Source organism: Pseudobacter ginsenosidimutans (assembly GCF_007970185.1).
Taxonomy (GTDB): domain Bacteria; phylum Bacteroidota; class Bacteroidia; order Chitinophagales; family Chitinophagaceae; genus Pseudobacter; species Pseudobacter ginsenosidimutans.
On record NZ_CP042431.1, the window covers coordinates 519,043 to 576,713 of the forward strand.

The 57,671-nt window shown below is 46.7% G+C and carries 45 protein-coding genes (2 of these 45 only partly in view); 14 read left to right on the plus strand and 31 right to left on the minus strand.

The features are described from left to right. From FSB84_RS02070 to FSB84_RS02110, 9 genes are all read right to left on the minus strand, one after another. On the minus strand, nucleotides 1-2,088 hold the 5' portion of the coding sequence (locus FSB84_RS02070) for a Gldg family protein (RefSeq protein WP_130543137.1). 222 nt of this gene lie to the left of the window's left edge; 2,088 of the gene's 2,310 nt are visible here — the first part of the coding sequence; its start codon is at nucleotides 2,086-2,088; its stop codon lies beyond the left edge, outside the window. A gap of 65 nt (nucleotides 2,089-2,153) precedes the next feature. Then, nucleotides 2,154-4,526 carry a Gldg family protein gene (locus FSB84_RS02075; RefSeq protein WP_130543136.1) on the minus strand — a complete coding sequence of 791 codons (2,373 nt, stop codon included), beginning with the start codon at nucleotides 4,524-4,526 and terminating at the stop codon, nucleotides 2,154-2,156. Nucleotides 4,527-4,680: 154 nt separating this feature from the next. Beyond that, nucleotides 4,681-5,604, minus strand: a complete 924-nt coding sequence (locus FSB84_RS02080) for an ABC transporter ATP-binding protein (protein WP_130543135.1) — start codon at nucleotides 5,602-5,604, stop codon at nucleotides 4,681-4,683. Between the two features lie 4 nt (nucleotides 5,605-5,608). Next, on the minus strand, nucleotides 5,609-6,316 hold the full coding sequence (locus tag FSB84_RS02085; protein WP_130543134.1) for an RNA polymerase sigma factor: 708 nt from the start codon (nucleotides 6,314-6,316) through the stop codon (nucleotides 5,609-5,611). 40 nt (nucleotides 6,317-6,356) lie between these two features. Further along, complete coding sequence (locus FSB84_RS02090; protein WP_130543133.1) at nucleotides 6,357-7,307, minus strand: hypothetical protein; 951 nt, start codon at nucleotides 7,305-7,307, stop codon at nucleotides 6,357-6,359. A gap of 36 nt (nucleotides 7,308-7,343) precedes the next feature. Continuing rightward, a complete protein-coding gene (locus tag FSB84_RS02095) occupies nucleotides 7,344-8,831 on the minus strand; it encodes a RagB/SusD family nutrient uptake outer membrane protein (RefSeq protein WP_130543132.1) in 1,488 nt (495 codons plus the stop codon). Nucleotides 8,832-8,847: 16 nt separating this feature from the next. Beyond that, nucleotides 8,848-12,216: a SusC/RagA family TonB-linked outer membrane protein gene (locus FSB84_RS02100; protein ID WP_158643749.1), complete on the minus strand. Its 3,369-nt coding sequence runs from the start codon at nucleotides 12,214-12,216 to the stop codon at nucleotides 8,848-8,850. A gap of 388 nt (nucleotides 12,217-12,604) precedes the next feature. Then, nucleotides 12,605-13,765 carry a FecR family protein gene (locus tag FSB84_RS02105; protein ID WP_158643750.1) on the minus strand — a complete coding sequence of 387 codons (1,161 nt, stop codon included), beginning with the start codon at nucleotides 13,763-13,765 and terminating at the stop codon, nucleotides 12,605-12,607. A 57-nt stretch (nucleotides 13,766-13,822) separates the two neighbouring features. Further along, complete coding sequence (locus tag FSB84_RS02110) at nucleotides 13,823-14,563, minus strand: RNA polymerase sigma factor (protein ID WP_317132477.1); 741 nt, start codon at nucleotides 14,561-14,563, stop codon at nucleotides 13,823-13,825. A 126-nt stretch (nucleotides 14,564-14,689) separates the two neighbouring features. On the opposite strand from FSB84_RS02110, the gene FSB84_RS02115 reads away from it, so the two are divergent. After that, entirely contained in the window at nucleotides 14,690-17,905 is a 3,216-nt protein-coding gene (locus FSB84_RS02115) for an ELWxxDGT repeat protein (protein WP_130543128.1), read from the plus strand. Nucleotides 17,906-17,913: 8 nt separating this feature from the next. On the opposite strand, the gene FSB84_RS02120 is transcribed toward FSB84_RS02115, so the two are convergent. Both FSB84_RS02120 and FSB84_RS02125 read right to left on the minus strand, forming a co-directional pair. After that, entirely contained in the window at nucleotides 17,914-18,270 is a 357-nt protein-coding gene (locus tag FSB84_RS02120; RefSeq protein WP_130543127.1) for a DUF1801 domain-containing protein, read from the minus strand. Between the two features lie 105 nt (nucleotides 18,271-18,375). Beyond that, nucleotides 18,376-18,951 (minus strand): Crp/Fnr family transcriptional regulator, encoded by a 576-nt coding sequence (locus FSB84_RS02125; protein WP_130543126.1) that lies wholly within the window; start codon nucleotides 18,949-18,951, stop codon nucleotides 18,376-18,378. A 100-nt stretch (nucleotides 18,952-19,051) separates the two neighbouring features. Between FSB84_RS02125 and FSB84_RS02130 the strand changes: the two genes are divergently transcribed. Genes FSB84_RS02130 through FSB84_RS02140 form a run of 3 tightly spaced genes read left to right on the plus strand, consistent with a single transcriptional unit; the run spans nucleotide 19,052 to nucleotide 21,364 of the window. After that, the gene (locus FSB84_RS02130; protein WP_130543125.1) at nucleotides 19,052-19,942 is read left to right on the plus strand and encodes a lysophospholipid acyltransferase family protein; all 891 of its coding nucleotides are present in this window, start codon (nucleotides 19,052-19,054) and stop codon (nucleotides 19,940-19,942) included. A 20-nt stretch (nucleotides 19,943-19,962) separates the two neighbouring features. Continuing rightward, nucleotides 19,963-20,937 (plus strand): fatty acid desaturase family protein, encoded by a 975-nt coding sequence (locus FSB84_RS02135; RefSeq protein WP_130543124.1) that lies wholly within the window; start codon nucleotides 19,963-19,965, stop codon nucleotides 20,935-20,937. Between the two features lie 4 nt (nucleotides 20,938-20,941). Beyond that, nucleotides 20,942-21,364: an acyl-CoA thioesterase gene (locus FSB84_RS02140; RefSeq protein WP_130543123.1), complete on the plus strand. Its 423-nt coding sequence runs from the start codon at nucleotides 20,942-20,944 to the stop codon at nucleotides 21,362-21,364. A gap of 44 nt (nucleotides 21,365-21,408) precedes the next feature. Here FSB84_RS02140 and FSB84_RS02145 read toward each other — a convergent pair whose 3' ends face one another. Both FSB84_RS02145 and FSB84_RS02150 read right to left on the minus strand, forming a co-directional pair. Next, nucleotides 21,409-22,158 carry a LytR/AlgR family response regulator transcription factor gene (locus FSB84_RS02145; protein ID WP_130543122.1) on the minus strand — a complete coding sequence of 250 codons (750 nt, stop codon included), beginning with the start codon at nucleotides 22,156-22,158 and terminating at the stop codon, nucleotides 21,409-21,411. 11 nt (nucleotides 22,159-22,169) lie between these two features. Next, a complete protein-coding gene (locus FSB84_RS02150) occupies nucleotides 22,170-25,106 on the minus strand; it encodes a sensor histidine kinase (protein WP_130543121.1) in 2,937 nt (978 codons plus the stop codon). Between the two features lie 188 nt (nucleotides 25,107-25,294). On the opposite strand from FSB84_RS02150, the gene FSB84_RS02155 reads away from it, so the two are divergent. Further along, nucleotides 25,295-26,662 carry an SGNH/GDSL hydrolase family protein gene (locus tag FSB84_RS02155; protein ID WP_130543120.1) on the plus strand — a complete coding sequence of 456 codons (1,368 nt, stop codon included), beginning with the start codon at nucleotides 25,295-25,297 and terminating at the stop codon, nucleotides 26,660-26,662. Between the two features lie 74 nt (nucleotides 26,663-26,736). Here the strand turns inward: FSB84_RS02155 and FSB84_RS02160 are convergent, their stop codons facing one another. From FSB84_RS02160 to FSB84_RS02170, 3 genes are all read right to left on the minus strand, one after another. Then, nucleotides 26,737-28,194 carry a RagB/SusD family nutrient uptake outer membrane protein gene (locus tag FSB84_RS02160; RefSeq protein WP_130543119.1) on the minus strand — a complete coding sequence of 486 codons (1,458 nt, stop codon included), beginning with the start codon at nucleotides 28,192-28,194 and terminating at the stop codon, nucleotides 26,737-26,739. A gap of 17 nt (nucleotides 28,195-28,211) precedes the next feature. Then, entirely contained in the window at nucleotides 28,212-31,175 is a 2,964-nt protein-coding gene (locus tag FSB84_RS02165; protein WP_130543118.1) for a SusC/RagA family TonB-linked outer membrane protein, read from the minus strand. Nucleotides 31,176-31,371: 196 nt separating this feature from the next. Next, on the minus strand, nucleotides 31,372-33,507 hold the full coding sequence (locus FSB84_RS02170) for a hybrid sensor histidine kinase/response regulator (protein WP_130543117.1): 2,136 nt from the start codon (nucleotides 33,505-33,507) through the stop codon (nucleotides 31,372-31,374). Between the two features lie 79 nt (nucleotides 33,508-33,586). Here FSB84_RS02170 and FSB84_RS02175 point away from each other — a divergent pair, with 79 nt between their 5' ends. After that, nucleotides 33,587-33,997: an Hpt domain-containing protein gene (locus tag FSB84_RS02175; protein WP_130543116.1), complete on the plus strand. Its 411-nt coding sequence runs from the start codon at nucleotides 33,587-33,589 to the stop codon at nucleotides 33,995-33,997. Continuing rightward, entirely contained in the window at nucleotides 33,988-34,683 is a 696-nt protein-coding gene (locus FSB84_RS02180) for a LytR/AlgR family response regulator transcription factor (protein WP_130543115.1), read from the plus strand. The genes FSB84_RS02175 and FSB84_RS02180 overlap by 10 nt, the downstream gene beginning before the upstream one ends. 971 nt (nucleotides 34,684-35,654) lie before the next feature. Here FSB84_RS02180 and FSB84_RS02185 read toward each other — a convergent pair. From FSB84_RS02185 to atpG, 7 genes are all read right to left on the minus strand, one after another. After that, a complete protein-coding gene (locus FSB84_RS02185; RefSeq protein WP_130543114.1) occupies nucleotides 35,655-35,852 on the minus strand; it encodes a hypothetical protein in 198 nt (65 codons plus the stop codon). A gap of 31 nt (nucleotides 35,853-35,883) precedes the next feature. After that, nucleotides 35,884-37,287 carry an MBL fold metallo-hydrolase RNA specificity domain-containing protein gene (locus FSB84_RS02190; protein ID WP_130543113.1) on the minus strand — a complete coding sequence of 468 codons (1,404 nt, stop codon included), beginning with the start codon at nucleotides 37,285-37,287 and terminating at the stop codon, nucleotides 35,884-35,886. Between the two features lie 23 nt (nucleotides 37,288-37,310). Continuing rightward, nucleotides 37,311-37,811: a thioredoxin family protein gene (locus FSB84_RS02195; protein ID WP_130543112.1), complete on the minus strand. Its 501-nt coding sequence runs from the start codon at nucleotides 37,809-37,811 to the stop codon at nucleotides 37,311-37,313. Nucleotides 37,812-37,854: 43 nt separating this feature from the next. After that, nucleotides 37,855-39,474 (minus strand): C1 family peptidase, encoded by a 1,620-nt coding sequence (locus tag FSB84_RS02200; protein WP_130543111.1) that lies wholly within the window; start codon nucleotides 39,472-39,474, stop codon nucleotides 37,855-37,857. Nucleotides 39,475-39,745: 271 nt separating this feature from the next. Continuing rightward, entirely contained in the window at nucleotides 39,746-40,960 is a 1,215-nt protein-coding gene (gene lysA, locus FSB84_RS02205; RefSeq protein ID WP_130543110.1) for a diaminopimelate decarboxylase, read from the minus strand. A gap of 217 nt (nucleotides 40,961-41,177) precedes the next feature. After that, complete coding sequence (gene scpB, locus FSB84_RS02210; protein ID WP_130543109.1) at nucleotides 41,178-42,308, minus strand: SMC-Scp complex subunit ScpB; 1,131 nt, start codon at nucleotides 42,306-42,308, stop codon at nucleotides 41,178-41,180. Nucleotides 42,309-42,343: 35 nt separating this feature from the next. Further along, nucleotides 42,344-43,225, minus strand: coding sequence for an ATP synthase F1 subunit gamma (gene atpG, locus FSB84_RS02215; protein WP_130543108.1), 882 nt, complete (start codon nucleotides 43,223-43,225; stop codon nucleotides 42,344-42,346). 242 nt (nucleotides 43,226-43,467) lie between these two features. Here atpG and surE point away from each other — a divergent pair, with 242 nt between their 5' ends. From surE to lpxB, 3 genes are read left to right on the plus strand one after another with little or no spacing between them, the layout of a single operon-like run. After that, nucleotides 43,468-44,256, plus strand: coding sequence for a 5'/3'-nucleotidase SurE (gene surE / locus FSB84_RS02220; RefSeq protein WP_130543107.1), 789 nt, complete (start codon nucleotides 43,468-43,470; stop codon nucleotides 44,254-44,256). Continuing rightward, a complete protein-coding gene (locus FSB84_RS02225; protein ID WP_130543106.1) occupies nucleotides 44,256-44,549 on the plus strand; it encodes a hypothetical protein in 294 nt (97 codons plus the stop codon). The genes surE and FSB84_RS02225 overlap by 1 nt, the downstream gene beginning before the upstream one ends. A 39-nt stretch (nucleotides 44,550-44,588) precedes the next feature. Next, complete coding sequence (lpxB, locus tag FSB84_RS02230) at nucleotides 44,589-45,704, plus strand: lipid-A-disaccharide synthase (RefSeq protein WP_130543105.1); 1,116 nt, start codon at nucleotides 44,589-44,591, stop codon at nucleotides 45,702-45,704. On the opposite strand, the gene FSB84_RS30790 is transcribed toward lpxB, so the two are convergent. The 3 genes from FSB84_RS30790 to FSB84_RS02240 all read right to left on the minus strand — a co-directional run bounded on the left by FSB84_RS30790 (nucleotide 45,698) and on the right by FSB84_RS02240 (nucleotide 48,352). After that, a complete protein-coding gene (locus tag FSB84_RS30790) occupies nucleotides 45,698-45,871 on the minus strand; it encodes a DUF6728 family protein (RefSeq protein WP_165434933.1) in 174 nt (57 codons plus the stop codon). The genes lpxB and FSB84_RS30790 overlap by 7 nt on opposite strands. A 668-nt stretch (nucleotides 45,872-46,539) precedes the next feature. Next, a complete protein-coding gene (locus tag FSB84_RS02235; protein ID WP_130543104.1) occupies nucleotides 46,540-46,920 on the minus strand; it encodes a group III truncated hemoglobin in 381 nt (126 codons plus the stop codon). A 10-nt stretch (nucleotides 46,921-46,930) separates the two neighbouring features. Next, nucleotides 46,931-48,352 (minus strand): chloride channel protein, encoded by a 1,422-nt coding sequence (locus FSB84_RS02240; RefSeq protein ID WP_130543103.1) that lies wholly within the window; start codon nucleotides 48,350-48,352, stop codon nucleotides 46,931-46,933. A gap of 77 nt (nucleotides 48,353-48,429) precedes the next feature. Between FSB84_RS02240 and rpiA the strand changes: the two genes are divergently transcribed. Together rpiA and FSB84_RS02250 are read left to right on the plus strand one after the other, a co-directional pair. Continuing rightward, the gene (gene rpiA / locus FSB84_RS02245; protein ID WP_130543102.1) at nucleotides 48,430-49,122 is read left to right on the plus strand and encodes a ribose-5-phosphate isomerase RpiA; all 693 of its coding nucleotides are present in this window, start codon (nucleotides 48,430-48,432) and stop codon (nucleotides 49,120-49,122) included. A gap of 83 nt (nucleotides 49,123-49,205) precedes the next feature. Next, entirely contained in the window at nucleotides 49,206-50,645 is a 1,440-nt protein-coding gene (locus FSB84_RS02250; RefSeq protein WP_130543101.1) for an aminotransferase-like domain-containing protein, read from the plus strand. A gap of 44 nt (nucleotides 50,646-50,689) precedes the next feature. Here the strand turns inward: FSB84_RS02250 and FSB84_RS02255 are convergent, their stop codons facing one another. Then, on the minus strand, nucleotides 50,690-50,938 hold the full coding sequence (locus FSB84_RS02255; RefSeq protein WP_130543100.1) for a helix-turn-helix domain-containing protein: 249 nt from the start codon (nucleotides 50,936-50,938) through the stop codon (nucleotides 50,690-50,692). A 561-nt stretch (nucleotides 50,939-51,499) separates the two neighbouring features. Here FSB84_RS02255 and FSB84_RS30605 point away from each other — a divergent pair. Both FSB84_RS30605 and FSB84_RS02260 read left to right on the plus strand, forming a co-directional pair. Further along, complete coding sequence (locus tag FSB84_RS30605; RefSeq protein ID WP_158643751.1) at nucleotides 51,500-51,646, plus strand: hypothetical protein; 147 nt, start codon at nucleotides 51,500-51,502, stop codon at nucleotides 51,644-51,646. Nucleotides 51,647-51,689: 43 nt separating this feature from the next. After that, the gene (locus FSB84_RS02260) at nucleotides 51,690-51,968 is read left to right on the plus strand and encodes a hypothetical protein (protein WP_130543099.1); all 279 of its coding nucleotides are present in this window, start codon (nucleotides 51,690-51,692) and stop codon (nucleotides 51,966-51,968) included. Between the two features lie 106 nt (nucleotides 51,969-52,074). Here the strand turns inward: FSB84_RS02260 and FSB84_RS02265 are convergent, their stop codons facing one another. The 4 genes from FSB84_RS02265 to FSB84_RS02280 all read right to left on the minus strand — a co-directional run. Next, on the minus strand, nucleotides 52,075-54,897 hold the full coding sequence (locus FSB84_RS02265) for an outer membrane beta-barrel protein (protein ID WP_130543098.1): 2,823 nt from the start codon (nucleotides 54,895-54,897) through the stop codon (nucleotides 52,075-52,077). A 244-nt stretch (nucleotides 54,898-55,141) separates the two neighbouring features. Beyond that, nucleotides 55,142-55,588, minus strand: a complete 447-nt coding sequence (locus tag FSB84_RS02270; protein WP_130543097.1) for a nuclear transport factor 2 family protein — start codon at nucleotides 55,586-55,588, stop codon at nucleotides 55,142-55,144. A 40-nt stretch (nucleotides 55,589-55,628) separates the two neighbouring features. Beyond that, the gene (locus FSB84_RS02275; protein WP_130543096.1) at nucleotides 55,629-57,611 is read right to left on the minus strand and encodes a heavy metal translocating P-type ATPase; all 1,983 of its coding nucleotides are present in this window, start codon (nucleotides 57,609-57,611) and stop codon (nucleotides 55,629-55,631) included. A 19-nt stretch (nucleotides 57,612-57,630) separates the two neighbouring features. Next, nucleotides 57,631-57,671, minus strand: partial view of an efflux RND transporter periplasmic adaptor subunit gene (locus tag FSB84_RS02280; protein WP_130543095.1) — the end only. The gene runs 1,207 nt beyond the window's last position; the window shows 41 of its 1,248 coding nt (coding positions 1,208-1,248); its start codon lies beyond the right edge, outside the window; its stop codon occupies nucleotides 57,631-57,633.

Consider the following 57,671-nt stretch of genomic DNA (forward strand, 5'->3'; position numbering starts at 1 on the left):
ATTGCTGAGAAAATCAGCACTTCCGCAAACAACGATTCGCTGCTCTTTTTGCCGGATGTTTCGTGTCAGCCGTACTGCTGTTGTGAAAGTGTCCTGCATTCTGTCTCCGGCCCTGGGGTTGAACTGCGGCAGCGTAGAGTCTACAACAAGATCCCCGGCTTTGAGCCATGTTCGTCCCTGCTGCGTTAGAAGTAAAGGACGTATTGTATACGCACCCGGCTGTTGTGTAATGCCTGTAACGGTGGGCATTCCGAAGCCAGGAACGGCTGCTTCAAAAGATAGATTGCGGGCTTCAGCAGTTGTTAATGCTACTACCTTATCGGGCGTTTCATCATACGTGGGTTGAACAAGCTGACCATCGAGTAATTGGACTCCCAGTTGACGCAACAGTGGATTCAATACATATTGTTTACCGGGTTTGCCGAGGATGATCATACGGCCACCATCATCGAGATAATTTCTGATCTTTTCCTGTACTACTGTGCTCAGTTCCATTACCGGATCAGGCAACACAAGTGTGGCCATATCTTTTGGAATATTTTGTATGTTCAGATTTAGCGTGTCTACATCCAATCCCATGTTTACAATGGAACCACGCACACTTTTGTCGGCGAGTTTGAAAAAGCCCCGTTCTCCCATTTTACGGATATCACGCTCCAGTTCGCCATTGAGAAAATACACTTTCGAAATTTTTTCGGGCTCTTGTAATCGCTTCAATACCGATGCAATAATGTATAAATCGGGCCAGCACGTAGGATCATCCAGTGTTCGTAAAAATTCAGTGCGACCTTTGTATTTTAATTGCATTACCATACGATTGCCTTCTGGCCGCAGGTCAATGAGTTTACGGATGGCAGCCGGCGATTTGAACAGCTTGAAGTCGATATCCAGTTTCTCCCGTTCTGCTACCCTGGCTGCAATCTCGTCTACGGATTTACCAGGGTATTTGTGAAACCAGCTGCTATCGGCTGTTGCGGGATCAATATCATAGAAATATTCATAGTTGAATTGAATGTCTGGTTTAAAACGCAGGATCGGATCCCACAACTGGGTAAGGTAATCAGGGTTGCGCGCCTGCGGAAATCCGCGTGGTACTCTTGAAGTGGTGCTTAACAAGTTGGTATAAAGTGTTACTTCGAGTGAACTGTCTTCCATTTTTTTAAGCATATTCCGCAGTTCAATAGGAATAGTATTGCTTTCGGGAGCAGTGGTGTCCCAATAACCGTTCAATATGGGCCGGGAACTTGTATAACCTGCCATCAGGGCGATCATCATTACCAGCATATATCTGCCGAAAGGAATATACCAGGGTTTGGATTCCCGTTCAGATCGTAGTTTGATGATGGTAAAGCACACGAACATAGCAGCTATCACCAGGAAATAAACGATGTCCCTGGTTTCTACGAGGCCAAGCATCATTTTTTGTGTGCGGTTTTGCAGGGAAAGGAACCAGGTCAGGTCTCTGATAAGATCATATTTCTGCCAGAGCAATCCGATTTTGTCCAGTAAAAACAGCGTGATGAAAACTCCCAATGCTGCAATGATGGAATGGGTTGAAAGAGCAGACATCAAAAGCCCGATAGAAGAATAGGCACATACCAGCAGGTAGAAACCCAGTATACCGGAAATGAAAAGACCTCTGTCTTCATCACGGATATTGAAAGCGCCAATGATCATCAGTAAACAGATGACTGCTACCAGCATTAGCAGATAAAGGATCATCCCAAGGTATTTTCCCAGTACTATTTGCCGGATCGCTGCGGGGGAAGAACTTAGTAGTCTCATCGTTCCTGATTTTCTTTCACGACTGATCAATCCCATGGTGAGCAAGGGGATGAAGAGGTACAAATAGGAAACTGCATTTTGATAAACACGTTCAAAAAGCCGGGAGGTTAAAAACCCCGGATGCCAGTGCCAGGCCGGGTTGCTGTTGTTAATCATGATCTCCTGGTAATTAGCCATCTGATGCAACGGGGAGGCATAAGCGATAGTATTGAATATGAAAAAAACGATCAGGGCACACCAGGCGATGGGCGAGTAAAAGAGATAGCGCAATTCGTTCTTTGCGATGGTAAGAATCAGGCGCATGTAATGTATTTTTATCAGGAATAATTTTTCGAAATGTGTTTGCTGTTGCGGGAATGGCGCCAGGCTTATTTTCTTTTTCGCCGGATCAATAAAATGATACCAAGTAGTAGGATCAGTGAAGGAATTACAAAGATATAGAGCAGTTTTTCCAACCGGGTCCAGCCGGGCGTCATGGTAAGCCAGTTATCCTGTGCTACAGGAAAGGTCAGATAAACAGGATAACGGTTATCGCTGAGCCAATAGAAAACGGAACGGATCATCGTAAAACCGCGCCCTGTGTTTGCCCTTAATTTACCTGCCAGATCAGCATCTCCCATCACTACAATACGCTGTTCTTTACCATTGACCAACCGGCTCAACCGGATCCCCAACGGGTAACTGCTTTCTTTCAGATCCCCCTCTTCAGGATTGAACAGCGGAGCAGTTGAGTCCGTTACCAGCTTTCCCATTTTCTGCCAAACCTTTTCAGGTTGTGTCATTAACAAGGGGAATATACTAAAGCCGCTATCGCTGTGATAGGTAATGCGGCTAACCTTCTCCGTCATATCGAAAATGGTGTCTCCTTCGGGCAACTGATTGTTGTTTATTGCCAGAAAATTGGTATATAATTGGTTGAGTCCTTCCGGCCCCAGCTTGTATGCTTCAGGAGCTTTGTAATATTTTATTTTGTCGGGTGTTTCGTGAAAGCTTGGCTGCACCAATTGACCAGGCATCAATTGCACACCAAGCTGCTGCAGCAATGGATTCAGAACCTGTTGTTTGCCCGGTTCACCAAGAATGAACAGATTGCCTCCTTTACGAATGTAGTGGTTCAACTTCTCCATCACAACCGGCTGCAGGTCTACTTTAGGGTCTGCGAGTACCAATGTGGTCATGTCTTCTGGTATCCCTTGTGTGGAAAGGTTCAATGTATCCATATCGAATCCGAGGGGATACAATGAATTCATCCAGGCATATTCACGCTCTCCGAATTTGAGGATGCTCCGTTCGAGCTGACCGGTAATAAATCCCAGTCTTGGCATTTTATTACCGGTGAGACGATTGAAAGCCGCATTGAAAGCCGGTTCACTGGCAGACTGGGTATTGGCAAAAAGAGGAGGCCCCGTCTGATACGGAAAGTAATTGATGAACACAGAGCGTCCCTTCCAGCTTAACTTTGTTCCGAGGCGATAGTTCAGTGAATCGAGATCTACTATCTTTTTTACTTCTTCTGGTCCCATAAAGAGCGCCGAGTCTACATATTGTGTACGCGCTACGAGCCCTGCAATTTGTTTCAGTGTCTTACCCGGAAAAGTGTAGAACAAGGTACTGTCGCCCGGACGCACGGCGTAGTAGTATACATATTTGAACCGGATATCTGGTTTAAATCGCCGGTAAGGTTCCCACAGATCCATATACCTATTGATGTTCTGAGGATAGCCAATATTGTAGTACTCTTCACTGCTATGGAAAAGATTGGTATACAGGGTTACTTCCAGGGGGCCATCTCCAAAGGCTTTCAGTTGCTGCTGTGTGATGGGATGAAGGGTATTGATATCTCTTGCTGAAGCATCGAGGTAGACTACTGCGGACTGGCGCGAAGACAGATAACCAACAGTCAAAGTAAGTGTGATAACCGCCAGGTATTTTCCTGCCTTCTGGTACCATGCTCCGGACTGCATTTTGCCTTTCAGTATCAATAAGGTGAAAGACATGAACATCATGATAATCGACAGGTAGTAAATGATATCCTTCGTTGTAATTAAACCTTTCAGCAACCTTCCGCTACGATTCTTCAGACTTAAAAAATAAGTGAGGTCTCTTACAAAAGCATGCTCCTGCCATAACTCATGAACATTCGCCAGAATGGTCAGAATAACAAAACTGATAATGGCAGACACGATCGGGTATCGGGTAAGGCTCGATGTAAAAAAGCCGATTGCAGCGTAAGTAGAAAGCAGCAGCCATACACCCAAAGCTGCCGACAACATCAATCCATAGTCAACAGATTTGATGTCGAAAGCAGCGGTTATTAAAAACACGGACAGTATCAATAAGAACAACAAATTGAAAAGACAAATGCCGAGGTATTTTCCCAATACGAGCTGGCGCATCCGCAAGGGAGAAGAATACAACAACTTGAATGTACCGTTATTGAATTCCCTGCTGATCACACTCATGGTGAGTAATGGAATGAACAGGTACAGGTATTTAAGTACATCCGCGATCATACCTGATGTCGGATGTGTGATGAACCCTTCTGTAAGTGATACATTCCTGAGATGGACCAGCCAGGGTTTTTCCTGAAATATATTGTACATCCTTGGCCCCATCTGATACACACGGCCCACGTAGTAAAACGCGCAAAGGAGCCAAAATATGACCAATAGAAACCAGGCCACCGGTGTATAGAACAGGTTTCTCAACTCATTCTTTGCTATTCTGAAAATCAGTTTCATCCGAATCCTTTTAAGAGTTTTTGTTGACCGGAATTTCACATGAACAGGCACCCGTTTGAGAAAACCGGCTATTCATGTGAACACAAAAGATCACCTGTCCGTCTCCGTTGGTAAGACAGTAATTTTGTGTTTCATTAAATCTATTATTGGGAAACTATCGTCCTGCAGTACTGGACAAATGCTTGAACACTTCATCAAGCACGCCCTTTTCGGGATTGATTTCCCTCAGGCGCCAGTCACCGGCCACACTGGCGGTGATCAGTTGGTTGGTAACATCTTCTTCGCTGCCTTCAAAATGGATCCTTACCTGTTTGTCGGAAACAAATTCCACCCGTATTACTCCCTTGATGGCTTCCAGTGTTGAAGCCGCAGGCGGATTATCAACCTTCATCAGTACAGAACTGGTTTGTGCATAATTATTGAATGCATCCATCGTATCCGAAAAAACAATCCTGCCTCCTTCGATCATGATCACTTCCCTGCAAAGAAGATTTACTTCAGAAAGCACATGTGAAGAGAATAGTACGGTATGCTCTTCCGCTATTTCCCGGATCAGTTTTCTGACCTCGATCATTTGATTTGGATCGAGGCCATTGGTTGGTTCATCCATCACCACCAGTCTGGGCTTATGGATAATGGCCTGCGCAATGCCCACACGCTGCCTGTAACCGCCTGACAAATTCTTGATCAGTCTCGAACTGAAATGTGCTATGCCACAACGCTCCTTCACTTCATCAACAGCTGCTTTCATCTTAGTTTTATCCATCAGCCGCAACGCTGCACAGTATACCAGGTATTCATCTATAGTAAGATCGGTATACAATGGAGCGGTCTGTGGTAAGAAACCAATTTGTTTTTTTGCTTCGAGCGGATGTTTTCTTACATCGATCTCATTGATATAAACACTTCCTTCCGTTTGGTTCAGTGAGCCGCAGATGATATTCATCGTAGTAGATTTACCGGCTCCGTTTGATCCGAGGAGGCCGATAATACCGGAATCTGCAATTTCAATATTGATATCGCGGATGGCCCAGCTGGTACTATATTTATGCGACAGGTTTTCGGTTTTAAGTATCATTTTGCTAGGTATAATTAATTATTCGTTGTTGCTCTTCAGTGAACGATGTAATATGGGTTGATGAGATTTCATAAACATTTTCCTCTGTACTATCAAGATCCTTTATCACGCTTTTGGTATTACTTGCATTCGCACAAAAAATAGCAAACCCGAAAAAAAACAGGAATAAACTTACAGCACTTAGCTGTGCTTTAAAAAAACGCTGCGCCCTTGTCAGATGTACTCTAACGGTATTACAGGAGATATTCAGTTTGCCGGCAATTTCAGCGCGGCTCAATCCTCCTTCCCTGCTCAGCCAGAATACTTTTTTTTGCATTTGGGGAAGACGAGTGAATATAAGTTCCAACTGACACTGTTGTTCCTTGCTGATCATCCGGTTATCTGCAGCAGGTATACATACTGGTTTGCTGCCAGCAGTAAGATCTTGCAGCGCCCTGGTTCTTCGGGATTCTTTATGCAGGTACTTATAGGCAGCATGAACAGCAACACGGTATAACCAACCACCGGGATTTTCACAAGCAAGCGTTTCGCGCCTGGACCATAACTTCAGGAAAGTATCCTGTAATATATCTTCCGCCACATAGCGGCATTTGGTGATACCGGATATAACGGTCAATAAATCTGGCGTATACAGGGTCACCAGTTCGTTGAATGCTTTTTCTTCAGCATGCAGGATGGAATAATTTTCATAGGGGGTATAGCTGGTAATCATCGATGAGCAACAATTTAGGTGAAGAGTTCACTGGTTCACTTCAATCAGCAAACCTGAACCCGATTGTTTTTAACAATGTGCGGGCAGCCCTGAATTTTTGCAGTATGAGTGGGTAAGTTGTATAATCAGCATCGAAAGCTGCGGTGGTGTCATAGGTAAAAGCGGCTTCCAGAAAGGTAAGCAGGTCGTCTTGTGCATACGGCATGATTTTTCTGTTCATCAGGCTCAATGAATAGCTGGCTGGTATAAAACCATACTCTTGTGGTACAATAGTGCCGCCGGGAGAAATGACATTATATCGCTCTCCATAAATTCTCTGGCCCGGAAAGCTATTTATGGTTATACCGTAGAAGTTTGATTTTATCTGTGTAAGATGTTCAAGCAGCAATTTTTTGGAAGCCATTTTCGCCAAAATAGAAGCAACATAATTTTTTCTGCCTGCTTCCGTCATTGTATCAGGATTGACCAGTGGTATAATGAAAGTGTTCAAAGCAGGGTAAGGTTTATCGGCAATGGAAGAAAAGCCAGCATTATCACTGCCGGGAATTCCTCTTATTTGCAGGGTTTTTACCAACAAAATACTATGTACCGGAATACCAGCGGGAACCTGAAGCAGCACTTCTGCTTTCAGCAGCGGTAATACCGGCAACACCCATTCCTTCTCAGCAATCAGTTGATAGGAAAGTCCATTTTGCCTGCCCAGCAGCGTATAATTTGTTGCCAGCTTATGGTAGAAATAAACTGGAATACCTGCACTATCACCTACATGCTCACGCGCAATCGTATCGTTGTAAAAAACCGGCACGCTTGTTTCCTGGTAAAATTTGAAAATAGCATGATCCACGGGGTCGGAAGGATTGTCTTTTACCACCAGGTAATTTTTATCGGGATCCCCTGGTTGCAGTGGTGCTTCTTTTTTACAAGACACCACACTCAATACCAACAGGAAAAACAAGCTGCTGATGATTTGAATTTTGTTGACTGCCATCATAAATGATGTTTTGGGTTTGCAATTGTATTGTTGATCTTATGGAATCAACGGCCGGTCTGGCCGGGGTTCATTGGTAATATTTCCTTTGTTGAATTCGATTTCTTTATCCAGTATGGGAAGTACATATGCTGCTGGTTCTTCTGCATAGGGTTTCAATTCATAATAACCTTCTACGTAACGTCCCGAAGCATCATACGCAAAAGACCGATGACGGATTGCTTTTCCAAAGGGATACTTACTATTGACGCCATAGCGCCGCAGGTCGAACCAGCGATGTTGTTCAAAACAAAACTCCCGGCGACGTTCATCCCTGATGAAGTGTACCAGTTCGGCTCCGCTCAAATCAATATTGGTAACATCATCTTGCTTAAAACGTTTTTTGCGTAATTCCTGAATGGTGGCAATTGCTTTTTCATGCTGGCCCAGCACTGCTAATGCTTCGGCTTTGTTCAGGTACAATTCCGGCAACCTGACGATAGAGTTATCATTTACATTCGGATTTTCTCCCGATTTTCTGGCGATCAAATCGTAATCAGGCGTTTGTTTAAAAAAGGCCTGCAGTCTCAAATCTTTATTTGAATAGATACCGAGTAAATCCTCAGTCACCCTGTAGTTTTCAAAACCCGGTCCCACATCATTTGCATCATTCATAAAAGTGAGCGAAGTACCGCCGATGTATCTTGCCGTAAAGATGGTTTCGGGAGAAGCCCTTTCCAAAAAGGGAGTTGTAGCGGACAAGGTATTGATATCCCGCAGCTGGTAGCGTTTTTGAATGACCTTTTCAGCATAGGAAATTGCTTTTTCATATTCCTCCCGAAAGAGGTATAACCGGCTCAGCAATGCTTGTGCTGCAGCCTGGCTGGCCCTTAAAACAGTTGATTCATTAAACCCGTTCAATTCTTTTTCTGCATCCAGTAAATCGATTTCTATCTGGTTGAACACTTGCTTCACGCTGGCCCTTGTTAGATAGCCGGTTTCTACTTCCGGGGAAATTTTCAGTGGTACACTGTAATCAGTCGCTGACGTAGCAGCATGATAAGGTTTACCATAAATATTCGTCAATAACAGATAGTAGAAGGCTCTTAGGAAATGTGCTTCGCCTGCAATGCGTTGCAGCTCTTTTTCCGGTTGATGCTTTTCTCTGAGAGCCGGAATGTTGAATAAAATGGTATTAAGCGTTGCGATTTTCTGATAAAAGGATTTATAACCTGTTCCATACGAGACATTAGGAATTCCACGACCTGAGGTTGCAGGAAATTTTTGCCAGAAGTGCAAACCAAAATTCCCAAATTCAAGACTGCCCATCTTGCTTGATAGCCCGGGATTTTGTTCCAGATCGTCATCCAGCCAATATGGTTCCTGCCACAAACTCTCTAAAGGATAACCACCACCAATCAATAATTCATCAAGATCGCCAGCCGACTGTATAAAAGTCTGGTTTTGCGAATAAGCGGCTAAAAACTTTTTGCAGGATGGACTGATAAATATCAGCGCTGCAATGAGGATGGTATAAACAGGTTTCATTTGTACGATTTTAAGTTCAGAAACTCACATTTATGGCAACGGTGTAAACGGGCCGCAGGCCCATGTTGATATTGGGGCTTGAACCTGATTGTGTAGGGTCTTGTCCCTGCAGCTTTTTACTTGCCAGTGTAAACAGGTTGGTGCCGGAAAGACTGATCCAGGCTCCTTTCATCCGATAGCGTTTACAGATCTCCTGTGGACATTTATAATTGATGGCAATGTATTGCAGCTTCAGGTAATCAGCTTTTACAACACGCAGGTCGGAATTGTCGTACATCTGATAGTAATCGGCTGCAAATGTGTTTCCGGACCACCATTTGGTGGGGGTGTTTTCCAGGGGATACAATCCTGGAATATTGGTTTTCTGTTCATCGCCTGGAAAGCGCCAGCGGTTTAGATATTCCTTCCGCAGATTTTGTTGTGAGGTGGGTTGATAGCTTCCGTAGTTGCCTGATGTAATTTGCAGTAAACGGATCTTATTGCCCAGACTGTAGGTAAAGTTGAAATTGATTGACCAGTTGCCGTAACCCAGGTAATTGGAAATACCTCCCTGCAGCACGGGTTCCCGCCTTCCTGCCTCCACCATCACTTCCCTGAAAACTTCTTCTCTATTCATTTTACCATACCTGGCTTCAAGCGCAGCAGCATTTTCGGGTTCTGCGCCATAGAATACGGGAAGCCCATTATTGTCGAGTGCTTTAAACCGGTAGGCATAAAAGGTGTTGACCGACTTACCGTTTACCGGCACTGCACCACTCAAATAGGATGCATAGTCAATGGTGTTCGGATCAGTGATCATTGCCTTTCTTTCATTGCCCAGTGCATGATCGATCAGCTTATTGAAAACCTGCCCCAGTTGAGGATCGATCCGCCAGGTAAATCCTTTCTTTCCACCACTCTTTGCATTGCTGACAGGTGTAAAATTAAATCTCAGTTCAACTCCTTTGTTTTCCAGGTTGCCTGCGTTTATTGTGTAGGCATCAAGTCCATTCACCAGTGAAACTGTTCTTGTCAAAAATGCGTTGGAAGTTTTTTTATAGAAAAATTCTACAGTGCCATTGAGCCTGCCTTTGAAAAAAGAAAAGTCCAGGCCCGCATTATAGCTGTCAGTTTTTTCCCATTTCAGAAAAGGATTGGGAAAATGTGCGATAGTGGAACTATAAGCCTGGTAGGAGCTATTAAATTCTCCTTTCTGAATAATGGCATAAGGTGTTTGACCAGCCAGCATATTTCCCTGCGTTCCGTAAGAAATACGTAAGGCCGCCATGTCTACCCATGGTTGATTTTTCAATATATCCTTATCTATATTCCAGCGGCCGGAGATGGCCCAGGTAGGCAGGAAACGCTCATTACTTCTGTCGCCAAAAGCATTGGAAAAATCACTCCGGGCATTGAGGGTAACAATATAGCGTTCATCATAAATATAACTGGCCGCAGCAAGCAGGCCCACTGTGTTGTTCAATCCTTCTGTAATGGTGGCTTGTCCGAAATCTCCAAGCCAGGTGGCATAACCTGTATAGGTATTGAGGTCAATCTGGGCAAAACTATGTCCTCTTTCAGGATAATAACCTCTGCGGGTCTGTTTCAGAGCGCTACTTTTTGCAGAATTCATTTCTCCTCCCAGCATTATGTTCAGCAAGTGTTTTTTACGCTCATCTAAAAAGTGATTGAAATTGGCATTTCCACGGACCGTATAAGATTGTTGCTGGTCATTTTGTTGCAATAGCTCTCCTCCGAATGGGAGTGTGCTTGTGAGCAGTTGGGCAACCGGGCCTCTTATATTGTCTGCCCGGTTTGTTTGTTCATCGAACCAGTTCCGCTGTTCGGTATTGGAGCTTGTGTACGAAAGAAGGGCCTCGAGTTGCAGTCCTGGCAGCAACTGATAATTGAAGTTACCAGTAAGCATGTAACTGTTGCCTGCTAACGTTTGGCCTGAATGGTTCATTTCATTCAGTACATTGAAACTGGGGTTTAGAGAAGCAACGCCTTGAATGGTGTTGTGATAAAAGTATAAGCTGTCTTTTTCGGTATAAATCGGAATAGCACGGCTGGTGCCATACCCGTAGTCGAGGATACGGAGATCCGAGGGCGTATAGCGACGGTCATTTTTGTTGGCAGCTACACTGAACCTTGCCTGAAAATTTCTATAATTCAGGTTAAGATTAAACAGTCCGGTATACCGTTTATTGAACTCCCCTTTTATTACACCCCGCTCATTGGTATAACCTATGGAAGCATAATACGTGCTCTGTGGATTACCCCCGGAAATGCCCAGGGTCTGATTGGAAGACAGTACATCCTGCGTTACAGCTCCCAACCAATCTGTATTAATGGTTTTTGCCCGGTTCACCTGCTGCATATAGGTGTCATAATCAATCACACCATTGTAATAATCCATGGTTGCTTTTTCGTACGCTTCCGGAATGCCTTTAATGGGGATCTGCCGGTCGAACATTTCTTTCGACACTTCTACCCTTTCTCTGGAATTCATCATAAACACATCATTGTCTGAATAGCGGGGGCGCCGCGTAAAAGTGACGTTGTTACTGTAACTGACTGTTGGAGGACCTGATTTACCTCTTTTGGTGGTAACAGAAATTACTCCATTGGCGGCCCTTACCCCGTACATGGAAGTAGCTGTAGCATCTTTCAATACTTCAATCTTGTCAATGTCGTTGGGATTAAGTCCGGCAATAGCATTGCCTACCAGGTTTACGAAGTCCAGATCGTTGAGCCGGTTGGGATCGATGGATACCGGGTCTGTTAGTGCGATACCGTCCACTACCCAAAGTGGTTCGCGTGTACCCATTATCGTTGAAGTGCCACGGATGCGCAGTTTGGGCGCAGCACCTGCCTGTCCGGAGTTTTGCATCATGATCATACCCGGTACACGCCCTTCCAGCATTCTGTCTACTGATGTAATTCCGGGTTGATAAATCGAATCCATTCTTAAACTGGTAACCGAACCGGTGAGGTATTTCTGCTCAATCTTCTGGTATCCGGTGGAAACAGTTACTTCATCCATTGCGCTGATATTGGGTTCCATCACCACATCGATCACTTTACGTCCTTTGATGGATATATTCTCCGGTCTGAAATTAACATAGGTAATAATCAATTGATCATTTGCATCGGCTGTTATGCTGTATCGTCCGTCTTCGTTTGTTTTTCCTCCTCTGCCTTTGCCCCTAACCGTTATGGTTGCACCTGCCAGGGGCAGTGCCTGCCGGTTGAAGACGCGTCCGGTCACTGTTAGTTCCTGCTGAGGACTGAGATCTGTACTATCAGCATGAGGGTCTGTTTTCCTGGTTGCAATCAGCGTGATGATGATGATCTTACTCTCGATGGAATAAGTAAAAGGTTGATGGACGCATATCTCCTCCATTGCTTCTTTTAAAGAGGCATTTTTTATTTCTGCTGTAACCGGCTTAGCCTTTTTCAATAGAGTTTCATCATAAAAAAAGGTGTAACCTGTTTGTTTTGTTATTTCATCAAATACTTTTTTTACAGACTGATTTTTTACTTTAAGAGTTACTGTCTGAGCCCATACATGCAAAGGGAAGAAGCAAGCGATGAGCAGTATGTACCGGAAAACCTTTCTCCTGTATTTTGTAAATTCCTGGCAGTGTAAATACTCCCGTTCCTTTCGTACGATTGATTGCTTCATAAGCAGCAAAAGGGATTTTAGTTTTGGCATAAATATTCCATCTCTGCAAAGTGCTGTGCAGCACCTTACAGGCAGTCATAAAACATAAAGGAGTATAAGGTTTAACTTAAGGCAGTACTGTTAACATATTGCCTTCGAGACGAAAATGCACGCCACCTTTTTCGAGGACTTTTAGAATGAGCGACAGTGAAGCATCCATGGGAATTCTACCTCCGAATTCTTTATTGACCGGGGCGTTGGTTTCATAAACTATTTCCAGATCATACCAACGGGCCAGCTGGCGCATCACCGTTTTCAGATCAGTATATTTAAAATTGAATTCATTATTCTTCCAGGCCATTTCATAAGCTGCGTCTGTATCAGAGATCAGCGTTAACTGATCGTTCTGATCCAATTGTGCCTGCTGGCCTGGTTTCAGCAATTGGCTTCCGGTACCTTTTGTAACCCTTACAGCCCCTTCCAGCAAAGTTGTTTTGATGAGGGGTTCATCGCTGTAGGCATTAATATTGAATTGAGTTCCCAATACTTCCACTTCCATATTGTTCACTCTGACGCGAAATGGTTTTGCTGCATTTTTTGTCACATCAAAATAAGCTTCACCGGTAATGGAAACAGTGCGGTCCTTGCCAGTGAACGCAGTTGGGAAACTAATTGATGAAGCTGCATTCAGCCATACTTTCGTGCCATCAGCCAATGTCAACTGGTATTTTTTTCCTTTGGGTGTAGCCATGGTATTGATCACGGCCACAGCATTATTGCCTTTATTATACAGTACCTGTCCATCCTTATGTTCTACACGGGCACCGGATTGCTCTGCAATCAAACCATTGGCGGCGCTATCGAGGAGAACCTTTTTTCCATCTGAAAGTGTCAGTATCGCTCCGCTTCTGCCTGGCTGAACATCATTTTTTAATTCTGTTTGCGCAAGGGCATAGGGTTCGATTGATTTTTGTGCTAAATAATAAATGCCACCGGATATTGCCAGTATTAAAACCGCCGCTGCGGCTGCGATCCAGCGCATCCTCCTGAGCTTTGACGGATAAAGGCCTCCCTTATCCATTTGCAATACTTCCTGTGCTAACCCTGCGTAAGGAGAACTGTCAAAACTGGCGTCCTGGTGCCCGGCCGCCTGTTCACTCACCACATCAGCAAACAATTCCTGGCCGGAACCAGAATCCAAATACTGCTGCAATTCGATTCTTTCAGCAGTAGTAGCAGCATCAGTTGTGTACTGCTGCACCAGATAATGAAGGCGATCTTTTCGCATTGTCATATATTATTAAGACCCGGCAACTTTTCTTTAGGGACCATTGCTCAAAAAAAATTATTTCAGCAGGAGGAAAACAAGAATAACCGGCAAACGGCCATCTGCAGTCAGTTTTTTGCGGATGTTTTCCAGGGCAGTCATCAGTACTTTCTTTACGTAATCTCTGGACAAATCCAGTGCTGCTGCAATTTCAGCCAGACTCTTACCTTCTTCCCGGCTCATCCTGTAGATGGACTGCTGCCTGGGTGAAAGACCAGCCACCACTTCCTGAATGATCCGTCTTGTTTCGCGGAAGGCCAGGTAAGGTTCGGGACTTTCCGAACTGTTTTTGTGATGAGCTGCCTGACTATCTTCCAGGCTATGGGTATTCAGCTGGAGCCCGGATTTACGCAGATAGCGATAACATTCATTGGATACGATCCTGTAAAACCATGCCTGTGAATGCCGGATCTCCGGCAGTTGATCGCGGTGCAGCCAGAGACGTATCAATGACTCCTGCATCACTTCACTGACTGCATCTTCCGATTTAACCAACTTAAAAACATAGGCGGTAAGATGGGGTAACATCAGGCTGTAAAATTCATTGAATGCATTTTCATCCCCTTCCGCAATTCGAATAAACAGTTCGTTAGTGATATGTAGAGGTATATTTTCCAATGATTGGCGTAAAATGAAAAATAAATATAACAATAAGATCAATACTTCAGATGCAGATCGCCCACCACTCAACAAACAACTCCTTCCTTTTATCAATCCATCCCCGCCGTTAACCCAATGAAGGATCCCACTATCCTTCAAAACATCCCCACCGTCTGTAAAAACAAAGCCGCCTTTCGTTTAAAGTCGTTTCCGACCCAATACCCGACAATGTAGTTTTACCAGGAGAATACCCGCCAAACTGTACTCCCAAAACTTTTCCTGCACATGAAAAATTGTACACTGCTTACATTGCTATTCCTCCTCAGCGGATATTCCGCCACCACACAGGTTTTCTCCCTCCTGAAGGACATAAATGAAAACCCGCAGTCAATTCCTTCAGGCTCATATCCCGGAGAAATGGTGATCATGAACGGGACTTTATTCTTTACCGCCACCACTACCAATGCCGGAACTGAATTATGGAAAAGCGATGGTACAAGCGCAGGCACCACAATCATAAAAGATATTTACCCGGGTATGCAAAGCAGTTCGCCAACAAACCTCACAGTGGTCAATGGCATTATCTTTTTTATTGCTACCGACCCTATCCATGGACGTGAGCTATGGAAAACTGACGGAACCGCGCAAGGCACCCAACTAATCAAAGACATTTATCCCGGCATAGAAAGCGGTCCGGCAGGAAAGATCCTTGTATTAAACAATGCAGCTTTTTTTGCTGCTTCAGATCCGGTAAATGGACGCGAGCTTTGGAAAAGTGATGGCACTACCGCCGGAACGGTTATGCTAAAGGACTTCGTTCCCGGCAGCATCAGCAGTACACCTAACCTGCAACTGGAACTGAATGGCTGGATTTATTTCAGTATTTATAATCCCAATATAGGACCGGAATTGTGGAAGAGCGACGGCACAGCCGCCGGAACCGTTATTGTAAGGTCCAACATGAGCGCCATGGATAATTTCACAAAGAATAGCAACAGTTTTTACTTCACCTTACAAATAGGCAGTTATGGTATCGAGCTGTGGAAATCAAACGGCACTACCGCAGGAACTGTTTTAGTTCAAACCCTCAATTACAGCACTCCCTGCGTGATCAAGGAACTCACCATGGTGAATGCAACATTATTTTACATGTTGGATTTTGGCAACCGGATCTCATTGGGAAAAAGTGATGGACTTTCAACAGGCACTTCTGTGATCAGATCATTTGATCTCGCAACTAATTTAACCCGTTACGAACTTACCTCCTTCAATGGCGCACTCTACTTTAAAGCGCCATTTGATTTCAATGTGAACTATGAACTCTGGAGATCCGACGGCACATTGACAGGTACCAGGATCGTGAAAGAAATAAATCCCAGTCCGGCAGAAGCAAGTATGCCTTCGCAATTGACCATCATGAATGGCGCACTGTACTTCATCGCAACAACAACAGCAGGAACGGGCATCTGGAAAACTGACGGAACAGAGCCGGGCACAGTACTGGTAAAAAATATCAATTCATTTTCTGACCCATCTCTCAATTTCTCCACTCCGGGAACAATAGTTAGTAACAATAGTGTAATATATTTTAGCGGTAATGGTGACCAAACCGGGACTGAGTTATGGAAATCGAATGGAACAGAAGCCGGAACAATGCTGGTAAAAGATATCAGACCAACAACCAATAACAATGCTGTAAGTGAGAATACACAATTCATCACCGGTCCGAACGACGAATTGTTCTTTAGCGCTGACGACGGCATACATGGCAGAGAACTGTGGAAAACCAACGGCACAGCAACAGGTACATCACTGATAAAAGATATCATGCCAGGCGCTACCGGCAATACCCTGCAGGAAATAGTTCTCATGAATGGGATCATTTACTTCGCAGCCGCCGACGGCATAAACGGATCTGAGCTTTGGAGAAGCGATGGAACAACTGCAGGCACTTACATAGTAAGGGATATCAACCCAGGCGCGCCATCTTCAGAACCTTTCTATCTAAAGGTTGTTGGCAACACTATTTACTTCACTGCCATCAACGCCTCCACTGGAAAGGAATTATGGAAAAGTGATGGTACAGCAGCAGGAACAGTATTGGTAAAGGATATTATCGCAGGAACAAACAGCAGCGATCCAACTCAATTTACTTCACTGGGCACGCAGGTATTTTTTTCCGCCACCAATAACATCAATGGGATCGAACTCTGGAAAACAGATGGCACGCCTGCCGGAACAGTAATGGTGAAAGATATCAATCCCGGATCAGCGCATAGCCAGCCGCGTTATCTTACCCCTGCCAATGGAGTCATTTATTTCAATGCCACAACTGCCACTGCCGGAAGTGAATTATGGCAAAGCGATGGTACAGATGCTGGCACTTTCCAGCTGGCAGATATCTATCCCGGAGCTGCGGGTAGTAATCCACGTTACCTCACCTGGCTTAGTCCCAATTTTTACTTTACTGCCATACACCCTACCAGCGGAAGCGAGCTCTGGGTAGTAACAGCCAGATCAGGCCTGGCCAATGTGAGTGATATCAATCCCGGTGTCAGCAGCAGCGAACCGAGAGACCTGAAAGCGATCGATAACAAACTATTCTTCACTGCCAATAACGGCGTAGCCGGAAACGAATTATGGAAACTCGAACCACAGGTAAGTATCGGTATGGTCACAGATTATTGGCCCGGCCCGGGAAACGGAGCTGGCATTCCTTATGGTATAAAAGGAAAAGTATTCTTCAGTGGTAATAATGGTACACATGGCGAAGAACCCATACGCAGCGATGGTACTGCTTCCGGTACATTCCTGCTGCAGGACGTAGCAAAATCAGGTGGCAGCAGTCCTGTAAAATTTGTGGAATCAGGTAAATACCTCTACGCTGTGATGACAGACGATTCACATGGCGCCGAAATCTGGGTAGCCAATCTAGACGCCGCACTTCCCCTGACCTTCCTGGATTTTAGCGGACGCATGTCAGGATCAGACGCATTGCTTACCTGGAAAACATCCAATGAACAAAACACCCATACTTTCGAAGTAGAGCGGAGTACAGACAGAGTCGCCTTTTCAAAGATCGGCACAGTTGCCGCCAGGAACTTACCCGGTGAACACAGCTATCATTTTACAGACCTCAACATCGGGGCAGAAGCATATCCCATTATTTATTACCGGTTAAAACAAATTGACCTCGATGGAAATTTCGCATATTCCAAAGTGTTAGCGCTAAAACCATCTGCTGCCTCAGACATTACTTTGTACCCGAATCCTACCAAAGGCAGGGTTAACCTAAGGCTTAAATTAAGCGCGCCCATAAATATCAACGTAAACATTTATGATGGAGCAAGCCGCCTCATCTACACCAAACAATTCAATCTTATGGCAGGGAATCATATTATTCCCCTGAACCTGCACCATCTGCCAACAAACAATTATTTCCTGAAACTATCCGGCACTGGTATCGATGAAGTGTTCGAATTAATGAAGCATGCCCATTGATCTGAATCTTATGACTTATCCATCGTCTTAACCCATTGCTTAATGATGCCCTGAAGACCCTTACTCTTTTTCTCCACCTCTCCCATGCTTGTAAATTTAGCATAGGCCTTACCCTTGGGCGCAGCCTCCAGCACATCGCCGGCAGGTAAGCCTTCAGCCTGGTGAAAGATCAGTGTAACGGTGTCCCTTACACGCAAACTGAACGTTGCAATATCGCCTTTGTAATAAAAGCTCGGGCCGCCCCATTTAACATCTTCTGTAATATCAGGATGTACTTTTAAAATGGTATTGCGTAGTGCTTCCATTTCTTTTTTCAAAGGATGATCCAGCTTTGCCAGGAAATCATCTACTTTTTTCTTGCTCATTATAATCTTTTTCAATGGTTCAAAATAGCCGGAATGCCGGCTTCGACGGAACTAAATTCGCAAGTCCGCGCCGGGAAAAAATTTACATATGTTGAGAAACGGAAATTATTTGCCGCTGATAACACGGCTCAGTTGCGTGGGAGTGATGCCAAGATAAGAGGCGATATGGTATTTTTTCAAACGGGGAATTATATGCCTATGCGTCTGCAGGAACTGCTGATAGCGCGTTGCCGCCGTATCTGTACGAAAAGCGATCTCCAGTGGTTCCTTCTCGATCACCCAATGCTTTTCCAGGTATTTGATGTAAAACAGGGCAAGATCATGGTATGTATCCACCAATTTTCTGAATGCACTGAATTCATATTCCAGCACAACAGTATCCTCGATAAAGGTAATAGCAAAGCTGCTGGGAGTACCAGTCATGGTGGCCGAGACGGATGCCGCCAATCGATTTTCCGGAAAGAAGTATTTGATGATCATCTCGCCTTCAGGCGGCAGATAAGACTGATAAGCCAGACCCTTACAGATGAATGCAAATTTGCGCGGCACCTGTCCTTCTGCCACAAACAACTCTCCTTTCCGGTACATTTTCTCCCTCAGCAATGCAGACCAGGCCTGCTCCGTTTCGTCTGTGACCGGATAATAATTGCGGACCTGAAAGAAGAATTGTTCTTTACTCATCGGCCTTAAATTAAAAATTATCTAATTAATCGCACTTTTGGGAAGAGTTTACCATGATAAATTAAGCTAATTTAAAGAGATGCCTTATATTGGGTACTTTATGCAAGGCCTGATTTATTATATTTCGCTACCGTTCATCTATTTTCTATCCCTCCTACCCTTCCCTGTCTTATACAGGGTTTGTGATGGATTCTATTTTGTGCTCTATTATGTTGTTGGCTATCGTAAGAATGTGGCCATGCAAAACCTCCGGAATGCATTCCCGGAAAAATCGGAAGCGGAAATAAAAAGGATGTGCAAAGACTTCTACCATTACCTCTGCGATCTCTTTCCCGAAACTTTCAAAACGCTTACCATCAGCAGATCTGCCATGCTGAAGCATTGTACATTAAGCCCACAGGCAAAGGAGATCTTCGATCGATACAACCAGGAAGGAAAAAGTATCATCCTGGTAATGGGACATTACGGTAACTGGGAATGGGCAGGCAATACATTCAGCCTTACCTGTAAACAAAAATTGTTTGTAGTATACCATCCTCTCGCCAACAAATACCTGAACGGACTGATGTATCGCATGCGCACACGATTCGGTACAGGACTTATCGCCATGAGAGAGACCTACAAAGACATGGTGAAGTACAAATCCATCACCAGCGCCACTGCCTTCATCGCCGATCAAACGCCCATGCCTGAAAATGCAATCTGGACAAGCTTTCTCAACCAGGATACACCTGTATTTCCCGGAACAGAAAAGATTGCTAAAAAAATGAATTATCCCATTGTATACATAACAATAAAGCGATTAAAAAGAGGTTATTATACGATACTGGCAGAATTATTGTCTGAAGAACCTAAGAATACAGCAGATACGGAGATCACTACATTACACACCGCCAGGTTGGAAAAAGATATCCGGGAACAACCCGAATTATGGCTCTGGACACATAAACGTTGGAAACATAAACGCCCGGCAGAAAAGTCAATTGTTTAAAAACCCCATAGTTACAAATCATGCAAATTAAATCGGGCAGGGAACTGATCCTTGCCACCAAACCATTTGCCAAAGAAATCCCCTGGAAAAGCTGGTATTTTACCCTTTCTACGCTGGCAATATTGATGGCGTTCTTCGCAGGTATTTATTTTCTCAACAATCCCTTGTTGCGCATTGCCTGCAGCATCGGAGCCGGACTGACCATGGTGCGCATGTTCGTGATCTACCATGATCACCAGCACCATACCATCCTGCACCGCTCTTTGCCAGCAGATGTTCTGTTCAAACTCTACGGTATTTTCATACTGGCGCCCACCAGCATCTGGAAGCGCTCGCATGATTATCACCACAATCATAACAGTAAACTCTTCAGTGCCAGCATCGGCTCATACCCGATCATGACCAAACAGAAATTCATGCAGTCTTCCAAAGCAGAGCAACGCAGCTACCTGTTTGTCCGTCATCCGCTGACCATTCTGTTCGGATACCTCACCATGTTCGTGTATGGTATGTGCGTGCGCTCTTTTCTCAGTGCGCCCAAACGTCACTGGGATTCATTGGTTGCATTGGTGGTGCATTTCACTATCGGTGTACTGATCTTTGTATACCTGGGCTGGTTCACCTGGCTGCTGGCTGCCGTGATCCCATTCCTGGTAGCATTCATGATCGGCGCTTATTTGTTCTATGCCCAGCATAATTTCCCCGGTGTGACCTTCCGCGAAAAAGATGAATGGTGTTATGAAGAAGCTGCCATGTCATCCTCCAGTTATATGGTGATGAATCCTTTCTGGAAATGGGTTACAGCCAATATCGGGTATCATCATATCCATCATATCAATTCCCGTATTCCATTTTATCGCCTTCCGGAAGTAATGTCAAGCATTCCACAATTGCAGAAAGCAAAAACAACAACCTTGAATCCTGCGGACATCATTGCCTGCTTCCGGTTGAAAGTATGGGACCCTTCCACCAATTCCATGGTTGGAGTAAAGTAGTTTTATGGAATATTCAAAAACCTATACAGTAAAAGACGAACATATCGATGTGCAACAGATCGTAGATGGATTGTACTATCCGTTCTACATGGAATGGTGCCGTCATGATTTCATCCGCGAAGTATTGGATTTCGATTTCGAAGCAGAGGCACATAAAGGGAATAACATGGTGCTGTCCCGATACACGCTTCAGTTTGTACGTTCGCTCAAAAAAGGAGATACTTTCCAGGTCACCTGCAGCCCGATGCTGGACAAAACGAATAAAGCAGTTCTTCATTTCAGGCAAACGATTCTCCTCAATAACAAGATCGTTACCAAAGCGGTGTTTTCCGGAACCTGTGTGAAAGCCGGCGGCGGAAGGCCCTTCCTTCCTGAAGGATTGTTATCAAAGCTCGAAGGGGCGCCGGAATGGGACGGCGAGCTGTAAAATATTCATACTGGTCTAAGGCCGGGTATCATCGCGTACCGGCCTTAGTACCTTAGCTTGGCCAGAAAGGCCGCTCGTTTACGGGAGCTCACGTCGATGGGTACCCCATCAGCCATCTCTACATATCCTCCCTTTCCGTAATGATATTTCTTTACATGATCAAGGTTGATAAGATAAGAATCGTGTACACGGCAGAAATTGTCTTCAGGCAGCAGGATCTCGAATTCTTTCAGATTACCGCTCACCAGTAATTGCTTGCTGTTCACAAATGTGAAACGGGTGTAGGCCCTTTCGGCTGTGCAATACAGTATGTCCTTGATGGGATAGAAGATCAGACCTTCCTTCGTTTTCAACGCGATCCTTGAATTCCCGCTCTTCTCCCTGATCTGGTCCAGGAATCCGGCCAGCCGCATGTTCACGTCTTTCTCCATCAGTTTGGTGCGCGCTTTCTGCACTGCCGTACGCAGCTCATCCATATCAACAGGCTTGAGCAGGTAATCCAGTGCACTGTACCGAAAAGCCCTAAGTGCGTAATTATCAAAAGCAGTAACGAAGATGATCTCAAAGTTTACAGGCATTAATTTATCCAGCAGGTCAAACGCATTTTCCCTGGGCATCTGAATATCCAGGAAAACGATCTGCGGTGAACCCGCGCGGATCAGCTCCAGCGCTTCCTTCGCACTGGTGGCTTTCCCCACCACGGTGAGCTCAGGACAATACCGGTTGATCATCTTTTCCAGGCCATCGAGGTTCAGTGGTTCGTCGTCTACAAGAATGCAATTGATAGTGTTCATAACCCTAATGATTAATGGTTGACAGGAAATTTTACAATGATGCGCGTTCCGCTTACATTGCCGGCCTCATCCAATACATCTTCCATTTCCAGTGAGATCTGTCTTTTCTGCTGAAGGTTGAGCACGTTGATACGCTCCGTAGTCAGTTGCATGCCCCTGGACTGGTATTCGATATGTTGAGATGATTTGAGGGCTTGTACTACTTCCCTGCCCGGACCATTGTCTGTAATAGTGCAGCAGAGCCAATCCTGGCAAAGCGAGAATCCCACCTGTATAAAACCTCCCTGCTGCTGCCTGTTCTGAATGCCATGACGGATCGCATTCTCTACAAAAGGCTGCAGCACCATGCCAGGAATGAATGTTTGCGACTTATTCACTTCAGGATCTGCTTTCACGCTGTAATTGAAACTATGTTTGAACCGTAATTGCTCCAGCTGCAGGTAAGTGACCAGGTAATTGATCTCATCTTCCACGGAGATCTCGGAATGCGCTGAATTGTCCAGCGTTTGCCGGATCAGGCGGGCAAAGCTGCTCAGGTATTTATTGGCGCTGCCTGCATCGTTATCGAGAATGAAACCCTGAATGGAATTGAGGCTGTTGAAAATGAAATGAGGGTTCATCTGCGCCCTGAGCGCCTTCTGTTCCAGGTCCTGCAATTTTTCCTGGATCGCTTGTGCAGCTTTCTCTCTTTCCCTGATTCGTTTGCTCCTTTCCGTTACCAGCATCCAGGTGAGGCCCATGAGTAAGATAGCTGAGAGGGTGATGAACCAGGCTGTTTGCCAGAAAGGTGTTTTGATCAGCATGGCGATGTTCAGCGGTTTGCTTTCCACACCGAATTTATTGGTAGCAAAAAGCTCCAGCTCATAATCACCGGCAGGCAATGCGATAAAATCCAGCGAGGTTTGCCTTGTTCTATGCCAGGCCGTATCAAAACCGCGGAGCCTGTATGTATATTCGATATCGCCTTCCGATCTGTAGGAAATGCCTACATAATCGAAGCGGATATTGCGTTTGTTGTAATCGAGCGCATAGCTGACGGCCGGTGCTACGGCCGCACCGTCTATGCTGACATTCAGGAGACGCAGATCGCAGCGGGAATTGGTATTGATGGTACTCTTGTTGAAGAAAGAAACACCTTCGGGAGTTCCGGCGTAGAGGTAATTTCCATTCACCAGCAATGTATTGATCATATTGGAGCCGAGGCCATCAGTAGTGGAATAATGTATGATGCTTCCCGGTGGGTCAATGAAAACCCTGTCGAGCCCCTTATCGGTCCCCACCCAGATACAGTTCCGGTCGATCACCAGCGTACGACAGTCTTCACTGCTCAATCCATTGTTGGTGCCGAATACCCGGCCCATTTCATGATTCCTGATTTCCACAATTCCACCAAATGCTGCCACCCAGATGGTGCCGTCTGATGCCTCCCTGATTGCATTTATCTTCCTTCCCTTGAGGAAGGGTATCTGATCACCCAGATCATCGTACATACCATCGGGCTTTCGGATCAGCAGGCCGGTGAGCGTACCGAAAAAGATCGAGTCTCTCCTGATCAGCATGCTGGTGGTCCTTCCTTCCCTGAGCACTTTTGTGCAGCGGAGCGAAGGGAAATCGATCAATAACAAACCTCCTGATGTTGCCAGCACCAGTTCACGATCATTCAGAAAATCCATCTGCTTGATAGCACCGAAATGCATGGCAGAACGAAATGGCGCACCCTTACTGCTGACAAAAACACCAGGGCCGCTTCCGAGAATATGCGTATCCCCGCGAATGATCACAGATTTTATCGGCTTATTGAAAGATGCCCCATCGAATTTCTCTGAAAGGCTCAGCCCTGCCCCGGTCTCATCAGTCTTCAATTCCATGCATCCCATATCCGTTCCTACAAGAATGGCATTTCGGTCTTTCTGCAATTCGAATACATGAAAGTTCTGCTCACCTGCACCAAGGCTTCTGAAATTCTTTACCCGCCTGGATCGCAGACGGTACACGCCATCGGTGATGGTGGAATACCAAACGCCCCCTTCATTGTCCGTAAAGCAATTGCTTACATTCCTGTTGCTGAGAAAATGCTCGCTTATCTGTCTGGTAAGAATGTTGAAGATGAAAGAACCACGGCTTGTATTGAGACAAAGCAATGAGTCATCCAGTTTCAGAATGGTATTGAGGCTCGGTACCGGTACTTCATATTCGATCTTATAACGGAGAGATCTTACGTGCAGCATGTTGCCCGGCGAATACCAGCAAACAAGATCGCGTGTAACCAGTGCTGTGCCTTCGCCCGCCTGTTTGGCCGGAATATTGAAGAGATAATGGTATTGTTTGAAATCCTTTGTAGCATATACCTGCTGCTCATCCATCATCAATATTTCTTTGGTATCCTGGTTCACGAGTTTGGTAAGATAACATTCCGGAGAGCGCGGGCATTGATAGTTGGTCACTTTATCCTCAGGAGTAAATGCCCATATCATTTTCTTATCTATGATCACAATTTCACCATTGCCGGTTTCAACGCATCCCATCACAAAGTCCGTGAGCCTGATCTTTGCCAGCAGGCTATCGTTTTCCTGTGTATGTATTTTCCCTTTATAATAATAGCAGATACTGTTCTTGAAAGGCATGATCCATACGCGTCCGCGGGAATCGGCAAACAACCGGAGAATGGCATTGTCCGGTAATCCATCGCGCATGGTGAAGGTTTTGAAATTGGTGCCATCGAAACGACTGACGCCTGCTTCCGTACCGAACCACATGAAGCCATCGGTATCCTGCTGCATGCAATACACTACTTTACTGGCGAGGCCATCACGCGTGGTATAATGAGAGTAACTGAATTCCTGGGACCGGCCAATGAAAAAAAAGAAAAGAGAACAGCATAACATGCATACCGTTTTTCTGCTGAAAACAGGAAAGGAAGAAATGATCAGATAAAGGTTATGCTTCATGGCCGTTGAGCAAAAGTTTTGGCGGTACGGGAACAAGGGCCACAATATATTTAAAAAAAATGAGGTGCATTAAAAAGAAAAACCGGCTCAATACCCGGGATAATCAGGATAATATTTGATGTTTTGGGTGTACCGGGCAGTTTGTATCTTCAGGTATCATTGCACCACAAACCATAACAGCAGATCTTATGCTCAGAAAGTATTTCTTCCTTGCAGGAAGCCTGTCCATTATTTCTACGGTCGTTTCTGCACAATCTCCTTCCCTTGTATTTCCTGATGGCGCTAAAGTTTGTTTTGTTGGCAACAGCATTACACAGGCAGGGGAATACCTTCATTATATCAGGGGCTTCTATGCCACCAGGTACCCTGAACAGAAAGTGGAATTCATCAATTGTGGAATCTCAGGTGATGTTACCGGCGGTATCCTCGCGCGGATGCAACCGGATATAATGGTCCACAAACCTGATTATGCCGTGATCATGATTGGTATGAACGATGTGAACCGTCCACTCTATGCAGCCAGATTCAATGGCATCGATAGTATTCAGCAAAAGAAGAAAATGGCATTGGCTATTTATAAAGATAACCTTTCACAGATCGTAAAATACTTTGTAGATCATAAAGTGAAAGTGATCCTGCAAAAACCAAGCATCTATGATCAAACAGCAAAACTTCCCCAGGAAAACCTGAATGGAGTGAACGATGCGCTGGCAACCTGCGCCGGCTATATGCAGGAACTGGCCGACAAATACCGGTTACGCACAGTTGATTACTGGAGTATCATGACTGCCATCAACAGGAAGATGCAGGCAACAGACAGCAGCTTTACCATTGTTGGTAAGGACCGCGTGCATCCTGCATCACCCGGGCATTTCACTATGGCCTATCAATTCCTGCACTCAACGCTTGGCGCTATTCCTGCCAATATCATTTCACTGAATTACGGATCAAAGAAAGTGGTTGCCACGCATGGCGCCAGGGTGACTGACCTCTCATTCTCAAAGAACGAAATCCATTTTACCCACCAGCCTGCTTCCCTGCCCTATATCATGTTCTCAGCAGCTACTCCGGCGCTGGACCTGGTGCCATTTACAAAAGAATTCAATACGGAATTGCTGAAAGTGGCAGGCTTGCCTGAAGGCAATTACCGGTTAGTCCTTAACGATAGTATAGCTGGTGAATTCAGCAGCGCTCAATTCAGTGAAGGCATCAATATTGCATTGCTGAATACGCCACAAAGCCGGCAGGCGAAAGAAGTGCTGGAGTATTGTTTGAAGATGAAATCCATTGAATCTGATCTCCGCCAGCTTCGTCATATGGAATACAGGACCCTGTTCAAATTACCGAATGGCAATATCAAAGACAGTGGTATCGCCATCCTGCAAAGGAAACTGGCAGATACGGCTACTAAAAAGAATGAGCGCCCACCTGCAGAACGTTACCTGAAGAACAAACCGAAGGAAGAGGACTTGTACAAAGAGTGGGACAGGATGCAGCAAAGATTGTATGAGATCAATAAACCGGAGGCTGTGAGGGTGAAGATAGAGAAGATCTGAACAGCTAATTGATATAACAAAAAATGGGCGCTCCTTGCTGAGCGCCCATTTTTTTTATGTGGATGTAATCCTAATTATTGACCATATCCATCGTTCTGAGGCAGGATAGCAGGGTTGGCTTCGATCTCAGTTCTTGGGATCGGCCATGCCCATCTGTAAGAGGTAGCAGGCAGATCGCAGGTAGAGCAGGTGCCAGCCCTGTTCACATTGCGCTCTGTTACACCTTTCCTTTTCAGGTCAAAGAAGCGGTGGCCTTCAGCTACCAGCTCTTTACGACGCTCCAGTTCAATGGCATTCAGCAGCGCCTGACCGCTCAGATTCTCATTAGTATAGCCATAGATCCTTGCAGCACGAAGCGTGTTGAGATCATCCATGGCAGCAGCTTCATCAGGAGCAGTTGCTTTCGCATATGCTTCAGCGCGGATCAGGTACATTTCACCTACACGCAACGCTTTGAAGTTTACAACACCATCAGGCTTGGTCATTGATGCAGACTTTGCGAGATATTTAGACAAAACAACGCGGTCATCTCCGTCATTGTTCGGAATCACGGCAAAATAAGCGGGAACACGCACATCGTTGTTCAGATCATATTCATTGATCAGGTCAGAATTAGGTGCATACTGGCTACGGTTAACATCAGGTGCGTAAACGTTACCGCCCGGTGTTCCCTGGCCTGCTGTGAAAGTTACTGACCAGAGCACTTCATCAAACACAGCATCCTGCCAGATCAGATCGAACCTGGCTTTGTCAACCAGGTCAACATTATCGATCACCTCTGTAGAAAACTCGATGGCTTTGTCCATATCTCCTTTATAGAGATACATTCTCGCCAGGATTGCATCAACAGCCAATTCATCGATGTAAGCGGGAGAACCACCAGTATTGATATCATCATCCATATTCTGCATGAGGCCTTTCGCATCCAGCAGATCCTTTTCAATCTTTGTGTAGGTTTGTGCTACAGTGCCACGTCCTGGCTTTTGCTCATAATCGTATTTTTCCAAATAAGGAATGCCGGGAGCATTGGCATTTTTGTAATCATTCACCCAATAGCGAAGGATATCGAAATGGACCAGGGCTCTGATAGCAAGCGCCTGAGCTTTGATACGGTTTACTCTTCCTTCATCTTCGCCGGCGAAATTGTCAATATTGGTCAACGTGAGGTTAGCCTGGCTGATGATGCGGTAAGCTGCAGTCCAGGCATTCAGTACCTGAGTTTCAGCAGAAGTATACAACCACCTGGAGAACACTAGCTCATTACCGAGGTTTTCATCATCAAAGCTCAGCAGATCATCTGCCAGCATATCCGGTAATGCAACAAATGCATTTGCGGCACCATCAGTTGAGCCATAATAACTGGTGCTTCTGAAAAGGCTGTAGGTACCGCGAAGGGAGAACTCGTAATCGTCAAGGTTTTTGAATCGTTCATTGGCATTGAGATCGCTCTCCGGGTTTACATCGATTACCTTGTTGCAGGCACTCAGTGAACCGATGACGGTCAATGCTATGATAAATTTCTTTATTAACATGTCAATTCATTTAATAGTTAGAAACCAAGGTTGAGGCCAAAGGTGATTGTTTTCAACTGAGGATACTGTCCACCCAGCAGCATGCCGTTGGGAACCTCAGGATCATAGCCCAGCACATTGTGCCAAACATACAGGTTCTGGCCTTGTGCAAAAACACGGATATTTCTAACCCCTTTGAGTTTCCCTATAACCGTTTTGGGCAGTGAGTAGCTCAGCATCACGTTTTGCAATCTCAGGAAATCACCTTTTTCAGCATACCTGTTTGTTTCCGGCTGATAGGAATTGAATGGAGAAGGCACATCAGTGATGTCTCCCGGTTTCTGCCATTCCTTCAACATAGAAGCAGCGAGGTTAGAAAACCAGTAACCTGGATTCTCTACGTTGGTCCTGTCATTATTGAAAATATAATGACCATAAGCATAGCTGAATTGAACATTCAGCTCAAGGCCTTTATAATTCATGGTAGTACCAAAGCCACCAAAGTTGGGCGGATCTACGGTTCCTACAATAACGCGGTTTGCCTCATCAAAGTCGGTGGTCGTTTTACCATCGGCTTTCAGGTACAGGGCATCTCCTGTTTCAGGATCAACACCTGCATAGCGCACCAGGTACAGAGAGTTGATGGATTCGCCAACTTTGTTGATGAATACACCGCTCACCTGTTCATCCAATCCAGCCTGATCTGTCAGCTTGTTTTTGTTATGAGTGTAGTTCACATTCAGAGACAGATTGAAGTCTTTCGTGCGAACAACAGCTCCTTCCAAAGCGATCTCAATACCGGAGTTGCGCAGGCTACCCAGGTTATTGATTACTTCCAGCCAACCTGAAGTACGTGACAATTGTCTTGGCAGGAACAGGTCCTTGGTTTGGTTATTATAATACTCGATGCTACCATTTACACGGTTATTGAACAATGCAAACTCCACACCTGTATTGAACATCACTTTCCTCTCCCAGGTGAGTGGGCGTTGCAGGTTAGTGAGAACCAGGCCGGGTTCACCATTATACACTGCAGCGCTGAGCAAAGGCAATGTGGCAAAATCGCCTACACCCTGGCTACCTACAGCACCGTAGCTGGCTTTAAGTTTCAACATAGACAACCAGTTCTCAGTACCGGCCATGAACTCCTCATCAGACACGATCCAGCTTGCGCCCACATGTCCGAAGGTAGACCAGCGATTGTCGCGGCTAAGTCGGGAAGAACCATCACGTCTTACACCAGCGTTAAGGAAGTACCTGTTCTTGTAGCCATACACTCCATCGAAGAAGTAAGACAGCAATCCATTTTCGGTAACGCTTCCTCTTACAGTAGGAATGTATCCGTTATCAGCTGTACCAGGCGTGATGCCTGATTCATTCTTGAAAGGCCCGATCATACCATAACCGGTAAACCCGAATGACTCCTGTTTTGCTTTCACGATCTCATTGAACAAAGACAGGCTCAGGTCATGATCCCCGAAACTTGTTGTATAGTTCAAAGAAGTAGTTCCTGTATAACGAACGAATTTGGTATATCCCCTGCGCAGAGAGCCACGGCTACCGATAGCCTGGATACCCTGATCGGTTGTACGGTCGAGATAACGCAGGTCTTCATCCTGTGTAAAATCAGCACCCCATTGGGTTCTTACTTTTAAGCCCTTGACCCAGGGAAGCGCGTATTCGATATAGGCGCTACCGATACCTTTGAGCTGATCTCCATTATAGGTGTTCTCAAATTGCTCCTGCAGCGGATTCGGTTGACCGCCATACCCGTCATACCTGTATGTTCCATCAGGATTATACAAAGTAATGTATGGGTTGAACCAACGGATAGCGTTCAAAGGCTGTCCGATATATACATCATTTTCCAGTGTATTGGTAAGACGTGAGTAACCGAAGCTGGCATTCAGGCCGATCTTCCAGTTACCAAAAGTATTATCGATATTGGCGCGACCAGTGTAGCGTTTCAGACCGGTATTGCGCACAATACCCTGCTGATCGAAAATTGAACCAGACAGGAAGAACTTCGTTTTATCATTACCCCCTGAAGCACTTACCATGTGTTGCTGGGTAGTTCCTTTGCGGAACATCTTGTCGGCAATGCCGTTGTCGATCTTCGCCAGGCTGTCCATTTCGTCTGGTGTCCAACCAAAAGGATTACTGCCATCCCAGGAAGGATCATTGGGATCATACAAAGGACGGGAGTGTTTCTCATAATCCACTTTTTCTCTTGAAGTCATCAACCTCAATTTGTTCTTGGGCAATTCGGAAAAACCGAACTGGCCATCATAATTCACTTTCGTCAGGCCTGAGCTACCGCGTTTGGTAGTGATTACGATTACACCATTCGCACCGCGTGAACCATAGATAGCGGTAGACGATGCATCTTTCAGGATGTTGTAGCTTTCGATATCGCCGGGGTTGATGGTGGCAAAATCTGCCGCACTAACCTGGATACCATCGATAATGTACAGGGGTGAGTTACTTCCGCTGATAGAACCTTTACCACGGATAGTGATCTCTGCAGCAGATCCTGGCTGACCAGACGAAGAAAGCGCCATCAAACCGGGCACTTTACCCTGCAGCGCCCTGTCGAATGAACCTACAGGCTGCAGTTTAAGTTCATCACCCGCCACCCGGATAGATGAACCGGCGGACTGACGTTTATTTTGAGTGGTGTAACCGGTGATCACCACTTCAGATAATGAACTGCTGCCAACTACCAGTTGAACGTTCACTATCCCACTACCAATTGCAGCTTCCTGCGTCTGAAATCCAACACTACTGAATACAAGTGTGGTTGCATTTCCCGGAACCGTTAACTTAAACGATCCATCAGGTTCCGTTACTGTGGATGTTGATGTTCCTTTCACTGTAACAGTCACACCCGGTATTGGAGCGCCGTCCCGCTGGTCGGTTACGGACCCCGTCACTTGTTTTGACTGAGAGAAAGAGTACAATGCCATGAGCATTGCCATCAGAACTAATAATGGTCTTCTCATAAGTTGTTTTTTTGAAAGAACTCAATAGTTAAAATCTTTAGGGGATACAGTCGGGTATCTTATCATGTGACCACAATACAAACAGTAATGCTGCATCGTTCGTGTAATGACAATCATTTTGTAGAAAAAATGACCACTTACCACAGTACTGCTGTATGCCCTTATTTAGTTTAATGAATTGTTCAGGGGGTGAACCTTATGCACGTAAAGGGGCGACAAGATAAGTAATTTTTGAATGCAGTTCTCCGGGACGGAAGGGCTTATGAATAAAATCAGTGAATCCTTTCTGGATAAGATCATGCTGCATATTATCATAAACAGCAGCAGTAAACGCTAATACCGGGATGGTCCCATTGAGCTTTCGGATCTCTTTCAATGCAGTTGCGCCATCCATTTCAGGCATTTCGAGATCGATCAGGAGAAGATCATAGTTCTCGCGTTTGAACTGCTCCACCGCCTCCCGGCCATTGGTAGCTTCGCCCACGGCAATGCCCCATTTGGTGAGAAATCTTTTGGCAATAGATAAGTTCACGGGATTGTCTTCAGCAATCAGCACGCGTACTCCCTGCAACTGCTGCAACTGGCCGGCATTCTCTTCATGGATATACCTCGGCTTGTTCTCGTTCACTTTCAATTCTACAGTAAAGTGGAAGGCGCTTCCTTTTCCCTCCTCACTTTCCAGCAACAAATCACTGTTGAATCGGTTGAGGATCTTTTTAGTAATGGCCAGACCAAGACCAGTGCCTCCATATTTGCGGGTAGTATTCACATCCGCCTGTGTGAAGCTCTCGAAAATTTCGCGGTGCTTGTTGCGGGGAATACCGATTCCGGTATCCATCACAATGAACTGAACTGTTACCTGAGAACTGGAAGAGAACAACTGACGTACCGCCAGCGTGATCTTACCTTTATGTGTGAACTTGATAGCATTGGACAATAGATTGCTCAGAACCTGGTTGAGCCTTGTTTCATCGGTGATCAGTTCCGTATCCAGTCTTTCATCGATATCCGTTTTCAGTTCCAGCCCACGGGTATCGGCCTGGGAACTGAATTGTGAAGCGATCTTCTCGATGAACTCTTTCATGTTAACCGGTACAGAAGATAGTTCCAGCTTACCCGCCTCCAACTTATGATAATCCAGGATATCATTCACCAGTAACATCATATGACGGGAAGAGAACTGAAGGATATCAAGATGCGGACGCTGACCCGGCAAATATTCTTCCTGAAGCAGCAGATTGGACGCCCCAATGATACCATTCAGCGGCGTACGCAACTCATGACTCATATTAGACAGGAATCGGCTCTTGGTCTTGGCAGCCACTTCCGCAGTTTCTTTCGCCTTCATCAATTCGAACTCCGTCATCTTCACCTGCGACACATCCAGTATACTTATCTTGGTATAACGGGTATCTTTATATGAAAAAGGAACAACACTCACATAGCCGTGGAATGTGCGGCCATTCTTGGTGGAAAAAGCCAGTTCGCCCTGCCAGTTGCGCGCCCCGGTTGCCACTACTTCCTCGATGGATTCGAATTGTCTGATATGATCTTCCTCGAACCATTTTTCGATACTGGTCCCTTCGATCTCCCGCTTCTCATCCACTTCAAACAATTCGATCGCGCGCTGATTACAGCTCGCAATGATATTGGTCTGGGTAAAAATGATGAACACTCCGTCCAGCGAAGTATTGAAGATGGTATCCCCGAATTTCTTTTCCTCCATGATGGCACCTTCATTCTCGCGGTTCACCCGCAGGATAGCATAGGAGAATACAATAGTGGCGCAAAGACTGATCACCAGGTTGCTCGTATACAAACGCAGATAGAGCGCTTCGTTGATGATTTGAATATCGTTCATGAAGGGACAAACCTTCAGACAAACCAGTGATGAAATTATCGTGATAGCATATACAGTCAGCAGTTCCCGGGCATTCCGCCGCATGTTCACCACAAAGGTCAACGCCAGGAAATAAGGGAAATACATGAGGTACTCACCTGCTTTTAGTCCTTCTATATAACTGATCACGATCAGGTAGAGATTCACATTCACGATGGCAATAATACGCCCCGTCTCCAGTTTCCGCCTGGAACCGAAATAGAATGCCACCAGGAAAAAATAAGCGGCTGTGATATTGATCAGTGCACTGATGTAGAGTTTATGGTAGAAATAAGACAGAACAGAAAAAAAATTCACCAGTAATGCAAGGAAAATGAACTGGTTGAATCGGATGATCTTCTTCCGGTGATCTTTGCTCAGCCCTTCGTGTAACCCAGAATACACAATATCGCGGTAAATTGACCACCCGAGATATAATAATTTCTGCTTCATAGAGTTATTGGAATAGGTACCGGAATGATTTTTTCTGGAATACCGAGGTATAACGCAAAAATTCTAAATCTATTTTCTTATGACCCAGCCCGGACCGTCCAAAAATTTCACTTTCAGCGAAAAAATAGATTCGGACTACCTTTTCAGCCTCTATGCTGATGATTATTCTTATATCGAAGAAGTGTATTCCATCACCCTCAGCCATTTTGATGATGACCTTGAAACGATCCGCCAGGCCTGGTCAACCGGTAATCTTTCAGACCTCAAACGCGCCACACACAAGATAAAACCGGCAATGGGTTTTGCAGGCCTTACCGGCATTCAACAGCAATGCATGGAATTTGAAGAGCTTTGCCAGAAAGTTCAATCGATCCTCCCGTTGAAAGAAACTTATCATCAACTAATTACTACTTTAGCCAACAGTAAGGAGCTGATAGTTTCCGAATATGAAAGATTGAAAGCCTATAACGCAAACACCCTATGCCCCTAAGCTGTATTATTGTTGAAGATCTGCAGGTAGCTGCCGATTACCTGGGCCGCTGTTGTGAAAAGAGCGGTCTCGTAACGGTAAAAGCCCATTACACCAATGTGGCCGAAGCACTGGAATACCTGAACAAAAATGCCATCGACCTCCTTTTCCTGGACGTTGAAATGCCCGGCGCTACAGGGTTTGAGCTACTGGACCAACTGGCTTATCATCCCAAAGTGATACTCACCACCTCCAAATCGGAATACGCATACAACGCTTTCGAATACAACGTAACGGATTTCCTGAAAAAGCCTTTCACCTACCAGCGATTCCTGGACGCAGTACATAAGCTGATCCATCAATCCAGCCAGGATACCCCGGCTCCATCAGGAAACAATGATCATATCTTCATCAAAAGCGAAGGCAAACTGGTAAGGCTGAAGAATGATGATATTTTATTCATGGAGAGTATGGGCGACTATGTGAAGTTTGTGACCAACGATAAGAAATTCGTTACGCACAATACCATCAAACACCTGGAAGAGAAGATCAATAAGCAATGCTTTATCAAAGTGCATCGCTCCTATATCATCAATATCACCAAGATCGATGATATCCGGGAAAATGACCTTTTTATCAAAGGACATGAGATCCCCATCAGCAAGGCACACCGGGCGGAGATCATCAAAAGGCTCAATATTATCTGAATATTACCGCTGGAGCAGACCATTCGTCGGGCAAAAAGGAGGTTCCAACGGCCATTTCCTCCCTGTGGACTAAAAGATTTTCTGTTTGACCATCCATTTTACATCTTTGTTGTGTCAAAGGATAGCAACAAAATCAAAGCTAACTAGCTCTTTATAAAGATATTATTTGTGACGGTTATCTCTAATACACCCTACCTCCAAAAGAGGACAATGAAGTCCGTACAGTATGAAAACTAATGAGTAAACAGATCGATACCCTTACTCATATAATATTGGGATTTCATTCAGGGGGCTGACCTTAGGTCTGCCCCCTTTTTTTATATAAAAAACTTTCTGCATCTTTGTTTTACCGCAGCAATGCAGTCGCCCGGTATCACGAACCGGGTTGTTCGCGAAACCCGCAATCCAATTCCCACTGAAGAATATCAGATAGCATACATCTCCTCGGAGAAAAACCAACGCAATATCCATTGAAGGAATCGTTGATAATCCATTGTTCCGGGAAGGCCCGTTAAATCCAACCCTATTAGATTTTCTCAAGTTATAGTTTGATTACCCATGGTAAAGAATTCAAAGCCGCTGTCGTGAAGCGGCTTTTTTAATTGTATAAATTTTTGGGGGTGGGTGTTTGAAGGCTGTGAAACAAACCGGCGCTTTTGAGGCTTTATTGGGATTTTGTAGGGAGGATGGGCTGTGGTATATCGATGAGCTTTGTAGCTTTTGTTTCGAAGGCCTTCAAACACCCACCCCCAAAAATTTCACAATCTCCCCGGAGGGGTTCGCCGTAATGGGGTACAGGTGCAGCAGTAGAAAGAAAAAGAGCCCGCAGCGATTTGTGTTGCGGGTGCAGCAGTAGAAGAAAGGAGCCCGCAGCGATTTGTAGTGCGGGCGCAGCAGTAAGCATGAATAGCAAATCACCCTGCTGAAACGATATGTCGCAGCAGGGTGATGATTGTTTATATGATTTCTTGCTATAGTTGAATGGGTCTGTAAGCAAGTGCTTTGTCCACTACCTGTTCGGGTGTGAGATCGTCATAATAGATGTAATTGCTTACTTCAGGATCGGCAACTTTATCCATCAACAGGTCCAGCATGGCGTCAAGCTCCTGTTCAGTGCCCTCAGCCATCATGATCTTTTCAACCAATCGGATCAGCTCTTCTCTGGTCATTGAGGATTACATTGATTATTGTTACGCTTTATTATCCCAGTCCGATTTCGTAGTGACGTTCGGGGATCTCGATGTCCAGGAAGCCTTTCTTCAGAAGGCGCTGACGGAATTGTTTTTGAACGTCGTACTCTCCGTGAACAAGGAACAGTTTCTGCACCTTGCGGGGATCCTGGCCGGCAAGGAACTGGCTGAGATCTTCATAATCACCGTGAGCGCTCATGCTGCGGATACTGCCGATCTCGGCATGTACTTCGTGCAGCACACCGAAAATACGCACTTCCTTTTCACCAGACATCAGACGGCCACCGAGTGAATTGGGCTCACAATAGCCGGTCATCAATATGGTATTGCGGCTGTTCTCGATATTGTTACTGATATGGTGCTTCACACGACCGGCATCAGCCATACCGCTCGCAGAGATGATCACACATGGTTCATTACGATAGTTGAGCAGTTTGGATTCATCAACGGATTTGATGTATTTGAGACCACTGAAAAAGAATGGATCACTATCGGTTTGCAGTAAACGCTGTATCGTTTTATTGAAATACTGCGGATATTTTTTTAACAGCTCTGTGGCCTCGATACTGAGGGGACTGTCAACAAAATAGTCGAGAGGCGGAAGCCTGCGCTCCAGTTCAAGTTGATTGAGAGCGAAGAGCAGCTCCTGGGTGCGGCCCACACTGAAAGCGGGCATGATAAGCTTTCCTTTTTTCTGAAGGCAGGTTTTCTCGATCCATTGCAGCAGCATATCCGGAGTAGTGGCATGCATATCGTGCAGGCTGTTGCCGTAAGTTGATTCAAGCAAAATGAAATCAGCCTGATCGAAAGGCGCGGGTGAACGAAGGATCACATCGCGGTAGCGGCCCACGTCGCCACTGAATGTGAGGCGGGTGGTTTTGCCGTTCTCAGTAATGCGAAGATGAACGGCAGCGCTGCCGATGATATGACCGGCATCGGTATACAAGAGTTCTACGTTATCGTCTATACGAAACCAGTTGTCGTACTCCACTGTTCTGAAAGCACCCATCGCGGTAAGCGCATCTTCGGTATTGTATAATGGAGTGAGGTATGGTAATCCATCTGCAATGCGCCGCTTGTTGATGAATTTGGTCTCATCTTCCTGGATGCCACCGGAATCTTCCAGCAGGATGGCTGAAAGCTCTTTGGTTGCGGGCGTGCAATATACTTTTCCGGAAAATCCGTCTTTGATGAGTTTGGGGATCAAACCACTGTGATCGATATGCGCATGCGATAAGATCAGCGCCGTCACTTCTTTTGGCTCGAAGCCCCAGGTCCTGTTGAGTGTATCTGTTTCGCGGCCCATTCCCTGGAACATGCCGCAATCCAGTAAATATTTATTTCCGTTCTTGAGCGTCAGTAAATGTTTGGAGCCAGTTACCGTTCTGGCGGCTCCGTGGAAAGCAATCTTCATGAAGGATCAGAATTTTAGTTCAACTACCACTTTTTGTATTGTTCACCGTCCAGCGCTTGTGGCGCCCAGTTAGTGAAGAAGGTCATTACTTTATTCTTATCATATCCTTTTCCTGCTTCGAGCAGACCGGAATCCTGTGTGTGCAGGCGGTTGCCGGCAGCATCAAGCACCAGGAATACGGGGAAGCCGAAACGCTGCGGATATCCATATTTAGCGAGGATCTTTTCGTTCTTGTTCTCTTTGCTGTAATTGAGATGATACACTACATAATTGGCTTTTACCAGTGAATCGATCTGCGTATCGGTGGTTGCATAATCATTGAAACGCGCACACCATACGCACCAGTTGCCACCGATCTGAACAAATACATGCTTCTTTTCTGCCTTTGCCTGGGCGATGGCTTTTTTCAGTCCTTCTTCCGCATTTTCAGTTGGGCTGTACAATTTGAAATTGGCCATGTCCTGTGCGTTGGCAACAAATGCCGTGCAGGCCAACAGGAGTGCGAACAAAAATTTATACTTCATAATAAACGGGGTGTAATTTTTTTAAAGGTAAGGAGAATTGCAGTTATCGTTTTGTTACTTCCACGATGGCGGCCATCACCTGTTTGCCGCCGGCGGGCGCCGTGAAACTGATAGTGCCCTTGCTGGTCGGCTGGAAACGCAGTCCCTGTGCCAGTTGCCCGCCCAGTGCGGCATTCACGCGACTACCATAATCCGATGAAGGATTGCTGCCGATCTTTCTGTTGGTCTCATACCAGTCCAGCGGCTCCTTGCTCACTACCACGGCCATCACGTCGCGGGTACCGATGCTGTCCGGCGTCATGCTTTTATCATGAGGAAATAAACGGAAACCGGTGATGCCGCAGAAAGGAGAATATTTTGTTTTGGTTTGATCGTCAGCTTTGGGGTAAGGGAAAAGCGTATAACTGGTACCGTCAGTTTCCTTTCCAAAAACATAGATATAACATTCACTGCTGTTGCGCACTTCCATTTTGAAGCGGCTGCCGATGCTCATGGGTGATACAGTTTCAAAAACATTGCTGCCGCCTGTGCTGCGCAGGGCTGCATAACCACCGGCCACCATCTTATTACCTTCCTGCCTGACCTGCACCAGGCCTACTTCACAGGTGAAGGGCTGATTGGCTGCAGCACCGGTTTTGGGCATGGGCTCCAGTCCATATGCTTCTCGCACGAAATATTTGAAATGATTGTAACGGACCCAACCAAATCCATTCACGCCCCATTGAGGTCCCCAGCTGTTCATGATATGGAAGGCGCCGCCGTATTTCTTATCATCATAACCCACCACGCACATGGCATGTCCTCCGAATCCCACCATACGGTCATCACCGGCCTGCGGATCCCAAACATCCTGTCCCATCATGCCCTGCATGAAGCTTTGCCCTACCATCATGCCGATCACTACCGGCGCACCTTGTGCAAGATTTTCCTTGATGGCACGCATATCGATGGCATCATTGCGATCGCCAAGTGATAGTCGGTTGAAGCCGCGCATCTTGAATTGAGAGGCTTCGCGGATCAGGCTTTGATCGGGTTGCCGGGTACAGTCCTGGTCAGAGTAAGGGAATTTATCGTAAGGCACAGAACCCTGTTTGGTCATGTATTCCATGGCGCGCAGGATGTAGGAGCCCTGGCAGCCATCGAGACCGATCTGGTTGTACAGGAAGGCCGGACTGAATTTCAGCTCTTCGCCTTTCACGCCGCTGCGACTGGATTCCAGCACAGTGCGTGCGGCATAGGCGCTGCTCCAGGCCACGCAGCTTCCCTGCTCTCCCTGGTTGCCGACTGCAGGCGCAAAGGAGGTGAGGCTTGCATTATCAGGCAACGGATTTTTTGTGTTGTCGTCTGCGAGCGGCTCATAAATATTGGCCCGCTCAAATTGTTTAGGGTCCAGGAAACCACCTGTGGCAAGCCCTCCGGCGATCTGGCTGAGGTCGCCCATATTGCAGCCACCGCCGCCGCGGCCAAAGAGAAAATAACCAATGCCGCCAATGATCAGCAATACAATGAGGCCCTTGCCTTTGAATAAACCGAGTAATAAGGGAAGCAGGTTAAATAAACCTCCGCCTCCTCCGGGGAATCCTCCCCCACCTCTGCCCCCACCACCACTGTCGCTGTTACTTTCCTGAGGATCCTGCGGATCATCAACCATACGAATAGGCATAACGAATGATTTGGTTATGTATTAAAAGTAACAAGAAATCAGGGAAATATATGTAAACAAAAAGAGCTGCACCAAACCCCGGTGCAGCCCTGGTTGAAAACCCAGTAGTAAAGATGATTTTTAAACCTAAAGCACTTCGATATACGTAAAAACAAAAAGGCCGGATTGGCAATAAGCCATCCGGCGCAATATTTTTTTCAGAAAAAAGTAAATTATTTCTTTTGCAGGTTTGCGTCAGCGCTACGCCAACAGGCAATTTTTAACCATGCAATTACAGCACTTCTATCTGATTCCTCAGGAGGTCCTCAAACTGATCGCGCTTGCGTATCAGGTGAGCCTCACCGTTAATCACCATCACTTCCGCAGGTTTGTACCGGGAGTTGAAATTAGAACTCATTTCAAAACCGTAGGCGCCGGCATTATAGAATAAAAGAAGATCGCCTTCACGTACTTCATTCAGGGTACGGTCCCAGGCGAATGTATCGGTCTCGCAGATATTTCCTACCACAGCATACTTTCTCTCAGCACCATTTGGATTGCTGATGTTAACGATATGATGATAGGAATCATAGAACATCGGGCGGATCAGGTGATTGAAACCACTGTTCACACTCACGAACGTAGCTGCATTGGTTTCCTTGATCACATTTACCTGTGTAACAAGGTAGCCGCACTCGCTCACCAGGAACTTGCCCGGCTCGAACCAAACCTGTAAGGGTTTTCCTCCGGGGATAGCATGACTGGCGAATGCCTCCTGTACTTTCTCTGCCAGCAGATCAATATCGGTTGAAACATCTCCTTCTTTGTATGGCACTTTGAATCCACCGCCCAGATCGATGAACTCCAGATGTCTGAAATGCGGGATGAGACTGAATAGTACTTCGATGCCTTTCACGAACACTTCCACATCCTTGATCTCACTGCCGGTATGGATATGCAGATCGCTGATGCGGAGATCGTACTTGTTCACCACATCCGCTATCAGGTTGATCTGGTCAACAGGAATACCGAATTTGCTTTTATCATGACCGGTGGAAATCTTGAGATTGCCGCCCGCCATGATATTGGGACGAAGGCGAAGACCTACAGGATAGGTATTGCCGTATTTAGCACCGAATTTTTCCAGGTTGCTGATGCTGTCGATATTGATGATCACTCCCAGGCTTACTGCCTCTTCGATCTCGGAGAATGCGATGCCATTGGAGGTATAAAGAATGCGGGTATTGGGGAATCCGGCATGAAGGGCCAGCTTCACTTCATTGATGGAACTGCAGTCAACATTCGCACCTATGCTACAGATATACTTCAGGATATTGATATTGGTAAGCGCCTTGCAGGCATAGAAGAAAACAGTGTTGCTGTTCTTAAAAGCAGTGGTCAGTTTCTCGTATTGCTCTTTGATCTTTTCTGCATGATAGACGTAGAGCGGCGTTCCGAAATCAGTAGCCAGTTTAGACAGGTAGTCTGGGGATAGATGCTGTGACATAGTCTGCGAATATACGAACAAAGCGATGTAACGAATGTTAGCGGAAAGGGGAAAATTAGCTGATCGGAGAGCAGTCGCTCGCGTCCCCGCGAGTGAGTGACTTTTGTTTAGCTGCTTCCGGCGAGTGACTGCTGCACCCTCTGTAGGCAAAAACAAAAAGCAGCTCCCTGAGGAACTGCTTTGTATGTTTTAGCAGGCCTGAACTCCTGCTGAAAAATCAATTTGACTTCTTTTCTTCGTCTTCTTCGTCATCAGATTCGTCTTCATCATCGTTATCTTCTTCTTCGTCTTCATCCTTATCATCGTCATCATCATCTTCTTCGTCGTCGTCTTCGCCTTCCTCCTCATCATCGTCACTATCCTCATCGTCTTCATCATTGCCTTCCTCTTCTTCATCATCTTCTTCGCCTTCCTCATCCTCCTCTCCATCCTCTTCCTCACCTTCTTCTTCGCCTTCAGTATCTTCTCCGTCCTCTTCTTCTGATTCTTCAGCATCATTCTCAGCCGATGCTTCAACTTCAATATTTTCTTCGCTTTCTGCTGTTATTTCATCTTCACCTTCAGGGCCGGGATCCTCTTCGGTTTCGGTGATAAACACTTCTTCGATCAATACACCATCTTCATCCACTTTGAAAGTTATATTTTCTTCCGTGGTGATGGTAGTATTTATTTCTTCTGCATTTTCTCCTTCCTGCGCAACAGTTCCTTCCTCTTCAACCGGATTAAGCGGTTCGCCATTTTCCATGGCCGCAGCGGCGCTTTCTTCCAGGGCTGCTACTACAGAGGCACTCACCATGCTATCGTCGAAAACTTCTTTGAGCTTTGGCAGGTCTTCCGCGGTATTGATACCGAAGTAGTCCATGAAGTTCTTGCTGGTCGCATATACGAGGGGGTGACCAGGCAGTGCTTCATTGCGGCCGGTGATCATCACCAGTTCTTTTTCGAGCAGCTTCTGAATAGCGTAATCACTGCTCACACCGCGGATGGCTTCGATCTCGGCCTTGGTCACGGGTTGTTTATAAGCGATGATCGACAAGGTTTCCAAAGCTGCGGAAGACAGGCGCTTCAGGAATTTGTCGCCATTCAATTGGGCCACAGTCTTATGATAATCTTTCTTGGTCAGGAACTGCCATCCGCCGCCGCTCTCGCGCACTTCAAACGGGTAGAATTCGGATCTGTATTTTTCAACGATCCCTTCCAGGGAGGATTCTACCTGGTCCAGCACGATCTTATCTTCCATGAACCCGAATGCATTATTGATCAATTCGGTGATCTCCAGAGACGTCAGTGGTTTTTCACTGGCGAAGATCAGTGATTCGATGTGCGGTATGAGGTTTCCGATTTCCATGCAATCAATTGGCGGATTTAGATAACCGTTAAGAATTATCCCTGCAGAGCTGCTGCACCACTTACGATCTCTGTGAGCTCGGTAGTGATTGCGGCCTGACGCGCACGGTTGTAGCTGATCTTGAGTGAACGCAACATTTCGTTGGCATTCTCAGTGGCTTTATCCATGGCGGTCATACGGGCTCCATGCTCGGAAGCGTGTGCATCCAGAACGGCCTTGAACAGTTGTGTGTTCAGGATCTTGGGCATCAGTTCTGCGATCAGTTCTTCCTTGGCAGGTTCGAAGATGAAGTCGCTTTTCTTGGCGCCTTCTTTTTTCTCCACTTTAGGGATGGGGAGGAAGCGTTCTACCACAAAGCGCTGGGTAGCGGCATTCTTGAATTCACTGTACACGATCTCCACTGCATCGAATTCTTTGGATTCGAAAGCTTTTACTGCAGCCTGCGCGCATTGTTGCACGCTTTCGAAGCTGAGGTGGAGGAAAATATCTTTGAAAGTATCGGTAGCGTTGAATTTGTTCTTGGCAAAATGCTCATAGCCTTTTTTACCGATGCTCCAGATCTGCACATTGCCTTTGGCAAATTGTGCGGAGTATTTTTCTTTGATGGTATTCTTGGCTGCTTTGATCACGTTCGCATTGTAAGCGCCACAAAGTCCGCGGTCGCTGGTGATCACGATCAGCAAAACTTTTTCAACAGGTCTTTCCACTGCCAGGTTTCCACCGAGATCCCCTTCAGAGCTGCTCACGATATTGCTCAGCACTTCCTGGAGTTTGCGGCTGTATGGACGCATCTGCACGATCGCATCCTGCGCTTTTCTCAGCTTGGCGGCGCTCACCATTTTCATCGCTTTGGTGATCTGCTGCGTGTTTTGAACCGATTTGATCCTGTTACGAACTTCTTTTAATTGACCTGCCATGTTTTGCGTTTAAATATCTAAGGCTCAGAGCGTAAGTTAAGATCTTCATTTTACCGCGCAAAGCCCCGGACGTGAAACCTTAAAAATCGGCTGCAAAGGTAGGTCAAAGCGATGATTTTTCCATCTGGTGGGGGAAAATTGTGGTATACCTGTGGATAGCAGGCAACTGGCAGGTTAACCGGGTACGTCCGGCTTGCAGCTCCCTGATATTTCTGGCCTTTTTTGCTTTATTTTTGTTTCGCATGAGTAAGAAGCAAGAACAGGAACAACCGGTGATCCTGATAACAAACGACGATGGAATTACTGCCCCTGGCATCCGCAACCTCGTGGAAGCCGTGAAAGATCTCGGAAAAATCGTGGTAGTGGCCCCTGATAAGCCCCAGAGCGGAATGGGTCATGCCATCACCATCGGACACCCACTTCGCCTCCACCCCGTTCAGGTATTCGATGGAGTGGAAGCCTGGCAATGTTCCGGAACACCGGTGGACTGCGTGAAACTGGCCGTAGACAAGATATTGCATCGCAAACCAGACCTCTGCCTCAGCGGCGTCAATCACGGAGCCAATCACTCCATCAATGTGATCTACTCCGGAACCATGTCGGCCGCCGTGGAAGCCGCCATCGAAAGTATCCCATCCGTAGGATTCTCATTGCTGGACTATAGCGTGGAAGCGGATTTCACCGCCGCCCGCCAATATGCGCGCCTCATTGTGGAACAATTACTGGCCACTCCGCTGGACAGGCATATGATCCTCAATGTGAACATTCCCGCACTCCCGCCGGAACTCATCAAAGGACTCATGGTTTGCAGGCAGGCATATGCGAAATATGAAGAGGATTTCCTGGAACGCAACGACCCGCATGGAAGAAAATATTACTGGCTGACCGGAGAATTCAAGAACATGGACGAAGGGACCGATACCGATGTGTGGGCACTCGAAAATAACTATGTAAGTGTAGTTCCGGTACAATTTGACCTGACGAATTACGTTCTTAAGGACAAATTGGAAAAAATGTGGAAACAATCCTGATGTTTAAAAAAGATAACCTTCGCCTCGGGCTGGCGCTCGGCTTCATCGCCCCGCTCCTCAGCCTTGTAGTGTACTACCTGATCAAATTCCGACTGTTCTCCGTGGCCGATTTCCTGGGATACATCGCTGCCAACAAGAAAGTGATCACCGGAATAGTAGTGCCCTGCCTCATTCTCAACATTGCATTGTTCACCCTGTACATCAACACCCGTCGCGACAAAACCGCCAAAGGTATTTTTGCCGTTACACTGGTGTATGCCATCGTTGCCCTGCTGCTGAAGTTTTTGTTGTAAAGAATCCCGCATCTTTGCAACCTAAATCAATCCGTTCGCATGCGATATTATTTCATTGCCGGTGAAGCATCCGGCGACCTGCATGGCAGCAATCTCATCAAGGAACTCAAAAAGCTCGATCACTCAGCAACCATCCGCTGCTGGGGTGGCGATCTTATGCAGCAGGCCGGCGGCGAACTGGTGAAACATTATCGCGATCTCGCTTTCATGGGCTTCATAGAAGTAGTGAAGAACCTCGGCACCATCATGGCCAACCTCCGCTTCTGCAAGGAAGACATCCTTCAATTCAAACCCGATACACTTGTTCTGATCGATTACCCCGGCTTCAACCTCCGCATCGCCGAATGGGCAAAAAAACAGGGCATCAAAGTAGTGTACTACATCTCCCCGCAGGTTTGGGCCTGGAAAGAGAACAGGGTTAAAAAGATGAAGACCACCATCGATGAAATGCTCGTGATCCTCCCCTTCGAAAAAGATTATTATAAGAATAAATGGAACTGGAATGTTGACTATGTTGGTCACCCACTCATCGAAGTAGTGGAAAGCTATCAGCAAGGCAACACGCCTCCAGCCATTCCCAATGCCACCAAGCCCATCATCGCTGTACTACCCGGCAGCCGAAAACAGGAGATCCTCAAAAAACTGCCCATCATGCTGGAAGTAGCACGCAGCTTTCCCGATCACCTCTTCGTTGTAGCCAAAGCACCCGGACAGGAAGATAGTTTCTATGAACCACTCCTTGCGCCCTATCCCAATGTGAGCGCAGTACGCGGACAAACCTATGCGCTGCTCATGCAGTCAGTTGCGGCTATGGTCACCAGCGGCACTGCCACCCTGGAAACAGCGCTCTTCGGCGTTCCCGAAGTAGTTTGCTACAAAGGCAGCAATATCTCCTACCAGATCGCGAAAAGACTGATCAAGGTAAAATACATCTCCCTCGTAAATCTTATCATGGATAAACTGGTGGTGAAAGAATTGATCCAGCAGGACCTCACCCCCGAAAACCTGGTGAAAGAATTGAACGAACTATTGCACAATCCCCAACGCAAACAACAACTGGAAGCCGATTACGCCGCCCTCAGAAAATTACTGGGCGAAGGTGGTCATGCCTCTTCCAAAGCCGCGAAGAAGATCATCCACTTCCTGCATCAATGACGCTTCAGTATCACGAGCTTCACAATAATGATGATGATTGCGATCAGGAACATGATCAGCGAAAGACGGTTGATCCCGTGCATGTACTTCATCCACTGAGTGCGTGGTGCATTGGGGTCTTTCTTTTTGATATATAAATACTCGGCAAGTTGTCTCCAGAATCCCATGGGCTGTGCTTTTCTTCTGCTGCAAAGGTATGCTATTTGTGGGATGCCGTGAGGAAGAGCCGTGAGGGGGTATCGAAACACGGCTGATGAAACAAACCGGCGCGGGAGGATTTCTTTGAGCTATTTGTTGGTTGGATTGGACTGTAGTAATGCCATGGATCTACTTCGCTTATGTTTCAAAGGCCGTGTTTCGATACCCCGCTCCCGGCAGGAGAACCTGCATGTGCAGCGTTGTTTAATGAATGTCTGAAGAATTGCGGTACTCCTTAATTCAATGATCCGCAGCAGTACCTGCCTGAACATCCAGCGTAGGAAAATCATTGTAACGATGCACTAATTAATTTGAACGAATATCAGCTAGGAAAATCTGAATGCAACATAAAGGTGTAAAAAGAAAATGTACTGAAAGGGAGTGTAAGCGGCAGATGCAGGCCAATCAGTGAAATAGTGAGAAAGGGGGCGCATACTTCTATCAGTATGCTGCATCATTCTCCCGCCATAGCATCGTGCTCAGGCAAAGGATTGTGCATAAGGGGCCTTTGAAACGTAAGCGAAAAAGCCCGGCCCTGTTCCACAGTCCCATCAAACCAACCAACAGCTCATCCTCTGCACAACTGCGCTGGTTCGTTTCATAGCCACCGTTGCACATCCTTTGCCGAAAACAAAGATTAATGATATCCGGATATCTTCAACTGCATCACCGTTGCAATCGACACTGCCCGCTGCTCCGCCAGTTCGGCTTTATCGCCTTCAAACAATTCTCGGACAGTTTCCACAAACAACTTCTTCCATCTTTCAAAATGCACAGGCTGCAACGGAATGCGTGCATTCAGCCGTTTGTGAACGAACATGGGATTACCTTCGTATTCATTTCTGTTCAGCAGGATATCACCCCAGAATTTATACATGGTGGGAAGATGCTCGTCCCAGTGATCGCCAATCACTTCATTGAAGATCGGCCCGATCAGATCATCTTTCCGGGCCTTTGCATAGAAGGAATCTACCAGCAATACGATGGAGTTATGATCAGTAATTTCTTGCTTTGTCATTTTACTAACGTTAATGATTATCCGGTTTATTGGTGCTGGTTGCTGATGAAGGGTTTGCTGGTGGTGTTTCAGGCTGTGGCTGCAATGCTGGTTCCAGTCCTGCTTCATGGATGAAGCGATGCTTCAGATGATCGTAGAATGAACGTTTGTCAACCAGCATCGAAACCAGGTAAGCTACCATTCCGGCCAGCATCAGGTGAAAGATCACGTTGTGGCGATCCGTCATTTCCAGCACCAGGATAGCTGATGTGAATGGCGTTCTGGTAACTCCTGTCAGGAAGGCTACCATGCCTGCCAGTATCAGGATATTGGCATCGGCAGGAGTACAATGCAACCATCCGCTCAATACAGAACCCACGCTGGCGCCTGCTGCGAGCGCCGGAGCAAACACGCCACCCGCACCGCCTGTGGTGAAACTCAGCAGGGATCCCAACATGCGGAGGAAGGGCACATACCATTCCACGTGCTTGTTGTTGGTGAAAAGGGTTTGCGTCATGATCTCCTTACCCGATCCTACCATGGAGCTGCCCCAGACAAAACTAATCAGGGCTATCGCCAATGCACAAGCGATAATGTAAATGATTTTTTTGGTGACCTTCCATCGTCCCACGATATTCATCACTCTCAGTATCACACGACACAGCGCGCTGCCGCCCAAACCTGCTATCAGCGCCGTGAGCAAAACTCCGGCAAAAATCCAACCCGACAAATGACTTACGTCAGGATATCCTAGATAGAGGTAAGGTCCCAGCAATGCCTGGGCAGTTAAGCCAGCCAGGATCACGCCAGTGAAAAGGGCTGTTCTGAAATAGCTGATATGCGTACGGGTGAGCTCTTCCACCGCGAATACCAGTCCACCGAGTGGTGTATTGAAAGCCGCGGCCAGTCCGGCTGCGGCGCCGGTCATGATCATATTCCTCCTGGAGATCTTTGGCCACCAGGCTGGCAGCCATTGGTTGATGGTCCTGAAAATGGAACCTGCTATCTGAATGGTAGGCCCTTCCCTTCCTACCACACCGCCACCAAATGCCATCACCAGGCTGCTGACGATCTTCACCCAGATCACTTTCAGGTTGAGGAGCCTGTTGATCTTCTTTTCATCCTTTGGTGTACTGAGTTCGATGGCTGCAATTACCTGCGGAATACCGCTGCCTCTCGCGAAAGGCGCATACTTTTTCACCAGCCACCAGGCAAAAAGGAAACAGACAGGAGTGGCAATGAAAAGGCTCCAGCTTGCTTTGTGCATCATCCATTCAGCGCCTTTCTCTGCGTAGGAGAACATGATCGCGTAAGCTACAGCTACCAGTCCCGTGAGCAAACTCCCGATCCAGAAAGGGATCGCCTGGAGCACGTTTTGCTTCATCCTTTCATTCCTGATTCTGTCGAACATCCGTTTAAGCCGCCGGCGAATACCGGTCAGAAGTCTCACCATAGTCACAGATTTTGGATCGGAGAAAGGCCGGCAAGGTACGCAATCCTGCATAACTGAATATCCGCTAACTTTATGCTATGCTCACAAACGCTGCAATCAAAGAACTGGTAGGCACACAGGCCGCCGAGCTGGTGCAATCAGGAATGACCATCGGTATCGGCACCGGCACCACCATGGAATGGATGATCAGAGCGCTGGGAAAGAAAGTCAACAGTGGCCTCGAGATCCGCGCCGTGTCTACCTCACAGGCGAGCAATGAGCTGGCTGCACAATTCAATATTCCGCTCATCGAACTCAATGATGCCGCAAAGATCCAGCTCGCCATCGATGGAGCTGATGAGATCGATCCGCAACTGCAACTCATCAAAGGCGGGGGTGGCGCCCTCTTCCAGGAAAAAATGGTAGCCGCAGCAGCTGAAGAATTTGTAGTGATTGCCGATGACACCAAACTGGTGGATCAGCTTGGCGCATACCCCTTACCGGTAGAAGTGATGATCTTCAACTGGAAACAGGTGGATAAACAACTGGCAAAGCTGATCGGTAAACCACAGCAGTTGAGATTGAAAAAAGATGGATCCCCTTTCATGACAGACCATGGTAATTATATTATCGATATCTCCTTTGGTGTGATTGAAAACCCCGATGCACTCAACCAGGCATTGCACGATATTCCCGGCGTAATAGAAACCGGACTCTTCCTCGGCATGGCCGGAAAAGCGCTGATCGGGTACCCCGATGGACAAACAGAATGGATCGAAAGAGCCGGCTGAGCCCGGCCAGCCTGCATTCTGTCGCAAACTCCCCTTGCTGAATAGTTCCCATTTTGTTAATTTTGACTATATCAGATTTAGTTATGAAGTCAAAATTCCCGGGAGAAGACCACCTCTACCTGCAGGTTGCAGAAGGGGTTGAAAAGATGATCGGAGATGATATACTCCGCATTGGCGACAAACTTCCTTCAGTGCGTGTGCTCAGCAAGGAACATGGGATCAGTATGGGCACTGCCTTTCAGGCTTACTATCACCTGGAAGGTAAAGGCCTGATCGAAAGCCGGCCAAAATCCGGATACTATGTCCGCTTCAATCCCCGTCGCTTCGCTGATCTTCCCAAGAAGATGGACCCCGTTGTGACGCCCGTTGAGAAAGTGACCAACCAGGACATGATCATGCAGATGATCAAGACCATGACAGCGGAAGACATCATGAACTTTGCACTGGCATCGCCTTCCGTAAATCTTCTTCCCGCCGCACGTCTCAGCAAGAGCGTTGTGCACGCACTCCGCAATGATCCCCACCAATGTCTTCAATACGAACACGCACAGGGCAATCCCGAATTGCGCAAGCAGATCGCCAGGCTCAGTTTCAACTGGGGAGGAAAGGTGAAGCCCGATGAAGTGATCATTACTTCAGGCTGCATGGAGGCAGTGGTGATGGCATTGCGATCGGTTACACATGCGGGTGATACCATTGCGGTTGAGTGTCCCAGTTATTTCGGCATCTACCAGGTGATAGAAAGCCTGGGACTAAAACTGATCGAGATCCCGGCAGACCCCGTTACCGGCATCGACCTGGATGGGCTGGAGCGCGCCATCGGCAAACATTCCATCGCAGCCTGCCTGCTGGTGCCCAATTTCAGTAACCCTTCCGGCAGTTGCATGCCCGATGAACATAAACAGAGACTGGTGCAGATGCTCACCAAACACCAGGTGCCCCTGATAGAAGATGATATTTACGGAGAAATGTATTTTGGCAGGCAGCGGCCACGCACCTGCAAGTACTTCGACAAGGAAGGGATCGTACTCTATTGTTCTTCTCTGTCCAAATCACTGGCCCCCGGCTACAGGATCGGATGGATACTGCCCGGCAGGTATATGGACAAGGTGAGCTCCATCAAAATGATGCACAGCATCAGTTGCGCCACTATAACGCAACAGGCCCTGGCCCATTTCCTGGGGATCGGACGTTATGAATATCACCTGAAGAATCTGCGAAAGGCATTACATACCCAGTGCCTGCGTTATACACAGGCCATCATGCAATATTTCCCGGAAGAAACCCGGATCTCCCGCCCGCAGGGAGGTTTTGTACTTTGGGTGGAGCTCAGCAAACATATCAACACTTATGAATTGTGGCTCGAAGCGATGAAACATCAGATCTCCATTGCACCCGGAAGTATCTTTTCCAACAGCGCCAATTACTCGCACTACATGCGGATCGGTTATGGCAAGCCATGGGACGACAAGGTAGACAAGGGATTGAAAACCCTGGGCAACCTGGTCAGGAAAATGAGCTGAAGCGGGATCAATAAATTATACGGAAGGGTTGGGAAGAGAAATGACTATTCGAAGTCGTACTTCAGAAGATCGGCCGGATGGAGATTCAATCCTTTGGCCAGTTCATAGATCGTAGAGATCTGAACATTGAAACGTCCATGCTCCATCTTGGAAATATTGCTGTCGTCCAGGTCACAGTTCTGCGCCACCTCGCGCAGGCTAAGCCCTTTATCTTGCCGGATCTTCTGCAGATGCGCACCAAACTGTTGCTTCAGCTTAGTGTAATCCTTCTTGGTTTTTGTTTTCTTTTTCATAGGCTTGATTGAACTACTTTGATCGTTTAGCATAGACAAGGTGAATGTTTTTTGAAAAATATTTGCGGTAATAAATAACCGTAATCTAAAATTTTATTTATATATTTGTTCTGATTTCACGACTTCCACTTTCCCACATCACAAGGTACAAGGCATCTTTCCTGTTACGATGTAATGTTTATTGACATTGCGGCTTCGTATGCGCAATACTGTCAACCGGATTTATTTCACCACAATTTTCCCATAATGGATCAAATCCCTGCCTGGACGGGCTTTCCGTTCCTGCCGGACCCTGCTTTGCTGTTCCGGCGATTCAGGGAGGGTGATCAGAGAATTTTGAGCATGTTGTTCTATCATTTTTTTCCGCCGCTCTGCTTTTTCGCAAACAGGCTCCTGCACAACGAGGACGCGGCAAAACAGATCGCTGAAAAATGCCTCCAACAGTTATGGGGTGAACGCTCAGGGGTGAAAGATTGGGAGGCCATCAAAATTTTTCTGTACATAAATACGTACCGGCGCTGCACTCAGTTTATCAAAACCCAACAAAAAATTTCAGATACCATGGAAACACCCGGAAACGGTCCGGATATTTCAGAAGAAAAAGTTTTAGCCATGATCGTTCATGCAGAAATACTGAATAGTCTTGAAGACATAGCAGACGCTCCGGAATGGCTTTCCGGCGGGCTTTCATCCCTGTCTGCAGAATGATCACCCTGCATCACCAATATCGAAACAAATGATTCCGTTCCATATGCATGAAAAAACAAAAGACCCGAATCAGGCCATAAAAAATTTCTGTACCAGCTATCATCGCCATGAAGTAAAGCAAATGCTCTGGGAATGGCTCGTAACGGCCATTTCACGCAACCATAGCATCTATGATGATGGAAAGGAAAGAAGCAGTTTATTCCTGCTCTATGAAAACATTATGTTACTGGTAGACGCTGCGTATACAGTACACCAACAAACACCAGCGCCCAACCCTACTGCTCCTGCTAAAAATAAAAAGCCCGGGACCGGTAAGTCCTGAGCTCAATGCTTTCATTAAGGATAAGGTTTAATGTCAGTTAAGTACCTCTGGTTGGTACGTTCCCTGTATTCCTGCAGGGAATATTTTTTTACTGAACATTGCCATCTTACCCAATTCCCAAACGCTGTCCTTTCTGACCACCGCCTTTGCGACCGCCGAACTGGTTGAAGCCATACATGAAGCTGACCATAAAATATCTTCTGAGGATCTGCGTATAGCTGTCAACGATATAGTTGTCGTTCACAGTACGGTCAACATTGCTGTTCTGATTCAGGATATCCACAACGGATACTTTCAGTTCTCCATTCTTCTTTTTGAAAAAAGTCCAGGCCAGGGATGCATCCCAGAGTGGGATCGATTGGTTGAAGCCATCGCTTCTTCCCGAGTTGATGGAATAATCGAAATTGGTTTCCAGCCTGAGGTCCTTGAAGAAATTGCAACTGAAGTCCACGCTGTAATTCTGATTGAAGTACCTGTTGCGGGTAGCCTGCTGCACATTGAAACTGGCATCGTTATATGTAAACCTGCCTGAAGTGCCCAGATCGAAAAGATCGTTCCAGTAATTCAGGGTCAGGCTCTGGGAGGCTGAGCGGTTATTGTTGAAATTGATGTCGCCATTCAAAAGATTCACATCCCTCGTATAGCTCAGGCGAGAATTGGACTGCAGGCTGAGCGGACTGCTCTTTCCACTCACAGTTTTCTTCAAAGGGATGGAAAAGTTGGCGCCCAGGTTAGCCTGGTAACCACCATTGATATTCTCCGGGCGGCTCAACTGCTTGCCGCCTTCCAGCAATCGGATGCTGTTCACGATCTTGTTGCGGGTGAAACCAGCCGATGCATCGATACTGTAATACATGAAATTGTTAGGATTCATCCTGTTGAAGCTAAGGTTCAGATCATGACTGAATTCCTGCTTCAGGTTGGGATTACCTTCACGGATATAGAGCAGGTTGCTTTCATCACGCACATCCTGCAGCTGCGAAATATTGGGTGTTCTTGTATTGCCCCTGTAACCGAAACGCAGTGAGCTCTGACGATCGATCTGATAATTATAGCTGGCATTGGGCGCCAGGTTTACGAACTTCTGTACCATGAGGCTGTCTTTTCCAAACAATTCCCGGTGACTCATATTCTCCAGGGTGGTGAATTGAATGGTGCCGCCTATCTGCAAATCGCCTTTGGCCAGCGTATAACGCAGGTTGGTACCAAATTTATGATGCTGGTTATTGTTCTCGAAATAGTTGGTCTGGCTCTTGTTCACACTGTCGTAGTCTTTGGAAATATTCCTGTACTCCATTACATCCACATCACTGGTATTATGCTCATTGGTATAAGCATAGTTAATTTCCCAGGTGAGCTTTTCAGTAAGCGCTTCCGTGATAGAAGTATTCAAAGTGTTGTTGAAGTTACGGGTGGTATTGAAGTTCCGCTGACGCTGATGAGTAATCGAAGCAGTATCTCCATTTGGTTTCAGGAAGTAGTAAGGCGTTTCATTGGCGCCGTTCATGTCTGAATTGTTCATGGAAGATTGCCATCCGATGCTGAGTGTTCTCCCCTTCTTCCTGAAGCGATGACGGAAAGTGACATTGTTATTGAAGTTCAGTCCATCCGAATTGGACTCACGGGCACTCCTCCGAAAGATGGCATCATAAGCCTCCAACTTGGTTACAGACCTGGTGCGGGATGAGTCCATGCTATTGGTTCCGGAACTGCGAATACCCACGGAAGACGACATATTGATACTGCTCATGCTATCGATCTTCCAGTCGAGCCGCAGGCTCAGGTTATGATTGAGATTATCCGAACTTGAATTGGAGGCAGAATTCTCCACGGAGGAGCTGTCATTGGCGAAGAAAGACTGCTGCTGACGCTGGCTGTTTGTCTTCGATTGAGAACCATTCACTGCATAGCTTCCCTGGAGCGAGAGTTTCTTTCCCCATTCATTGGAGAAGTTCACACCGGCGCCGAAGATATCGGTATTACCGGCTCCACCCCTTCCACCTCCGCGTCCGCCGCTGATGGCCATACCACCTCTGCCACCACCACGGCCGCCACCGCCGCCCATGCCCATATTCATCATGCCCCCCATTCCCATACGGTTGGTATTGGACGCGTTGCCCACCACAGACACACGGAAATCATTATTGAACCTGTTAAGGAAGAAACTCCCTTCATACAGCCCTTCATTACCCAGTCCTGCAGCAGCTCTTCCGAAAGTACCTTTGCGCCTGTCTTTTTTCAGTTTGATATTGATGGTACGCTGGCGGCTTCCATCATCGATCTTATTGAATTTGGCCTGCTCACTCATATCATCGTACAGTTGTACACTTTCCACCATATCAGCAGTGAGGTTGCGCGTAGCCATTTTTGGATCGTTACCAAAGAATTCCTTTCCATCTACATAGATCTTGGGAATGTCTTTTCCCTGTGCAGTTACATTGCCATCACGGTCCACTTCCATTCCGGGAATTCGTTTCAACAGGTCTTCCACTGTGGCGTTGGGTCTTGTTTTGATAGCGCTGGCACGGAACTCTGTAGTATCGCCTTTGATCTGGATAGGCGGCACGCGCACAACTACTGCTGCCAGCATGGATGTATCTGTTTCCATGAAAAGATCGCCGAGATCGAGGGATGCTTTGTCTGCGGAGAATCGGATGGGCTTGTATAGATCCTTGTACCCGGTGAATGTGAGATTGAGCAGGTAAACGCCTGCGGGAATATTTTTTATTTCGAATAAGCCTTCCTTGTCGCTGACGGTGAACCCGATCATACTGGAATCGATGGAGTTCAGGAGTGTGGCCGTTGTAGAGGGCAATACCAGTTTATTCTGTTTATCGAGCACTTTACCTTTGAGGGAGCCCACAGGTTTCTGTGCATAGAGGGTGGATCCAATACAACAAGCAATCAGGAGCAGTACAATTCGGGTCATGGCTACGGGATAATTGTTTTGGTTTGTTTGGGATAACGGGCTTTTGACGGCATCCCTTCCGGAAAACCAGCAATAAAAAAGCGAATTTAGAAATCTATAACAATTAAGCTGACAATGATGCTGTTAAAGTTGAATGAATTCTTATGCGAAAAGCGGCGTTGACCGGCCATTTCAGCCTTTCAACGCCGCTTTTACTTATCCTGAAACCGGGGTTTCCGGCCATACTAACGCAAATGAATAATCGCTATAATTTTGGTGCTGCCTGCTTCACTGCCTGCCGTGCCAGCATCACCCATTTTCCCCTTTGTTTTTGCCAAACGGTAAGAATCGATAGACTAACGGTTCCAGGCTGCCCATTATCGTTGGTAGTGGCATCGAGTTTATGGCGAACGATGGCCGTTTCGCCACTCACCGTGATGGTCTGATTGCTGAGGTTGATGGTCACAAAGTCAGACTTGCCGCTGGTTAGCGTGGTCACAAAAGTTTTCTTGTCCTCCACATTTCCACTTGAATGTCCATAACTCAATTGATCGGCCGCGATGGCTTCTAGCGCCTGCTTATCTCCATCGATCATTGCCTTGCGGAGTGTTTCCACGGCAGCCGCCACTGCTTTTTCTTCTTTTGATTGAGCCATGATCACATTTACAAAAATGGTGAGGATGAATAAGAATGCGATGAATTTCTTGTACATATTGTTGTCGATTCCGGGTGAACGATACTTCTAAAATACATCATTGCTCATAACCAAGCAACCTCAGCGCATTGAGCACCACCAGCAAAGTGCTGCCTTCATGGAAGGCCACAGCCGGTCCGATATTGGCCACGCCGGTGATTGCCAGGGGGATCAGGATGGCCACCATACCAAGACTGAGAATGAGATTCTGCCTGATGATGCGTTTCCCGGCGCGGCTCAGGCCGATGGCAAATGGCAGATTACTGAGATTATCGGCCATCAATGCGATATCCGCAGCTTCCAGCGCCACATCACTGCCGGCTGCGCCCATGGCGATGCCTACCGTGCTGCGCGCCATAGCAGGCGCATCGTTCACACCATCGCCCACCATCGCCAGTTTGTTCTCTTCCCTTCGCAACTGTTCGATATTGGCCACTTTTTCCTCCGGCAACAGATCGCCCTTCGCAATATCGATGCCCACTTTGGCAGCCACAGCATCAGCTACACGCTGGTTATCGCCCGTGAGCATCACCATTTTGCGGATGCCGAGTTTGCGAAGCTCGCTGATCACAACAGGAGCTTCTGCGCGCGGAAGGTCCATCACTCCGAGAATTCCCGCAAAGCGATCACCTTTGCGGATGATCATACTCGTATTGCCCGCCTGTTGCAATGCCATCACCTGCTGCGCAATAGCATCAGGCAAAGCAGGCAGTCCGGCAGTTTTGAACAGTTCATCATTTCCGATGAGAATGCTTTCTCCCTCCCAGGTAGCCTGTACACCTTTGCCGGCAACGGCTTTCATATCTGTGGCTTCAGGAATATTAATGACTCCGAGTTTTTCCATACCTCCATTCACGATAGCAGCTGCGAGCGGATGATCACTCAATTTTTCAACAGCTACGGACATACGAAGCAATTCGGTTTCGGTTATACCTTCCAGTGGTACGATAGCATTCAGTTTGGGTCTGCCTTCCGTGAGCGTTCCCGTTTTATCGAATGCGAGTGCCGTAAGCATACCCAGTTCTTCCAGTGGCCTTCCTCCTTTCACCAGTACCCCCTGCCTGGCCGCACGCGCCACACCGCTCAACACTGCACTGGGCGTTGAAATGGCCAATGCACAGGGGCTTGCCGCCACCAGTACGGCCATGGAACGATAAAAACTCTGACTGAAAGTTTCATCTATCACGAGATAAGCAAACATCAACAACACCACCAGTATCAGCACAGCAGGCACATAATATCTTTCGATCTTTTTGGTGAATTGCTGCGTGGGCGATTGCTGCTGTTCAGCTTCCTTCACCATCTGCATCACGCGGGCAAGCGTGGAATCCTTCGCTTCCTTCGTTACACGTATTTCCAGTGAACCTGCGCCGTTGATGGTGCCTGCAAATACTTTGTATTGCGCACCTATCTTTTTATCATCTTCCTTTTGCATTGCAGCAGGCAGAGGCAATTTATCTACGGGAATACTTTCGCCGGTGATGGGAGCCTGGTTCACGGTGCTGCTGCCCTGCGTTACATAACCATCTGCCGGTATCTTGCTGTTGGGACGGATGATCACGATATCACCTGCTTTGAGACTGCTTACCGGCACGTCCTGCATCACTCCCTCTCTTCGAACGGTAGCAGTGGTTGGCGCCAGTCCCGCCAGGGCTTCAATGGATTTGCGGGCTTTGTCCATACTCAATGCTTCCAGCGCATGCCCCAGACTGAAGAGGAAAAGCAGCAGCGCACCTTCCGGCCATTTTCCGAGCGAAGCCGCGCCCGCAGCCGCCACCAGCATCAGGAAATCCACTTCGAACACACCGCGACGGACAGACAGGATCGCTTCCTTCAGCGTGTAGTATCCACCAAAGAAATACACGGCGATGAAACAGGCCAGCGATAACCAGGCAGGGCCGGCTTCAAATTTTTCCAACAGGTAGCCGATGCCCAGCAATACGCCACCGGTGAGTGAAAAGATGAGATCGCTGCGTCGGCCGAATATACCACCATGCTCATGTGCGTGTTCTTCATGTTGTTCTTTTTTCTCTTCGATCATGCAACAACGATTTAATGAATTAATGTGCGTGGCCGCCTTCGCCACTGTTCTTCCATTTGC

Excerpts from the sequence above, each read along its gene's own strand:
- FSB84_RS02130 (WP_130543125.1), top strand. The coding sequence starts at position 19,052 with ATGCAAGGCCTGATTTATTATATTTCGCTACCGTTCATCTATTTTCTA.
- FSB84_RS02095 (WP_130543132.1), bottom strand. The coding sequence starts at position 8,831 with ATGAAACCTGTTTATACCATCCTCATTGCAGCGCTGATATTTATCAGT.
- FSB84_RS02115 (WP_130543128.1), top strand. The coding sequence starts at position 14,690 with ATGAAAAATTGTACACTGCTTACATTGCTATTCCTCCTCAGCGGATAT.
- FSB84_RS02240 (WP_130543103.1), bottom strand. The coding sequence starts at position 48,352 with ATGGTGAGACTTCTGACCGGTATTCGCCGGCGGCTTAAACGGATGTTC.
- FSB84_RS30605 (WP_158643751.1), top strand. The coding sequence starts at position 51,500 with ATGGAAACACCCGGAAACGGTCCGGATATTTCAGAAGAAAAAGTTTTA.
- FSB84_RS30790 (WP_165434933.1), bottom strand. The coding sequence starts at position 45,871 with ATGGGATTCTGGAGACAACTTGCCGAGTATTTATATATCAAAAAGAAA.
- FSB84_RS02170 (WP_130543117.1), bottom strand. The coding sequence starts at position 33,507 with ATGAAGCAGAAATTATTATATCTCGGGTGGTCAATTTACCGCGATATT.
- FSB84_RS02275 (WP_130543096.1), bottom strand. The coding sequence starts at position 57,611 with ATGATCGAAGAGAAAAAAGAACAACATGAAGAACACGCACATGAGCAT.
- FSB84_RS02135 (WP_130543124.1), top strand. The coding sequence starts at position 19,963 with ATGCAAATTAAATCGGGCAGGGAACTGATCCTTGCCACCAAACCATTT.
- FSB84_RS02075 (WP_130543136.1), bottom strand. The coding sequence starts at position 4,526 with ATGAAACTGATTTTCAGAATAGCAAAGAATGAGTTGAGAAACCTGTTC.
- FSB84_RS02200 (WP_130543111.1), bottom strand. The coding sequence starts at position 39,474 with ATGCCTATTCGTATGGTTGATGATCCGCAGGATCCTCAGGAAAGTAAC.
- FSB84_RS02080 (WP_130543135.1), bottom strand. The coding sequence starts at position 5,604 with ATGATACTTAAAACCGAAAACCTGTCGCATAAATATAGTACCAGCTGG.
- FSB84_RS02225 (WP_130543106.1), top strand. The coding sequence starts at position 44,256 with ATGTTTAAAAAAGATAACCTTCGCCTCGGGCTGGCGCTCGGCTTCATC.
- surE (WP_130543107.1), top strand. The coding sequence starts at position 43,468 with ATGAGTAAGAAGCAAGAACAGGAACAACCGGTGATCCTGATAACAAAC.
- FSB84_RS02185 (WP_130543114.1), bottom strand. The coding sequence starts at position 35,852 with ATGACCAGAGAAGAGCTGATCCGATTGGTTGAAAAGATCATGATGGCT.
- FSB84_RS02165 (WP_130543118.1), bottom strand. The coding sequence starts at position 31,175 with ATGAGAAGACCATTATTAGTTCTGATGGCAATGCTCATGGCATTGTAC.
- FSB84_RS02175 (WP_130543116.1), top strand. The coding sequence starts at position 33,587 with ATGACCCAGCCCGGACCGTCCAAAAATTTCACTTTCAGCGAAAAAATA.
- scpB (WP_130543109.1), bottom strand. The coding sequence starts at position 42,308 with ATGGAAATCGGAAACCTCATACCGCACATCGAATCACTGATCTTCGCC.
- FSB84_RS02120 (WP_130543127.1), bottom strand. The coding sequence starts at position 18,270 with ATGAGCAAGAAAAAAGTAGATGATTTCCTGGCAAAGCTGGATCATCCT.
- FSB84_RS02180 (WP_130543115.1), top strand. The coding sequence starts at position 33,988 with ATGCCCCTAAGCTGTATTATTGTTGAAGATCTGCAGGTAGCTGCCGAT.
- FSB84_RS02160 (WP_130543119.1), bottom strand. The coding sequence starts at position 28,194 with ATGTTAATAAAGAAATTTATCATAGCATTGACCGTCATCGGTTCACTG.
- FSB84_RS02100 (WP_158643749.1), bottom strand. The coding sequence starts at position 12,216 with ATGGAGGAGATATGCGTCCATCAACCTTTTACTTATTCCATCGAGAGT.
- FSB84_RS02150 (WP_130543121.1), bottom strand. The coding sequence starts at position 25,106 with ATGAAGCATAACCTTTATCTGATCATTTCTTCCTTTCCTGTTTTCAGC.
- rpiA (WP_130543102.1), top strand. The coding sequence starts at position 48,430 with ATGCTCACAAACGCTGCAATCAAAGAACTGGTAGGCACACAGGCCGCC.
- FSB84_RS02260 (WP_130543099.1), top strand. The coding sequence starts at position 51,690 with ATGCATGAAAAAACAAAAGACCCGAATCAGGCCATAAAAAATTTCTGT.
- FSB84_RS02250 (WP_130543101.1), top strand. The coding sequence starts at position 49,206 with ATGAAGTCAAAATTCCCGGGAGAAGACCACCTCTACCTGCAGGTTGCA.
- FSB84_RS02105 (WP_158643750.1), bottom strand. The coding sequence starts at position 13,765 with ATGCGAAAAGATCGCCTTCATTATCTGGTGCAGCAGTACACAACTGAT.
- FSB84_RS02155 (WP_130543120.1), top strand. The coding sequence starts at position 25,295 with ATGCTCAGAAAGTATTTCTTCCTTGCAGGAAGCCTGTCCATTATTTCT.
- lysA (WP_130543110.1), bottom strand. The coding sequence starts at position 40,960 with ATGTCACAGCATCTATCCCCAGACTACCTGTCTAAACTGGCTACTGAT.
- FSB84_RS02235 (WP_130543104.1), bottom strand. The coding sequence starts at position 46,920 with ATGACAAAGCAAGAAATTACTGATCATAACTCCATCGTATTGCTGGTA.
- atpG (WP_130543108.1), bottom strand. The coding sequence starts at position 43,225 with ATGGCAGGTCAATTAAAAGAAGTTCGTAACAGGATCAAATCGGTTCAA.
- FSB84_RS02265 (WP_130543098.1), bottom strand. The coding sequence starts at position 54,897 with ATGACCCGAATTGTACTGCTCCTGATTGCTTGTTGTATTGGATCCACC.
- FSB84_RS02145 (WP_130543122.1), bottom strand. The coding sequence starts at position 22,158 with ATGAACACTATCAATTGCATTCTTGTAGACGACGAACCACTGAACCTC.
- lpxB (WP_130543105.1), top strand. The coding sequence starts at position 44,589 with ATGCGATATTATTTCATTGCCGGTGAAGCATCCGGCGACCTGCATGGC.
- FSB84_RS02140 (WP_130543123.1), top strand. The coding sequence starts at position 20,942 with ATGGAATATTCAAAAACCTATACAGTAAAAGACGAACATATCGATGTG.
- FSB84_RS02085 (WP_130543134.1), bottom strand. The coding sequence starts at position 6,316 with ATGATTACCAGCTATACCCCCTATGAAAATTATTCCATCCTGCATGCT.
- FSB84_RS02090 (WP_130543133.1), bottom strand. The coding sequence starts at position 7,307 with ATGATGGCAGTCAACAAAATTCAAATCATCAGCAGCTTGTTTTTCCTG.
- FSB84_RS02255 (WP_130543100.1), bottom strand. The coding sequence starts at position 50,938 with ATGAAAAAGAAAACAAAAACCAAGAAGGATTACACTAAGCTGAAGCAA.
- FSB84_RS02270 (WP_130543097.1), bottom strand. The coding sequence starts at position 55,588 with ATGTACAAGAAATTCATCGCATTCTTATTCATCCTCACCATTTTTGTA.
- FSB84_RS02125 (WP_130543126.1), bottom strand. The coding sequence starts at position 18,951 with ATGAGTAAAGAACAATTCTTCTTTCAGGTCCGCAATTATTATCCGGTC.
- FSB84_RS02190 (WP_130543113.1), bottom strand. The coding sequence starts at position 37,287 with ATGAAGATTGCTTTCCACGGAGCCGCCAGAACGGTAACTGGCTCCAAA.
- FSB84_RS02195 (WP_130543112.1), bottom strand. The coding sequence starts at position 37,811 with ATGAAGTATAAATTTTTGTTCGCACTCCTGTTGGCCTGCACGGCATTT.